Annotated in this window: 51 protein-coding genes (1 of these 51 running past the window's edge); 32 read left to right on the top strand and 19 right to left on the bottom strand. The window is 70.8% G+C overall.

The features are described 5' to 3' along the window. Nucleotides 1–146, bottom strand: the beginning of a protein-coding gene (gene qcrC, locus Van01_RS16195; RefSeq protein ID WP_204007743.1) for a cytochrome bc1 complex diheme cytochrome c subunit. The gene continues 694 nt to the left of window position 1, outside the view; the window shows 146 of its 840 coding nt (coding positions 1–146); its start codon is at nt 144–146; its stop codon lies beyond the left edge, outside the window. Nucleotides 147–224: 78 nt separating this feature from the next. Further along, nucleotides 225–824 carry an aa3-type cytochrome oxidase subunit III gene (gene ctaE / locus Van01_RS16190; protein ID WP_204007741.1) on the bottom strand — a complete coding sequence of 200 codons (600 nt, stop codon included), beginning with the start codon at nt 822–824 and terminating at the stop codon, nt 225–227. Between the two features lie 108 nt (nt 825–932). On the opposite strand from ctaE, the gene Van01_RS16185 reads away from it, so the two are divergent. The 4 genes from Van01_RS16185 to Van01_RS16170 all read left to right on the top strand — a co-directional run bounded on the left by Van01_RS16185 (nt 933) and on the right by Van01_RS16170 (nt 3,918). Continuing rightward, nucleotides 933–1,934 carry a cytochrome c oxidase assembly protein gene (locus Van01_RS16185; protein ID WP_204007739.1) on the top strand — a complete coding sequence of 334 codons (1,002 nt, stop codon included), beginning with the start codon at nt 933–935 and terminating at the stop codon, nt 1,932–1,934. Between the two features lie 163 nt (nt 1,935–2,097). After that, nucleotides 2,098–2,493: a hypothetical protein gene (locus Van01_RS16180; protein WP_204007737.1), complete on the top strand. Its 396-nt coding sequence runs from the start codon at nt 2,098–2,100 to the stop codon at nt 2,491–2,493. 84 nt (nt 2,494–2,577) lie between these two features. Continuing rightward, nucleotides 2,578–3,624 carry an anthranilate phosphoribosyltransferase gene (gene trpD / locus Van01_RS16175; RefSeq protein ID WP_204007735.1) on the top strand — a complete coding sequence of 349 codons (1,047 nt, stop codon included), beginning with the start codon at nt 2,578–2,580 and terminating at the stop codon, nt 3,622–3,624. A 96-nt stretch (nt 3,625–3,720) separates the two neighbouring features. Continuing rightward, nucleotides 3,721–3,918, top strand: coding sequence for a hypothetical protein (locus Van01_RS16170; protein WP_204007732.1), 198 nt, complete (start codon nt 3,721–3,723; stop codon nt 3,916–3,918). A gap of 77 nt (nt 3,919–3,995) precedes the next feature. On the opposite strand, the gene Van01_RS16165 is transcribed toward Van01_RS16170, so the two are convergent. Beyond that, nucleotides 3,996–4,424 carry a cytochrome c oxidase subunit 4 gene (locus Van01_RS16165; protein WP_204007730.1) on the bottom strand — a complete coding sequence of 143 codons (429 nt, stop codon included), beginning with the start codon at nt 4,422–4,424 and terminating at the stop codon, nt 3,996–3,998. A gap of 10 nt (nt 4,425–4,434) precedes the next feature. After that, nucleotides 4,435–5,406 (bottom strand): aa3-type cytochrome oxidase subunit II, encoded by a 972-nt coding sequence (gene ctaC / locus Van01_RS16160; protein ID WP_204007728.1) that lies wholly within the window; start codon nt 5,404–5,406, stop codon nt 4,435–4,437. A gap of 194 nt (nt 5,407–5,600) precedes the next feature. Between ctaC and Van01_RS16155 the strand changes: the two genes are divergently transcribed. Together Van01_RS16155 and Van01_RS16150 are read left to right on the top strand one after the other, a co-directional pair. Next, the gene (locus tag Van01_RS16155) at nt 5,601–6,752 is read left to right on the top strand and encodes a cysteine desulfurase family protein (protein ID WP_204007726.1); all 1,152 of its coding nucleotides are present in this window, start codon (nt 5,601–5,603) and stop codon (nt 6,750–6,752) included. 110 nt (nt 6,753–6,862) lie between these two features. Then, a complete protein-coding gene (locus tag Van01_RS16150; RefSeq protein ID WP_204007950.1) occupies nt 6,863–7,069 on the top strand; it encodes a sulfurtransferase TusA family protein in 207 nt (68 codons plus the stop codon). Nucleotides 7,070–7,223: 154 nt separating this feature from the next. Here Van01_RS16150 and Van01_RS16145 read toward each other — a convergent pair whose 3' ends face one another. The 3 genes from Van01_RS16145 to Van01_RS16135 form a co-directional block, all read right to left on the bottom strand. Next, a complete protein-coding gene (locus Van01_RS16145) occupies nt 7,224–8,201 on the bottom strand; it encodes a carbohydrate kinase family protein (RefSeq protein ID WP_204007724.1) in 978 nt (325 codons plus the stop codon). Between the two features lie 247 nt (nt 8,202–8,448). After that, entirely contained in the window at nt 8,449–8,817 is a 369-nt protein-coding gene (erpA, locus tag Van01_RS16140) for an iron-sulfur cluster insertion protein ErpA (protein WP_099850844.1), read from the bottom strand. 152 nt (nt 8,818–8,969) lie between these two features. Next, a complete protein-coding gene (locus Van01_RS16135) occupies nt 8,970–10,109 on the bottom strand; it encodes a glycerate kinase family protein (RefSeq protein ID WP_204007722.1) in 1,140 nt (379 codons plus the stop codon). A 68-nt stretch (nt 10,110–10,177) separates the two neighbouring features. On the opposite strand from Van01_RS16135, the gene nadA reads away from it, so the two are divergent. From nadA to Van01_RS33075, 4 genes are all read left to right on the top strand, one after another. Further along, nucleotides 10,178–11,353, top strand: coding sequence for a quinolinate synthase NadA (nadA, locus tag Van01_RS16130; protein ID WP_204007720.1), 1,176 nt, complete (start codon nt 10,178–10,180; stop codon nt 11,351–11,353). Nucleotides 11,354–11,580: 227 nt separating this feature from the next. After that, complete coding sequence (murA, locus tag Van01_RS16125; RefSeq protein WP_204007948.1) at nt 11,581–12,936, top strand: UDP-N-acetylglucosamine 1-carboxyvinyltransferase; 1,356 nt, start codon at nt 11,581–11,583, stop codon at nt 12,934–12,936. A gap of 76 nt (nt 12,937–13,012) precedes the next feature. Continuing rightward, nucleotides 13,013–13,618, top strand: coding sequence for a DUF3043 domain-containing protein (locus Van01_RS16120; protein WP_204007718.1), 606 nt, complete (start codon nt 13,013–13,015; stop codon nt 13,616–13,618). Nucleotides 13,619–14,095: 477 nt separating this feature from the next. Then, nucleotides 14,096–18,148 carry a WG repeat-containing protein gene (locus Van01_RS33075; protein ID WP_239099114.1) on the top strand — a complete coding sequence of 1,351 codons (4,053 nt, stop codon included), beginning with the start codon at nt 14,096–14,098 and terminating at the stop codon, nt 18,146–18,148. 308 nt (nt 18,149–18,456) lie between these two features. On the opposite strand, the gene Van01_RS16110 is transcribed toward Van01_RS33075, so the two are convergent. Continuing rightward, nucleotides 18,457–18,981 carry a quercetin 2,3-dioxygenase gene (locus tag Van01_RS16110; protein WP_204007716.1) on the bottom strand — a complete coding sequence of 175 codons (525 nt, stop codon included), beginning with the start codon at nt 18,979–18,981 and terminating at the stop codon, nt 18,457–18,459. A gap of 89 nt (nt 18,982–19,070) precedes the next feature. On the opposite strand from Van01_RS16110, the gene Van01_RS16105 reads away from it, so the two are divergent. After that, nucleotides 19,071–19,736 carry a TetR/AcrR family transcriptional regulator gene (locus Van01_RS16105; protein ID WP_204007714.1) on the top strand — a complete coding sequence of 222 codons (666 nt, stop codon included), beginning with the start codon at nt 19,071–19,073 and terminating at the stop codon, nt 19,734–19,736. Nucleotides 19,737–19,780: 44 nt separating this feature from the next. Continuing rightward, nucleotides 19,781–20,779 carry an aldo/keto reductase family protein gene (locus tag Van01_RS16100; RefSeq protein ID WP_204007712.1) on the top strand — a complete coding sequence of 333 codons (999 nt, stop codon included), beginning with the start codon at nt 19,781–19,783 and terminating at the stop codon, nt 20,777–20,779. A gap of 60 nt (nt 20,780–20,839) precedes the next feature. Here the strand turns inward: Van01_RS16100 and Van01_RS16095 are convergent, their stop codons facing one another. Both Van01_RS16095 and Van01_RS16090 read right to left on the bottom strand, forming a co-directional pair. Next, nucleotides 20,840–21,631 carry a site-2 protease family protein gene (locus Van01_RS16095; protein ID WP_204007710.1) on the bottom strand — a complete coding sequence of 264 codons (792 nt, stop codon included), beginning with the start codon at nt 21,629–21,631 and terminating at the stop codon, nt 20,840–20,842. After that, nucleotides 21,631–21,831, bottom strand: coding sequence for a hypothetical protein (locus tag Van01_RS16090; RefSeq protein WP_099850833.1), 201 nt, complete (start codon nt 21,829–21,831; stop codon nt 21,631–21,633). Before Van01_RS16090 ends, Van01_RS16095 begins: the two co-directional genes overlap by 1 nt. Nucleotides 21,832–22,049: 218 nt before the next feature. Between Van01_RS16090 and Van01_RS16085 the strand changes: the two genes are divergently transcribed. The 4 genes from Van01_RS16085 (at nt 22,050) to Van01_RS16070 (ending at nt 26,362) form a co-directional block, all read left to right on the top strand. Continuing rightward, nucleotides 22,050–22,256: a hypothetical protein gene (locus Van01_RS16085; protein ID WP_204007708.1), complete on the top strand. Its 207-nt coding sequence runs from the start codon at nt 22,050–22,052 to the stop codon at nt 22,254–22,256. Between the two features lie 75 nt (nt 22,257–22,331). Beyond that, entirely contained in the window at nt 22,332–24,242 is a 1,911-nt protein-coding gene (gene cobU / locus Van01_RS16080; protein WP_204007706.1) for a bifunctional adenosylcobinamide kinase/adenosylcobinamide-phosphate guanylyltransferase, read from the top strand. Next, the gene (locus tag Van01_RS16075) at nt 24,232–25,005 is read left to right on the top strand and encodes an adenosylcobinamide-GDP ribazoletransferase (protein ID WP_204007704.1); all 774 of its coding nucleotides are present in this window, start codon (nt 24,232–24,234) and stop codon (nt 25,003–25,005) included. Before cobU ends, Van01_RS16075 begins: the two co-directional genes overlap by 11 nt. A gap of 67 nt (nt 25,006–25,072) precedes the next feature. Continuing rightward, entirely contained in the window at nt 25,073–26,362 is a 1,290-nt protein-coding gene (locus Van01_RS16070) for a DUF2314 domain-containing protein (RefSeq protein WP_204007702.1), read from the top strand. Between the two features lie 156 nt (nt 26,363–26,518). Here Van01_RS16070 and gcvT read toward each other — a convergent pair whose 3' ends face one another. Continuing rightward, on the bottom strand, nt 26,519–27,643 hold the full coding sequence (gcvT, locus tag Van01_RS16065; RefSeq protein ID WP_204007700.1) for a glycine cleavage system aminomethyltransferase GcvT: 1,125 nt from the start codon (nt 27,641–27,643) through the stop codon (nt 26,519–26,521). Between the two features lie 162 nt (nt 27,644–27,805). On the opposite strand from gcvT, the gene Van01_RS16060 reads away from it, so the two are divergent. Beyond that, nucleotides 27,806–29,377 carry a leucyl aminopeptidase gene (locus Van01_RS16060; RefSeq protein WP_204007698.1) on the top strand — a complete coding sequence of 524 codons (1,572 nt, stop codon included), beginning with the start codon at nt 27,806–27,808 and terminating at the stop codon, nt 29,375–29,377. Between the two features lie 50 nt (nt 29,378–29,427). Here the strand turns inward: Van01_RS16060 and Van01_RS16055 are convergent, their stop codons facing one another. Continuing rightward, entirely contained in the window at nt 29,428–29,757 is a 330-nt protein-coding gene (locus Van01_RS16055) for a dsRNA-binding motif domain-containing protein (RefSeq protein ID WP_099850822.1), read from the bottom strand. A 179-nt stretch (nt 29,758–29,936) separates the two neighbouring features. Here Van01_RS16055 and lpdA point away from each other — a divergent pair, with 179 nt between their 5' ends. Further along, entirely contained in the window at nt 29,937–31,328 is a 1,392-nt protein-coding gene (gene lpdA / locus Van01_RS16050; protein ID WP_204007696.1) for a dihydrolipoyl dehydrogenase, read from the top strand. A 72-nt stretch (nt 31,329–31,400) separates the two neighbouring features. Further along, nucleotides 31,401–33,215: a 2-oxoglutarate dehydrogenase, E2 component, dihydrolipoamide succinyltransferase gene (gene sucB / locus Van01_RS16045; RefSeq protein WP_204007694.1), complete on the top strand. Its 1,815-nt coding sequence runs from the start codon at nt 31,401–31,403 to the stop codon at nt 33,213–33,215. A 175-nt stretch (nt 33,216–33,390) separates the two neighbouring features. Here sucB and Van01_RS16040 read toward each other — a convergent pair whose 3' ends face one another. Beyond that, entirely contained in the window at nt 33,391–34,335 is a 945-nt protein-coding gene (locus Van01_RS16040) for an SDR family NAD(P)-dependent oxidoreductase (protein ID WP_204007692.1), read from the bottom strand. A gap of 138 nt (nt 34,336–34,473) precedes the next feature. On the opposite strand from Van01_RS16040, the gene Van01_RS16035 reads away from it, so the two are divergent. The 4 genes from Van01_RS16035 (at nt 34,474) to Van01_RS16020 (ending at nt 39,232) form a co-directional block, all read left to right on the top strand. Then, nucleotides 34,474–35,052 carry a TetR/AcrR family transcriptional regulator gene (locus Van01_RS16035; protein WP_239099113.1) on the top strand — a complete coding sequence of 193 codons (579 nt, stop codon included), beginning with the start codon at nt 34,474–34,476 and terminating at the stop codon, nt 35,050–35,052. Nucleotides 35,053–35,097: 45 nt separating this feature from the next. Beyond that, the gene (locus tag Van01_RS16030) at nt 35,098–36,420 is read left to right on the top strand and encodes a low temperature requirement protein A (protein ID WP_204007690.1); all 1,323 of its coding nucleotides are present in this window, start codon (nt 35,098–35,100) and stop codon (nt 36,418–36,420) included. A gap of 125 nt (nt 36,421–36,545) precedes the next feature. After that, complete coding sequence (locus tag Van01_RS16025; RefSeq protein WP_204007688.1) at nt 36,546–38,081, top strand: type I restriction-modification system subunit M; 1,536 nt, start codon at nt 36,546–36,548, stop codon at nt 38,079–38,081. Next, nucleotides 38,078–39,232, top strand: a complete 1,155-nt coding sequence (locus Van01_RS16020; protein WP_204007686.1) for a restriction endonuclease subunit S — start codon at nt 38,078–38,080, stop codon at nt 39,230–39,232. The genes Van01_RS16025 and Van01_RS16020 overlap by 4 nt, the downstream gene beginning before the upstream one ends. 89 nt (nt 39,233–39,321) lie before the next feature. Here Van01_RS16020 and Van01_RS16015 read toward each other — a convergent pair whose 3' ends face one another. Both Van01_RS16015 and Van01_RS16010 read right to left on the bottom strand, forming a co-directional pair. Continuing rightward, the gene (locus tag Van01_RS16015) at nt 39,322–39,522 is read right to left on the bottom strand and encodes a DUF397 domain-containing protein (RefSeq protein ID WP_204007684.1); all 201 of its coding nucleotides are present in this window, start codon (nt 39,520–39,522) and stop codon (nt 39,322–39,324) included. Further along, complete coding sequence (locus Van01_RS16010; protein WP_373306265.1) at nt 39,513–40,316, bottom strand: helix-turn-helix domain-containing protein; 804 nt, start codon at nt 40,314–40,316, stop codon at nt 39,513–39,515. The genes Van01_RS16015 and Van01_RS16010 overlap by 10 nt, the downstream gene beginning before the upstream one ends. 361 nt (nt 40,317–40,677) lie before the next feature. Between Van01_RS16010 and Van01_RS16005 the strand changes: the two genes are divergently transcribed. Then, the gene (locus tag Van01_RS16005; protein WP_239099112.1) at nt 40,678–41,862 is read left to right on the top strand and encodes a helix-turn-helix domain-containing protein; all 1,185 of its coding nucleotides are present in this window, start codon (nt 40,678–40,680) and stop codon (nt 41,860–41,862) included. Nucleotides 41,863–41,896: 34 nt separating this feature from the next. Here Van01_RS16005 and Van01_RS16000 read toward each other — a convergent pair whose 3' ends face one another. Further along, a complete protein-coding gene (locus Van01_RS16000) occupies nt 41,897–42,328 on the bottom strand; it encodes a hypothetical protein (RefSeq protein ID WP_204007682.1) in 432 nt (143 codons plus the stop codon). After that, entirely contained in the window at nt 42,318–42,980 is a 663-nt protein-coding gene (locus tag Van01_RS15995) for a hypothetical protein (protein ID WP_204007680.1), read from the bottom strand. The genes Van01_RS16000 and Van01_RS15995 overlap by 11 nt, the downstream gene beginning before the upstream one ends. Nucleotides 42,981–43,209: 229 nt before the next feature. On the opposite strand from Van01_RS15995, the gene Van01_RS15990 reads away from it, so the two are divergent. Genes Van01_RS15990 through Van01_RS15970 form a run of 5 tightly spaced genes read left to right on the top strand, consistent with a single transcriptional unit; the run spans nt 43,210 to nt 50,699 of the window. Continuing rightward, nucleotides 43,210–46,620 carry a DEAD/DEAH box helicase family protein gene (locus Van01_RS15990; RefSeq protein WP_204007678.1) on the top strand — a complete coding sequence of 1,137 codons (3,411 nt, stop codon included), beginning with the start codon at nt 43,210–43,212 and terminating at the stop codon, nt 46,618–46,620. A 31-nt stretch (nt 46,621–46,651) separates the two neighbouring features. Next, on the top strand, nt 46,652–48,055 hold the full coding sequence (locus tag Van01_RS15985) for an AAA family ATPase (protein WP_204007676.1): 1,404 nt from the start codon (nt 46,652–46,654) through the stop codon (nt 48,053–48,055). Between the two features lie 26 nt (nt 48,056–48,081). Then, on the top strand, nt 48,082–48,711 hold the full coding sequence (locus Van01_RS15980) for a DUF4276 family protein (RefSeq protein ID WP_204007674.1): 630 nt from the start codon (nt 48,082–48,084) through the stop codon (nt 48,709–48,711). A 34-nt stretch (nt 48,712–48,745) separates the two neighbouring features. Next, complete coding sequence (locus tag Van01_RS15975; RefSeq protein ID WP_204007672.1) at nt 48,746–49,753, top strand: aldo/keto reductase; 1,008 nt, start codon at nt 48,746–48,748, stop codon at nt 49,751–49,753. 46 nt (nt 49,754–49,799) lie between these two features. Next, nucleotides 49,800–50,699: a TIGR01777 family oxidoreductase gene (locus tag Van01_RS15970; RefSeq protein ID WP_204007670.1), complete on the top strand. Its 900-nt coding sequence runs from the start codon at nt 49,800–49,802 to the stop codon at nt 50,697–50,699. A 109-nt stretch (nt 50,700–50,808) separates the two neighbouring features. On the opposite strand, the gene Van01_RS15965 is transcribed toward Van01_RS15970, so the two are convergent. Continuing rightward, the gene (locus Van01_RS15965; RefSeq protein WP_204007667.1) at nt 50,809–52,050 is read right to left on the bottom strand and encodes an extracellular catalytic domain type 1 short-chain-length polyhydroxyalkanoate depolymerase; all 1,242 of its coding nucleotides are present in this window, start codon (nt 52,048–52,050) and stop codon (nt 50,809–50,811) included. 169 nt (nt 52,051–52,219) lie between these two features. Here Van01_RS15965 and Van01_RS15960 point away from each other — a divergent pair, with 169 nt between their 5' ends. Continuing rightward, nucleotides 52,220–54,040, top strand: coding sequence for a DUF6311 domain-containing protein (locus tag Van01_RS15960; protein WP_204007665.1), 1,821 nt, complete (start codon nt 52,220–52,222; stop codon nt 54,038–54,040). Nucleotides 54,041–54,121: 81 nt separating this feature from the next. Beyond that, complete coding sequence (lipB, locus tag Van01_RS15955; RefSeq protein ID WP_204007662.1) at nt 54,122–54,769, top strand: lipoyl(octanoyl) transferase LipB; 648 nt, start codon at nt 54,122–54,124, stop codon at nt 54,767–54,769. 128 nt (nt 54,770–54,897) lie between these two features. Here lipB and aspS read toward each other — a convergent pair whose 3' ends face one another. Further along, the gene (aspS, locus tag Van01_RS15950; protein ID WP_204007660.1) at nt 54,898–56,184 is read right to left on the bottom strand and encodes an aspartate--tRNA(Asn) ligase; all 1,287 of its coding nucleotides are present in this window, start codon (nt 56,182–56,184) and stop codon (nt 54,898–54,900) included. Between the two features lie 455 nt (nt 56,185–56,639). On the opposite strand from aspS, the gene lipA reads away from it, so the two are divergent. Further along, nucleotides 56,640–57,632, top strand: a complete 993-nt coding sequence (lipA, locus tag Van01_RS15945; RefSeq protein WP_204007658.1) for a lipoyl synthase — start codon at nt 56,640–56,642, stop codon at nt 57,630–57,632. Nucleotides 57,633–57,671: the final 39 nt, after the last annotated feature.

The raw sequence follows: 57,671 nt of genomic DNA, 5'->3' as shown, positions 1-57,671 counted from the left end.
AGGACGGTGTAGGCACCGCCGGCCAGCATCAGCGCGGCGACCAGCCGGACCGCGGCACCCAGCCGGCGGCGGCCCCTGCTGGGCGCCCCGGGCCGCCCGCGCAGCCGCGCGAGCAGACCGCGTCGGCGGTCGTTGTCAGAAGTCATGACCTGTGTCCTTAACCGGGTTGGACCTTCGTCTTGCGGGGGTGGAGCAGCGGCAAGGCGTCGGGCGCCGCGCCAAGATCACTGGAGCCAGTAGATCATGCCGTAGAGCGCGATCCACACGACGTCGACGAAGTGCCAGTAGTACGACACGACGATCGCCGCGGTGGCCTGAGCCGGGGTGAACCGGCCCATGGTGGTGCGAATCATGAAGATCACGAAGGCGATCAGACCGCCGGTGACGTGCAGGCCGTGGAAGCCGGTGGTGAGGTAGAACATCGACCCGTAGCCGTCACTGTTGATCTTGACGCCGTGGTGCACCAGCTCGCGGTACTCGTTGAGCTGGCCGAGCACGAAGATCAGGCCCATCACGAAGGTGATCGTGAACCAACGCCGCAGCGCGTGGACGTCACCCTTCTCGGCGGCGAACACGCCGAGCTGGCAGGTCACCGAGGACAACACCAGGATCACCGTGAAGGTGGTCGCGTACGGGATGTTGAGCACCTCGGTGTGCTCCGCCCACTGCTCCGGAGCCGCCGCGCGGATGGAGAAGTACATGGCGAACAGCGCCGCGAAGAACATGAGCTCGCTGGAGAGCCAGACGATCGTCCCGACGCTGACCATGTTGGGCCGCGTCAGAGAGTGGATCCGGCTCTTGTCAATGGCTGGGGCCGCAGTCACGCGGTCATTATTGCCGTTCACCACGGCCGGCGATCAGCGGGGGGTGAAACCCGGGCGCGGGATGGCCCGATCGGTACCGTCCGGTTCGCCTGACCTAGGCTGATTGGCGTGCTGCACGTCGATCCGATCTCCGTCGCCACACCGGCCGCGCCGCTGCTCACCGCGGTCGCGACCGGCCCGGCCGCGACCGAGGTGACGGCCAGCGCCGGTGCGCTGGCGGCCGAGGCGGCTCCGCCGCCGTTCTCCGTCACCGCCGTGGTCACCGAGGCCCGACTGGACAGCTGGCTCGCCGTCGGCCTGGTCCTCGCCGCCGGCCTCTACCTCTACGGGGTGTACCGGCTGCGGCTGCGCGGCGACCGCTGGCCGGTCGCCCGGACGATCTTCTTCCTCGGCCCCGGGCTCGGCGGCATCGCCTCGGTCACGGTCAGCGGGCTGCACGCGTACGACACCACGCTGCTGTCGGTGCACATGGTCCAGCACATGGTGCTGTCCATGGTCTCGCCGATCTTCCTGGCGCTCGGCGCGCCGGTGACCCTGGCCCTGCGTACGCTGCCGACCGGTCCGCGCAAGCGGCTGCTCGCCGTGGTGCACAGCCGGATCGCCCGGGTCTACACCTTCCCGCTGGTGGCCTTCGCCATCTTCGTGGTGAACCCGTTCGCGCTCTACTTCACCGACCTGTACCGCTACACGCTGGAACACACCTGGGCACACGAGGTGGTGCACGCGCACTTCATCATGACCGGCTGCGTGTTCTTCTGGCCGCTGCTCGGCCTGGATCCGCTGCCGGGACGCTGGCCGTACCCCGGGCGGGCGCTGCTGATGCTGCTGTCGGTGCCGTTCCACACGGTGCTCGGGCTGACCATCATGCAGAGCACCACCCTCTTCGGCGGCGACTGGTACCCCTCGCTCGGGCTGAGCTGGGCCGACCCGTGGGAGGACCAGGTGCTCGCCGGCGGGATCCTGTGGGCCGGTGGCGAGTTCGTCAGCGTGACGATGCTCGCAGTCCTGGTGGTGCAGTGGATGCGCCAGGCCGAGCGGGAGGCCCGCCGGATCGACCGCGAGCTGGACCGCCAGGAGGCCCGCCAGCGGGCGGCCGAATCCACCGCCTGAACACGCCGGCGACCGGCCCGGGGCGGCGTGTCACGCGCACCACACCGACCGGTACGATCAGCCACGCAGCTACGAAGTGGGAGCCGTTGAAAGCCATGAGCGAGCGGATGAAGCTCGGTGCGATGGCGTCTCAGGACGGCCCGAAGCGAAGCGGAGTGTCGGCATGAGCGACCGTCTGTGCACCGTCCTGCTGTACAGCGACGACCCGCAGGTACGGGACCGGATGCGGCTCGCCGTCGGCACCCGACCTGCGGCCGACCTGCGCGTCGAGTTCGTCGAGGCGTCCACCTACGCCGAGTGCATCCGCCTGGTCGACGACTACGAGATCGACCTGATGGTGCTCGACGGTGAGGCAAGCCCCGGTGGCGGCATCGGCATCGCCCGGCAGATCAAGGACGACCGCGACGACGCTCCCCCGACCTGTGTGGTGATCGCCCGCGCCGCCGACCGTTGGCTGGCGTCCTTCGCCGAGGTCGACGCCACTCTCGTGCATCCGCTCGACCCGGTGACCACCGCCGCCACCGTGACCGAGCTGCTGCGCGCGGGCGCACCCGCCTGACGTCCCACTCCGGCACCGCCACGGCGCCGGGCGAGCCGGCGCCGGTCCCGTCCCACCCGCAACCGTCTGCTCGGGAGGCCCGCCATGGGCGATCGGACCTGGCCGCACCTGATCACCGCGCTGCTGCGCGGCGAGGAACTGTCCGCCGCCGACACCGCCTGGGCGATGGGCGAGATCATGTCCGGGTCGGCGGGCCCCGCCCAAATCGCCGGCTTCGCCGTGGCGCTGAGGGCCAAGGGCGAGACGCCGGCCGAGGTGACCGGCCTGGTCGAGGCGATGCTCGGCCGGGCCGTCCCGGTCGAGCTGCCCGAGGAGGTACGCGCCGAGGCGCTCGACGTGGTCGGCACCGGCGGCGACCTCGCCCACACGGTCAACATCTCCACGATGACGGCGCTTGTCGTGGCCGGGGCCGGCGTACGCGTGGTCAAGCACGGAAACCGGGCCGCCTCGTCCTCCTGCGGCACCGCCGACCTGCTGGAATTCCTCGGCATTCCGCTGGACCTCGGGCCCGATCAGGTGGCCCGGTGCGTGGCCGAGGCCGGCATCGGCTTCTGTTTCGCCGCCCGGTTCCACCCCGGCATGCGCCACGCCGGTCCGGTCCGCCGGGAGCTGGGGGTGCCGACCGCGTTCAACTTCCTCGGGCCGTTGACCAACCCGGCCCGTCCCCGCGCGGGTGCCGTCGGATGTTTTGACGCGACGATGGCACCGGTGATGGCAGCCGTCTTCGCGGCCCGGGGTGACTCGGTGCTGGTGATGCGCGGCGAGGACGGGCTGGACGAGTTCACCACCGCCGCCGCGACCCGGTTCTGGATCGCCCAGAACGGCGCCGTCAGGGAGACCGTGGTGGACGCTGTCGACCTCGGCGTACCCCGGGCCACCCTGGCCGACCTGCGCGGCGGCGACGCGGCCCACAACGCCGACGTGGCCCGGCGCCTGCTCGCCGGTGAGCCGGGGCCGGTCCGCGACGCGGTCCTGGTCAACGCGGCGGCGGCCCTGGCCACCCAGGGATCCCTGGACGGCGACCTGACCGACGCGCTCCGCGCTGGCCTGGGCCGGGCCGCCGAGTCGATCGACTCCGGGGCGGCGGCCCGCACCCTCGACCGCTGGATCGAGGTCGCCGGCACCGCCTGACCCGCCGCGCGGCGGCTGTCGGAGGAGCGTGGGAAACTACAACCGAGTAGTTCCGGTGATGTCCACCGACCGGCCGCCGAGCGGAGGGAGAGTTCCGTGTCGGAGCGCGAGCTTCACTGCGACACCTGCGGCAGCACCCAGCAGTTCGAGGCACCGCCCTGTGTCGACGGCCACGGCGCCGACTGCCCCGAACGAGCCTGCACCGGCTGTGGGACGGCGGTCGTCATGTCCTTCATCAACGCGCCACGTCGGTCGACCCGCCGCCGTACGGCGGTCCACCACCGCGCCGCCTGACCCGGCCGACCGCTGCTCGACAAGCCGACGACGAGAAGGCCCGCCCCACCGGGGCGGGCCTTCTCGGTGGCTATCACTCAGTGCTCGGCGGTACGCCGGGTGCCGCTGTAGTACTCGAACAGCAGGCCGCAGGCGGCCAGGATCACCGCCACCGCACCGAGGCCGAGCAGCCAGAACTGCCAGAACACCAGGCCCAGCCCGGCGATCGCGGCGGCCAGTGCCAGCCCGAACGGCCAGTAGCTGCCCGGGCTGAAGAAGCCGATCTCACCCGCGCCGTCGGCGATCTCGGCGTCCGGCCGGTCCTCCGGGCGCAGGTCGATGCGGCGGGAGACGAACCAGAAGAAGCCGCCGCACATCGTGCAGAGCAGGAACGACAGCAGCAGGGCCACGGTGCCGATCCACTCGACCTGACCGCCCGAATCGGCGTACGTCCAGCCGCCGTAGAGGAAGGTCGCGAAGAGCAGGAACCCGGCGATGATCAGGAAGATACGCCACTCGGTCTTCATGCCGGTTGCCTCAGCTTCCCGTGCCGGCCGGAGCGGTGTCCGGGTTGAAGTTGCTATCGGTACGCCGGGTCTCGAACGGCGTCGTGGTGGTCGCGTACGGCTCCTCGCCGATCGACGTCAACGCTTCCTGGGTCGAGGCGCCACCCTGCTTGGCGGCGAGGAAGCGGTCGAAGTTCTCCGGCGATACGACCCGCAGCTCGAAGTTCATGAAGGCGTGGTAGCTGCCGCACAGCTCGGCGCAGCGACCGACGTAGGCCCCCTCGGTCTCCAGCGAGGAAACCTCGAAGACGTTACGGATGCTGCCCGGCATGACGTCCCGCTTGAACAGCATCTCCGGCACCCAGAACGAGTGGATGACGTCGCGGCTGGTCTCCTCGAACCGGATGGACCGACCGCTCGGCAGCACCAGGATCGGGATGACCTCGCTGGTGCCGAGCACCGACGCGGTGGTCTCGGCATCGACACCCTGGCCGTCGCGGTAGTTGAACTGCCAGTTCCACTTGAAGGCCACGACCTCGACCGTGACGTCGGGGTTGTTGGTGGTCTTCACCACGTCGGTCTGCACCACAGCGGTGTAGTAGAAGAGCACCGAGACGATGAGCACCGGCGCGATGGTGTAGAGGAACTCCATCGGCAGGTTGTAGCGGGTCTGCACCGGCAGCTCGTTGCCGCGCTTGCGGTAGCGCACGACACACCAGAAGATCAGGCCCCAGACGAAGAAGCCGACCGCGAGTGCCGCCACGCACGAGGCGATCCACAGGTCGTACATCCGCCGTGCCTCGGGGGTGATGCCGCCCTGCGGCCAACCGAAGCCGCCGAACGCCGCTCCGACGTCACAGCCCGTGAGCAGGACCAGCAGCGCCGCCCCACTGAATCCGAGCCCGGCGAGACGCCCGGCACGACGCCCCCGCCGCCCGCCGGCTCGCGAGGATGCGCTGCGCCGTACGGCCGTCGGCCGTACCTCCGAACTCCTTGCGACCACCTGGTCCTGCCTCCCTAGCGCGCCGCGGTGTCCTCGTTTCGGCCGGCTCCGCCGAGCGGAGCCGGCCGCACCGGCGGCAAAGGCGTCACCGACGGTCGCAGATTACTCGACCATGACGGGCTGGACCCGCGTGGGGTCATTGTCCGCACCCGACGGGGGATCTTGTGCCGACTGAGGCGATAGCGTGGGCAGACGTGACTCCCTCCCCCGTCTACCTGGACGCGGCCACCGCCGCGCCACTGCATCCGGTCGCCCGGCAGGCGCTGCTGGCGGCGCTCGACGACGGTTGGGCCGACCCCGACCGGCTCTACTCGCAGGCCCGGCGGGCCCGCCAGTTGCTCGACGCGGCCCGCGAGGCCACGGCCGACACCCTCGGCGTACGCCCCGACGAGGTGTCCTTCACCCCCAGCGGCACCAGCGCCGCGCACACCGCCGTCCTCGGTGGCCTGCGTGGACGCCGCCGGGCCGGCGGAGTCCTGGTGCACTCGGCGATCGAACACTCGGCCGTGCTGTACGCCGCCGAACAGCACGTCGCCGGGGGCGGCGCGGCCGTCGAGGTGCCTGTCGACCGCCTCGGCCGGCTCGACCTGGACGTCTGGTCGACGGCGGTCGCCGGTGACCGGGTGGCGTCGGCCGCGCTGATCGCGGCCAGCCACGAGGTGGGCACCGTCCAGCCGGTCGAGGCCGCCGCGGCGGCCTGCGCCCGGGTCGGCGTGCCGCTCTACGTCGACGCCGCGCAGGTGGTGGGCCGGGCACCGGTGCCGCCCGGCTGGTCGGTGTTGACCGCGAGCGCCCGCAAGTGGGGCGGTCCGCCCGGCGTCGGGTTGCTCGTGGTCCGCAAGGGCACCCGCTGGGAGTCGCCCTGGCCGGCCGACGAGCGCGAGTCGGGGCGTACGCCCGGCACGCTGAACCTGCCGGCGGTGGTCGCGGCGGCGGCGAGCCTGCGCGCGGCGGCGGCCGACGCGGCGACTCAGGCGGCCCGGCTGTCTCCCCTTGTGGACCGGATCCGGGCCCGGGTCGCGGCCGAGGTGCCCGACGTGGAGGTGGTCGGTGATCCCGAGCGCCGACTGCCGCATCTGGTCACCTTTTCCTGCCTGTACGTCGACGGCGAGGCGCTGCTGCACGCGCTGGACCGGCGGGGTTTCGCCGTCTCGTCGGGCTCGTCGTGCACGTCGGCCACGTTGCGCCCGTCGCACGTGCTGGAGGCGATGGGGGTGCTCTCGCACGGCAACGTCCGGGTCTCGCTGCACGCCAGCAGCACCGAGGCCGACGTGGAACGCTTCCTCACCGAGTTGCCCGGGATCGTCGCCGACCTTCGGGCGGAGGCGGGGGTGACAGACCTGTGACGACCTCCGACCCCGCGGCTTCCGGCACCCCCGCCGCCGATGAGCCCGGCGAGCCCCGTGAGGTCAGCGGTGCCCCACCCGACGAGGGGCCCGGTGGTCAGCCCGACGAGGTGCTCGACTGCCTTGGCCAACGGTGCCCGCTGCCGGTGATCGCGCTCGCCCGCCGCCTGCCGGAGCTGCCGGTCGGCGCGGTGGTGCGGGTGCTCGCCGACGACCCGGCGGCGGCGGTTGACATCCCGGCCTGGTGCCGCATGCGCCAGCAGGAGTACCTCGGCCCCGGCCCCGGCCCCGCCTACCGGGTTCGCCGAACACGCTGACCCCGCAGGTCCGCCTACCGACCCGACGATCCGCACAACTTCACCGATGTTGCTGGCTCCAACGCCCGCGAGGCAGCAACAACAGGGAAGTTGCGCAGATCATGAGCCGGACGGCAGGTCTGTGCCGGACGGGGGTCGTGTAGGGGCGGCGAGGTCAGGGCAGCAGGTGGGGGCGGAGGTCGTCGGCGGCCTGGTCGCCGTAGGACTCGGCGAGACGCTTGACGAAGACGTCGCGGCGGACCTGGTACTCCTGGGTGCCGACGGTCTCCAGCACCAGGGTGGCGAGCAGGGAGCCGACCTGCGCGGCCCGCTCCAGCCCGAGACCCCAGGACAGCGCGGTGAAGAAGCCGGCGCGGAAGCCGTCACCGACGCCCGTGGGATCGACCGCCTGGGTCTCCCGCGCGATCGGTACGTGGATCGTCTCGATCTCCCGCCCCGCGATCTCCACTCCGTGCTTGCCCAGCGTGGTGACCCGGATCTTCACCAGGTCCAGCAGCTGGTCGTCGGAGAGGCCGGCCTTGCTCTGCAGCAGCGACTTCTCGTAGTCGTTTGTCATCAGGTAGTCGGCACCGTCGATCAGCGCCAACACGTCCTCGCCGGGCATCCGGGCGAGCTGCTGGGACGGGTCGGCGGCGAACGGGTAACCACGCTCGCGGCACTCGGCGGAGTGACGCAGCATCGCCTCCGGGTCGTTGGCGCCGACCAGCACCAGGTCCAGCCCACCGAGGCGCTGCGCGACCGGGTGCAGCTCGATGTTGCGCGCCTCGCTCATCGCCCCCGCGTAGAAGGAGGCGATCTGACACATGTCGGTGTCGGTGGTACAGACGAAGCGGGCGGTGTGGGCGATCTCGCTGACGTGCACCGAGTCGCAGTCCACCCCGTGCCGCTCCAGCCAGGAACGGTAGTCGGCGAAGTCGGCGCCGACGGCGCCGAGCAGCACCGGCTGGAGACCGAGCTGCCCCATCCCGAACGCGATGTTGGCCGCGACCCCGCCCCGGCGCAGCACCAGATCGTCCACCAGGAAGGAGAGCGAGACCTTGTGCAGCTGGTCGGCGATGAGCTGGTCGGCGAAGCGACCCGGGAAGCTCATCAGGTGGTCGGTGGCGATCGAGCCGGTCACGGCGATCTTCATGGCAACCCTCGGGATCGGCAGCAGAGCCCGATCAGCCTACCGGCACCGCGATCCCCCGGCGACCACCCCACCACAGACCCACCCCCACCGCGAAACCCACCGTTGATCATGAAGTTGTTGTCATCCACACCGGCGTGGCGTGACAACAACTTCATGATCAAGCGTGGGGCGCTGGGGGCGGGGAGGCGGAAACGCGGACGGCGGCACCGCCGGTGAGGCCGTGCCGCCGTCCGCGTGAAGACCGGACTCAGCTGAAGGAGTCTCCACAGGCGCAGGAGTTGCCCGCGTTGGGGTTGTCGATCGTGAAGCCCTGGGCGTCGATCCGGTCGGCGAAGTCGATGGTGGCGCCGGTCAGGTAGGGGGCGCTCATCCGGTCGACGACGACCTCGACACCGTCGTAGTCGGTGACGATGTCACCGTCGAGCGAACGCTCGTCGAAGAAGAGCTGGTACCGCAGGCCGGAACAGCCGCCCGGCTGAACGGCGACCCGGAGCCGCAGGTCGTCGCGGCCCTCCTGCTCGATCAGGGCCTTGACCTTCTGCGCCGCGACGTCGGTGAGGACGACGGACGTGGGGGCCTTGGCCTCGGTCGACTCGGTCTGCGCTGGCGTGGTCACGTGGAATTCTCCCTGCGGCGCGTCGGTGTGGTCCTCCCCTGGCCAACGTCAGCCGCCGGTCAGCGATTCCCACAGTGGTCCAATTCTTGATTGTAGGCCGCGGGTGGCCGCCTGACCCGGCGGCGTGACCAGGCACTCGGTGCGAACCCGGATCAGCGGCTCCACTGCCGGGCCAGCCGGGCGCCGAGCTCCCGCAACCCCTGCGCCGGACGCTCAAGCGCCGCGGTCAGCCCGCCGCGCTCCTCGCCGCCGAAGTGCTCCACCAGGCTGTACGTGTCGGTCACCCCGACCGACGCCGCCTCCCGCCGCCCGGTGCTGACCTGACCGGCGAGCACCACGCAGGGTACGCCCCGGTCGCGCGCCGCGCCGGCCACTCCGGCCACCACCTTGCCGCGCAGCGACTGGTGGTCGAACCGCCCCTCCCCGGTGACCACCAGATCGACCTCGTCGAGCACGGTTTCCAGCCCGACGGCCCGACTGACCAGCCCGATGCCGGACTCGCACCGACCACCGAGGGCGAGCAGCGCGGCACCGACACCCCCGGCGGCACCCCCGCCCGGCAGCGCGCCCAGCCCGCTGGGACAGCCGGGCAGGTCCCGCTCCAGCACCTCGGCCCAACGCCCGAGCGCGGCGTCGAGCAGCAGCACGTCGGCCCGGTCCGCGCCCTTCTGCGGGCCGAAGACGTTGCTCGCGCCGTGCAGCCCGAGCAACGGGTTGTCGACGTCGGTGGCCGCGATCAACCGGGCCTCCCGCAACCGGGGCAGCCCGTCGAGCTTCGCCGCCGCGGCCAATGCCGCACCGCCGTACGGCAAGGCCGCGCCGGTGCCGTCCAGACCCACCGCACCCAGGGCGGCGAGCATTCCCGCGCCACCGTCGTTCGTCGCCGAGCCGCCGAGGCCCACCACCACTGTGCGCGCGCCGGCCTCCACCGCGGCGGCGATCAGCAGACCCAGGCCGTACGACGTGGTGGCCAACGGATTGCGCTCGGCCGCGTCGAGCAGGTGCAGGCCGCAGGCCTGAGCGCTCTCCAGCCACGCGACCGCGCCCCCGTCGGTGAGCAGCATCTCACCGGCGGCCGGACGGCCCAGCGGGTCGGTCGTCGGCACCGGCACCCGCTGACCGGGCAGCGCCTCGGCGAGCACGTCGAGGAAGCCCGGTCCACCGTCGGCCAGCGGTCTGACCAGCAGGTCGTCGCCAGGTGCCACCTCCCGCCAGCCGTCGGCCACCGCGGCGGCGACCTGCGGGGCCGGCAGCGTACCGGCGAACTTGTCCGGGCAGAGCAGTACGCGCATGCCTGGCAGTGTGGCAGCCCACACCGGCACGGGCGGCACGACGGTCACGCTGTGGGACCATGGAGGGCGTGACGTCGACCTGGGTTGAGCCCTCCAACACCGCCACTGCGCTGCTGCTCCTCGGCCGCGGCAGCGACCCCGCCACCGAACGTGGCGTGGAGTGTCCGGGTGACCTGCCGGCACCGAGCGACCCCGACCTGGTGGCCCGCGCGACGGCGGCCAAGGCCGCACTCGGCGACCGGGTCTTCGTGCTTGGTCACCACTACCAGCGCGACGAGGTGATCCAGTTCGCCGACGTGACGGGCGACTCGTTCAAGCTGGCCCGCGAGGCCGCCGCCCGCCCTCAGGCCGAGTACATCGTCTTCTGCGGTGTGCACTTCATGGCCGAGAGCGCGGACATCCTCACCTCCGACGCCCAGCAGGTGGTCCTGCCCGACCTGGCCGCCGGCTGCTCAATGGCGGACATGGCCGCACTGCCGCAGGTGGAGAACGCCTGGGACGTGCTCACCGAGCTGGGCCTGGCGGAGCGGACCGTCCCGGTCACCTACATGAACTCCTCGGCGGACATCAAGGGCTTCGTCGGGCGCAACGGCGGTGTGGTCTGCACCTCGTCGAACGCGAAGCGGGCCCTGGACTGGGCGTACGAGCAGGGCGAGAAGGTGCTCTTCCTGCCCGATCAGCACCTGGGCCGCAACACGGCCGTGCTGGAGATGGGCTTCTCCCTGGACGACTGCGTCCTCTACGACCCGCACAAGCCGAACGGCGGGCTCACCGCGGAACAGCTGCGCGACGCGAAGATGATCCTCTGGCGCGGGCACTGCTCGGTGCACGGCCGGTTCACGCTGGAGAGCGTCAACGACGTCCGGAAGCGGGTGCCGGGCGTGAACGTGCTGGTGCACCCGGAGTGCCGGCACGAGGTGGTGCAGGCCGCCGACCAGGTCGGCTCGACGGAATACATCATCAGGACCATCGAGGCCGCTCCGGCCGGCTCCGCTTGGGCCGTCGGTACCGAGCTGAACCTGGTCCGCCGGCTCGCGCTGGCCCACCCCGACAAGCAGATCATGTTCCTGGACCGGGCGGTCTGCTACTGCTCGACGATGAACCGGATCGATCTGCCGCACCTGGTCTGGGCGCTGGAGGAGCTGGTCGCCGGGCGGGTGGTCAACCGGATCACCGTCGACGCCGACACCGCGCACCACGCCCGGGTGGCGCTGGACCAGATGCTCGCACTGCCCGGAGCCTGACCCGCAACAGGGCATCACCTTCTGTGACGCCCACTGTACGCGAAAGTGCCGGATCACCGATAAATGCCCTCCGAGGCGGTGTGACCGGATCCATTCTCATCACGGAGGGCTATGCTGCCGGGCGACGACACACACGGGCTCGGGCGTTTGGGCGCGCCCCCGCTCCGGGTAGCGAACCGGTGGTGTCCATCCATCGAAACGGCAGCACGCACGCGCTGGAGGTTGCGTTGACCGACGACGTCCTGGTCGTACACGGAGGCACGCCGCTGCAGGGGCGGATCCGCGTGCGCGGCGCGAAGAACCTGGTGTCCAAGGCGATGGTCGCCGCACTGCTGGGCGACAGCCCGAGCCGACTGTTCGACGTGCCGAAGATCCGCGACGTCGAGGTGGTCCGGGGCCTGCTCGGGCTGCACGGTGTCAAGGTCACCGACGGCGACGAGGACGGCGAACTGGTCTTCGACCCGGCAAACGTGGAGAGCGCCAGCACCGACCAGATCAACGTGCACGCCGGCTCCAGCCGGATCCCGATCCTGTTCTGCGGGCCGCTGCTGCACCGCCTCGGGCACGCCTTCATTCCGGACCTCGGCGGCTGCCACATCGGGCCCCGGCCGATCGACTTCCACCTGCAGGCGTTGCGGGAGTTCGGCGCGACAGTCGACAAGACCCCCGAAGGGCTGCACCTGTCCGCGCCGAACGGCCTGCACGGCACCAAGTTCGCGCTGCCCTACCCCAGTGTGGGCGCGACCGAGCAGGTGCTGCTGACCGCGGTGATGGCCGAGGGCGTCACCGAGCTGCGCAACGCGGCTGTGGAGCCGGAGATCATCGACCTGATCTGTGTCCTGCAGAAGATGGGCGCGATCATCAAGGTGCACACCGACCGGGTGATCGAGATCCAGGGCGTACCGAAACTGCACGGCTACACCCACCGGCCGATCCCGGACCGGATCGAGGCGGCGAGCTGGGCCGCGGCGGCCCTCGCCACCCGGGGCCACGTCGAGGTGCTCGGTGCCGAGCAGGCCGACATGATGACGTTCCTGAACGTCTTCCGCTCGGTCGGTGGCGAGTACGAGGTGACCGACACCCGTCCGCCCCGGCCGGGACAGCCGGGCCAGGAGGGTGGCATCCGCTTCTGGCACCCGGGCGGCGAACTCCAGGCCACCGCGCTGGAGACCGACGTGCACCCGGGCTTCATGACCGACTGGCAGCAGCCGCTGGTGGTGGCCCTGACCCAGGCTCGTGGCCTGTCCATCGTCCACGAGACGGTCTACGAGCAGCGACTCGGCTACACCGAGGCACTCAACTCGATGGGCGCGAACATCCAGGTCTACCGGGACTGCCTGGGTGGCACCCCGTGCCGCTTCGGCCGGCGCAACTTCAAGCACTCCGCGGTGATCGCCGGCCCGAGCAAACTGCACGCCGCCGACCTGGTCATTCCCGACCTGCGGGCGGGCTTCAGCCACCTGATCGCCGCGCTGGCGGCCGAGGGCACCTCCCGGGTCTACGGGGTGGATCTGATCAACCGGGGCTACGAGGACTTCGAGGCCAAGCTCGCCGATCTGGGCGCGCAGGTGGAACGGCCGTAGCCCGACCGACGGCACCGCCGCGCGTTCGTCGCACCGCGATGTGCACCGGGCGCGCGGCGTTGGCTACCCTTGCCGCGTGCCGTCGCTGTTTCGTCGCAAGTCCGCCGACCTCGCCGATCCCGCCACCGAGCCGCTGACCCCGGCGGAGGAGGAGGCGGCCGAGGCGGCCCGGTCCCGTGCCTACACCCCGGCGAAGGGACGGGAGACGCCGAAGCGACCGGTCACCGGTCGCCGCCCCGCCGGTGCCACCAAGCCGCTGAGCAAGGACGAGGCGAAGGCGCTGCGTCGGGAGCGTCGCGCCGAGGCGGCCGCGGAGTTCCGGCGCGAGGGCGGCCCCCGCGACCGGGGTCCGGAGCGGCTGCTGGCCCGCAACGTGGTCGACTCCCGGCGTACGGTCGGCACCTGGTTCTTCGGCGGCGCCCTGGTGGTGCTGATCGGCTCGAACCAGGCGATGCCGCCGGTGATCCGGTTGGCCTCCAACCTGCTCTGGGGCACGTTGGCCCTGGGTGTGGTGGTCGACTCGGTGCTCATCTCGCGCAAGATCAAGAAGCTGGTCCGCGAGCGGTTCCCGAGGTCCACCCAGCGGATGGGGTCGCTGTACGTCTACGCGATCATGCGGGCGATCACCTTCCGCAAGCTGCGTACCCCGGCACCGCGGGTCGCCATCGGCGACCAGATCTGACCGCACCCGCACGGCTCGCGCTCGCGCTGGCCGAGCCTCCGGAGCCCAGCCGCCGGGCCTCGGCGACGAGCGGCTGACGGTGGGTACGGGATCGTCGGAAGTCCGATACCGGCATAGCGATAAATGTCCGGATCAATAGGATAACGTTTGGGTTGACGAGGGTGCCGCAGTGGCGGTGACCGAGCCCGCGCCGCTACCCTCCTTGCGCAGCCATTCGGTGCCCGGACAAGCGATTTTGCCGGCTTCCCGGGGTGCCCAGCGCGACCATTTCCGACGAGGTGACATCGCCGTGAGCGAGCGGACGCGAGCCGACCACCGGGGCGCGACCGTGAGCGAGCGGACGCCGGCCCGGGGTTCCGGCACGGGCCGGACCGCACGGTCCGGTCGTCGCGACTCCGCAGCGCAGGCGCCAACTCCGCGGGTCGCGGCCAGCACCGCCTCCCGGCGACGTCCCGGCCGCAGCGACAGGTCCTGCGGATGAGTCGCGGCTACGCCGACAGGTGGCACGATCCCGCCGAGCCATCCTGGGTCGTCGAGCCGACGAGTGAATGGCAGCCGCAGTTCCCGGGCCAGCGTTATCCGGGTGACATCGGGGTCGAGCACCAACCACCTCCCGCCCGAGGTCGAGCGAGCGCCGTCGGACGCGCCGAGGTGCCGCCGCTCGCGCCGACCCGACCCGACGGCACGTACGTCGGTCGGTCCTGGGACGACGAACCGGACGGCTGGCCGGGCCGGCACGAGATGCCCGACCGCCGGCCGGCCGACGGCAACGGCTCGCGGCCGTACGACAGGTCGGTGCCGCCCGGCTCCCGGCCGGAGCAGGCGCGGCCCGAGGGACGGCGCTCGTCGTACGGTGAGCCCGCCCGGGGTCGCGACGGGGTCACCTGGTCGGACTTCGGACCGCAGGCCGCCGGTACGGGCGCGTCCGCGCGCCGCGACCAGCGCGATCCGGACCGGTACGTCGATCGCCGCGACCAGCGCGATCCGGACCGGTACCCCGAGCGCCGTGACCCGGACCGCCCCCGTGATCAGCGCGACCCCGACCGGTACGCCCGCCGCGACCCGGAGGGCTACGCCCGGCGGGAGCCCGAACGGCGTGACCCGGACCGCCGCGACAACCGCTATCCGCGACCCGAACCCGAGCGGCGGGGCCAGCGCGAACCCGACCCGTACGCCGATCGGCCGCGCCGCTCCGAGCCGACCGGGCGCGACGAGTACCGGCGCGGCGCACCGGTGTCCCCCGCCGCCCGCCCGGAGCCCGGTTGGGTGGCGGAGGCGGACGAGCAGACCCGTCGGCCGGCTGCCGGGCAGCGCCCGGTCGAGGGGGCCGACCGCCGCACCGCCGAGGACGCCGCCCGGCGCCCTCGCTACCAGTGGAGTCACCACCCCGGGCAGCCGACCCGCAGCGACGGCCCGGTGGTCGACGGTTACCGCAGCGACTTCGTCGGCGGCGGAGACCCGGACGCCGCGCCGTACCCGGACGGATTCGTCGACGACGAACCCGTACCGACCGCGTCCGACGACTGGTCCCGCTCGGACCGGGCCCCCCGACGGGGTCGCCCGGAACCGTCGACATCCGACCAGCAGGCGTACGACGCTCCGCAGCGCGGCGACCTGCCCTGGCCCGCACCCGGACCACTGCGGCCGAGCAGCGGACGGGACCATCGCGAGTACCAGCGGCCGACCCCGCAGGAGCGGGACGGCGACCGGCGGCCCAGCGCCGTGCCGGACGCTCCCGGCCCGCAGCGGTTCGACGACCGGCCGGCCGCCGCGCTGCCCGACCCGGACCGGCCCGTCTCGGCGGCACCCGACCAGGATCCGCGCCGCCGTCATCTGTCGGTGGTGCCCGACCACCCCGTCTCGCCCGCGCCGGAGCAGGACCGTCCGGTCTCTCCCGCGGCCGGGCGGGCTCGTCCGGTCTCGCCCGCCCCGCAGCACCACCAGCCGGAGGTCGGTCACCCGCAACGGAGCCGCCCCGCCGCCACCGCCGGGGACCGGAGCGACCCACGCCACCCTGGCCAGGACCGTGGCCCGACCGGGCGCCCCGACCGGAGCCGAAGCGACCTCCCCGGCGGGGACCGGCCCGCCGCCGCCTCCGGTGCCGATCGGCCGCCAACCGGGGACGCGGTCCGACCGGCGCCACTGCACCAGCACGAGGTACGCCCCGCGCCGTTGCACGAGCACCAGGTCCGTCCGGCTCCCCTACAGGGCCAGCCGGTCGTCGCCTCGCCACCACCGACGCCGGTGCCCACGGTGGCCGCCGCGCCACCCGTCACCCCGCCCCCCGCCCGGCCGGTCTCCGCACCACCCATCCGACCACCGGTCTCCGCACCACCAGCCCACCGCCCGGTCTCCGCGCCACCGAGCCGGCCACCTGTCACCATGCCGTCGGAGCGGACGTTCGAGCCGGCCGTCGACGACCAGGCACCGCTCGGCCCACCGCCGGCAGCCCAGGCCGACCGGCCCGGCGGCGGCCCGGGAGTGCCGAGCACACCGACGGCCCGCCAGCCCACCCGGTACATTCCCCCGGCACCGGAACCGTCCACGCCAGCGCCCGCCCGGCCAGCCTCCGACGGCCCGCAGAGCTGGTTCGGGCCGGCCGCCGAGCCCTCAGCCCCTGCGCCGGCCGAACCCACCGCCGCCCAACCACCTGAGCAGCCCGCACGACCCGCCCCGGAATCGCTCGCCGACGCCCTCGCCGCACCACCTGAGGTCGCGCCACCCGGCGAGGTCGACGTCCCCGCACCCCAGGTCTCGGCGGCCCCCGTCCCGGCACCGCCACTTGCCGAACGGCCGGTCAGCACACCACCGGCACCACCGACGGCGGCGGCCCCGGTCTCCGCGCCGCCGCTGTCGAGGCCACCGGTGTCCGCACCGCCGGCGTACGGACCGCCGGTGTCCGCACCGCCGGCGTACGGACCGCCGGTGTCCGCACCGCCCGGCGAGCCCGAGCTCACCATGCCGGTGTCGGCACCGCCGGCTGACAGCCTGCCGGCCGACGATCCGGCGCCGGTCGGCGATCACACCTCAGGTCCCGAGGCCGAGGCGCCCGGTGGCACCACCGAGCGTCCGGACCGCGTCGGGCGCGGTGACCTGGACGACGGGATGCCGCCCGATGCGGACATCGCCCCGACCGACGCCGTGCTGGCCACCTCGTCCGTGTCCGGCCCCCCGGCCGACGACGGGCCGGTCCCCGGCGACCCGGACGACGGCGAGCCGGTACCCGAATCGCCAGCCGATCCCGAGCAGGTGCTGGGGAGCTTCCGCTGGCGGCTGGACCCGGTGACCCTGCGGGAGCTGGTGGACGACCCGGAGGAGCTGCGGGAGGTCCGGGAGCGGCTCACCGAGAAGCTCGCCACGGCACTTGACAACAGGTCCCGGGCCCGGCTGCTGAGCCTGCGGGCGGTGGCCTCACGGGTCCTCGACGACCTGGACGACGCGCTGGCCGACGGTCGCATGGCGTTGACCTACGCCGAGGCGACAGGCGAACTACGTCGGGCCGCGCTCGCCCAGGCCCGGTTGGCGCACGTACTGCGCTGGCGCGGCGAGTTCGCCGAGGCCGACCGGCTGTTCGCGGAGGCCAACTCGATCGAACTACCCGACCGGCTGCGCGCCGCACTGCACGAGCATGCTGCCCGCTGCTGCTACGACCAGGGTCGGCTGATCGAGGCGTGCCATCACTTCGAGCGGGCTCTCGACCTGCGCGGCGAGCAGGACGCCGAGCTGCTGGCCCGGGTCCGGACCGGCCTCGACGCGGTCGCCGCCAAAGCTGAGGAGGGCGGCTTCGGGCCGTACCCGCGCAGTTGGGACGAGGTGCTGGAGCGGGACCGGGCGCCGGTGCCGGCACGCGACGGTGGCCAGGGCCTGTGGGGCTACGCGGACGCCGACGGCGACATGGTGGTGCCGGCCCGGTACGCCGAGGCACAGCCGTTCCGGGACGGCCTGGCCTGGGTACGCGGACCGCAGGCCGACCGATGGTCCTTGATCAATCTGGCCGGCGAGACGGTACTCGGGCCGACCTACCTGGCGGCTCGGCCGTTCTCCGACGGCCTGGCCTGGGTGGTGCGGGACGAGAGCGGCTGGCACGCCGTCGACACCACCGGGGAGGTGGCGGTGCCGCCGGGTTTCGCCGACGTCCGGCCCTTCCACAAGGGGGTGGCTGTGGTACGCCGGGAGGGCTGGGGTGCCGTCGACCGCACCGGCCGGATCGTGGTGCCGACCCGCTACCACGGCTTCCACACCACCCTGGCCGACGGTCACTACGTCGACGGCTTCACCGAGGAAGGGCTGGCCGTGGTGGATCTGGCTGGTCGCAAGGGTGTGGTGGACCGTAACGGGCAGGTGATCGTCGCACCGGCGCACCCGGCGTTGCTGATCCACCCGGTCGCCTTCCTGGCCACCAACAGCGCCGGGAACTGGGGTGCGCTGGACCGACGCGGCGAGTCGTTGATCGACCCGATGTTCCACCACCCGAGCGCTGTCGTCGCCGAGATCGACGGGTTGCTCGCCGACGCCAACCCGGTGCTCTGAGGCCGGCGGCCCGGCCGGGCCGCCGCCGCACCACCAGAGGTGTCGGCCGGATCAGACCGGCACCGACGACCGTGACGAGGTGCGGGTCAGCCGGGCCTGCCCGGTCTTGGGGCCGATCCGGCACGGGTGACGACGTGCGCCGCCGGGGTCCACTGCGCGCCGGCGACGTGCGCCGCCGGGCCCGGATGCACGCCGGTGGCGGGTGCGGCCGGATGCGCGCCGGTCGCCAGGGACGGTTCCACGGTTTCGTCGCCGGTCGTGACCTGCCCGGCCGGACGTCGAGCGCCCCGGGTGGGCGTCGACGGCGGTCACGGCACTGGCCGGTGGGTCGGCTGGTGAACCGCACCTGTCGGCTGCTGCCCGGGTGGCGGTCCGAGCAGCTCGATCCCGTGCCGTGCGGAGGCGTGCCCGAGGGCGGCCGGATCGACAGGCGCCGGGTCCGGCAGCCGACGCTCGGTCGCCGGCTCCCCGACTTCGGCCACGTACTCCTCGAACCCGGCGGGGGTGGTCAGTTGCAGGACCCGCAGCGGTTCGTCCGGACCGACCACGAAGGTGTGCGGCAGCCCGGCCGGGAGCAGCACGAAGTCACCCGGTCCGGCGGTCAGTTCCGTCTCGTCGCAGTAGAACGTCGCGGTGCCGGACAACAGGTAGAACATCTCGTCCTCGACCTGGTGCCGATGCAACGGCGGGGCGAAGCCGGGCGGGTTGACGAACTCGACAGCGGTGAGCCGCCCACCGGTCTGCGCGCCTGTCGCCTTCACGGTGACCAGGTTTCCCAGGAACCAGTGCGCCTCTCCCTCGTCAGGCCGGAGTACGAACGGGTGAACGGACACGGTGCCTCCCAGGGGCCGGTCAACTTCGGTGGACGTCAGCTATTGGATAGTTACGAGTCTAGTGAATACATTGCTAGTATGACGACGCCATGGATGAAGTCAAGGACGGAAAACCCACCAGGCCGTACCGGTCCCGGCTCCGCGAGGAGAACGCCCGCCGCACCCGGCAGGCCGTCGTCGCGGCGGCGACCGAGCTCTTCGTCGCGCGCGGTTACACAGGCACGTCGCTGGCGGATGTGGCAGCCGCCGCCGGAGTCGCCAGACCCACCGTGTTCGCCGCGTTCGGCTCCAAGGCGGCGCTGCTGCGCCAGGTGCTCGACGAGGCGCTCGCCGGCGATGACGAGCCGGTGCCGGTGGCGCAACGTCCCTGGTACCGGCCGGTCTGGGAGGCCGCCACAGGCGGCGAGGTGCTCGACGCGTACGCCGGGGTCTGCACCCTGATCGGCGCGCGGACCGCTCGGGTGTTCGAGACCGTCCGGCGGGCCGCCGACGGCAGCCCCGAGGTGGCCGAGGTGTGGCAGACGCTGCTGCGCAACCGGCGGCTCGGCGCGACGATGGTGGTCGAGCGGCTGCGTGCCCTGGACGCCCGGACACGCCAGGGCTCCGACGTGGAGGCCGCCATCGACGAGGTGTGGTTCTACAACGACCCGGCGCACTACGGCGCTCTGGTGCTGGAGCGCGGCTGGGACGAGGCGACCTTCCGGCGCTGGCTGGGCCGCTCCCTGCGCCACGCGCTGCTGGCGGACCCCGACTGATCACCGCCGCCGACCAGTTCACCGGGGCGGGCTAGGGTCGAAGCATGGAATTCCGACACCTGGGCCGCTCCGGCCTCATGGTCAGTGAGATCTCGTACGGCAACTGGATCACCCACGGTTCGCAGGTCGAGGAGGAAGCGGCGTTCGCCTGCGTACGCGCCGCCCTCGACGCCGGCATCACCACCTTCGACACCGCCGACGTGTACGCCGGCACCCGCGCCGAGGACGTCCTCGGCCGGGCGCTTCAGCAGGAGCGGCGCGAGGGTCTGGAGATCTTCACCAAGGTGTACTGGCCCACCGGGCCGGGCCGCAACGACCGGGGCCTGTCCCGCAAGCACATCATGGAGTCGATCAACGGATCGCTGCGCCGGCTGCGTACCGACTACGTGGACCTCTACCAGGCCCACAGGTACGACTACAGCACCCCGCTGGAGGAGACGATGGAGGCGTTCGCCGACGTCGTGCACTCCGGCAAGGCGCACTACATCGGCGTCTCCGAGTGGAAGGCATCGCAGATCCGCGAGGCGCACGGCCTCGCCCGCGAGCTGCGCATCCCGCTGGTCTCCAGCCAGCCGCAGTACTCGATGCTCTGGCGGGTCATCGAGGCCGAGGTCGTCCCCACAAGCGAGGAACTGGGCCTCGGGCAGATCGTCTGGTCACCGATGGCCCAGGGCGTACTCTCCGGCAAGTACCTGCCCGGCCAGCCCCCACCGAGCGGTTCCCGAGCCACCGACGAGAAGTCCGGTGCGGGCTTCATCGCCAAGTGGCTCACCGACGACGTGCTGACCCGGGTGCAGCAACTCAAGCCGCTGGCCGACCAGGCCGGGCTCACCATGGCCCAGCTGGCCATCGCCTGGGTGCTGCAGAACCCCAACGTGTCCTCGGCCATCATCGGGGCGTCGCGCCCCGAGCAGGTGCACGACAACGTCAAGGCGGCCGGCGTGAAGCTCGACGCCGGCCTGCTCAAGGCGATCGACGAGATCGTCGACCCGGTCACCGAGCGGGACCCGGCGCGTACCGAGTCGCCGGCCGAGCGGCCCTGACCCGCCCCGCCCGGCCGGTGTACCGCACACCGGCCGGGCGGACAGCACTCTCGGCTGTGCTCAGCCCTGCCAGAAGCGGATCAGGTCCAGACCTGTCGCGTACAGCCAGGGCGGCAGGCCGAGCAGGTCACCGATCGCGAAGACGGCGGTGAAGAACCAACCGCCGATCGTCGGGTTCCACAGCAACGCGAAGAGCAGGATGAACCCGTACGGCGCGAACAGGTCGTACATCCGCCGGTACTGCGGACTCAGCCACGGCTGGATCATGTTTCCGCCGTCCAGCCCGGGCACCGGCAGCAGGTTGAGCAGGCTGGCGGTGATCTGGAGGAAGGCCAGCAGGGCCACCGCCGCCCAGAACTCCACTGGCCCGCCGCCACCGGCACCGAGCCGCAGCACCACCACGAGGACCAACGCGAAGAGCACGTTCGTGGCGGGGCCGGCGAGGCTGACCAGGGTGTGCCGCAACCGCCCGGGAATGACGTGCCGGTCCACCCAGACGGCACCACCGGGCAGGCCGATGCCGCCGAGCAGCACCACCACCACGGGCAGGGCGATGGACAGCAGCGGGTGGCTGTACTTCAACGGGTTCAGCGTCAGGTAACCGCGGTGGGCCACCCCCCGGTCACCGCTGCGGTACGCCACCACGGCGTGGGCGTACTCGTGCAGGCAGAGCGAGACCAGCCAACCGGAGACGACGAAGCCGAACACGGTGAGCCGGACGTTGCCGATCTCGTGCCAGGTCAACACGGCTGTTGTCACCAGCAGGGCGACGAGCGCCAGGAAGACCGGGCTGGGCCGGAAGGCCGCCCGGGGCACCCCGAGCACCAACGGCTCGGAGTCCCTGGGTGTCATCACTCCGCCACGGGCAGCAGGCTCATTCGGTACTCCACCCGATCGTCTTCGAGGAGCGCGACCGAGGTGACGCCGGACGCCGCGAGTTCCCGCCAGGTCTGACCGATCCAGGACTCGGCATCCGCCTGGCTGCCGAACGACTCGGTCGGCCCGTCGACCGACTCGCCGTTCGCACCCTCGTACCGCCAGCTCCACGCCATGTGCGCGTCTCCCCTCGCCGCTGATGCCCCATGGGACGGACCTTCGCCAGCGTAGTCGTACCGCCCGACCGGCGACCGGGCCACGGGCGTCGATCAACAGGGGTGCCGATGCGTGGCCGGGCACAGCCGGGCCGCCGGCACCCACCGTCGGGCACCGCGACTGACCCGGCCACCGCCGGGTATGCGTTTCGGGGAACCCGACGCACCGGAGGCGACAAATGACGACACCGATCCCGCAGATGGACACGGCGGAACTGCGCGACATCGCGGTACGCGGCGGCATCGAAGGGGCCCGGGAGATGGACCGGGAGGAACTGATCGACGCCCTGCAGGCCCGTCCCGGCGAGGGCGCCTGGCAGGAGGACCCGAAGCCGGCGGACGTCAACCCCAACGACTTCATGTACCAGGCCCCCGAACGGCACTGACCGCAGCTCGGGCCGGCGCCACGGGTGCCGCACCTGCGGTGCCCCGGCCGTCCGGCTGGACGTAAGGTACGCAGCATGTCCCTAGACGGGTGGAACACGCTTCTGGTCCTCGGTGGAATCCGGTCCGGCAAGTCGGAGTTCGCCGAGTCCCTGGTCGCCGACGCGCCCACGGTCCGCTACCTGGCCACCGCCGCCGACGCGGGCGACGACCCCGAGTGGGCCGCGCGGCTCGCCGCGCACCGCGCCCGCCGACCCGCGACCTGGAGCACCGAGGAGACCGCGGCCGACCCGCGCCGCCTCGCCGACGTGATCGCCACCGCCCGGCCGGAGGAGACACTGCTCGTCGACGATCTCGGCGGGTGGGTGACAGTCCTGCTCGACCCGGCCCACCAGCCGGCCGACGACACCGCCACCGTCGACGAACTGGCCGCCGCCGTGCGCTCCTGCGCCGCCCGGCTGGTGCTGGTCAGCCCTGAGGTCGGGCTTTCCCTGGTGCCCACCACACCGCTGGGCCGGGCGTTCACCGACGCCCTCGGTGCGGTCAACCGCGCCGTCGCGGACGCCTGCGACACGGTGGTGCTCGTCGTCGCCGGTCAGCCGTGCCGGTTGAAGCCCGCCGTCGTCCACCCCGCATCCGCTGACGCGACACCTGCCGCTGCCGCCCCGTCGACAGCCGCCACCACGGTGCCCGCGCAGGCCGGCCCGACCGACGAGTCGCCGGTCACGGCCGGTGGTCCGCCGCTGCCCGGTTCACCGCCGGTGAGCACCCCGCAGGTGCCCGCCCGGCCCACCTCCGGCGCGGACGGCACCGGCTGGACCGCACCCACCATGGCCCTCCCGGTGGCCGCGACCGACCTGGTGATCCAGCCCGGCATGGACCTGCCCATGCCCGACGAGTACGCCGGCCCGCAGGCCGTCGACCGGCTGGCCGGCCTGGACCTGCCCGGCACCGGGCTCGGCGCGCTGGAACAGGTGATCTCGTTCGCCGCCGCCACCCAGGGCACCCCCACCCCGGCCCCGTGGCGATCGGTGCGGGTGCTGCTGGTGCACGGCGACCACGCTGGCGGAGTCGCCGCCGGCAGCACGGCCGGCGAGTCGGCGCGGCGGGCCGAGCAGGCCCGCGCCGGGCAGGGTGTACTCGCCCGACTGGCCGCCGAGAGCGGGGCGAGCCTCCAGGTGGTGGACGCCCCCGCCGCCGCGCCCGTCGAGCACGGGCCGGCGCTCGACGCCGCCCAGGTGGACTCGGCTCTGCGCTACGGCTGGCGGCTGGCCGAGGAGGCGGCGGAGGCCGGCGTACAACTGCTGGTGCTGGCCGCGTGCGGCGCCGGCACCGAAGCCACGGCCGCGGCGGTGTTGGCCGCGACCGCCGGCGCCGAACCGCCCGCGGTGCTCGCCCGGGTGGTCACCGCGGGTGGCCAGCTCGACGACGGGGCCTGGATGACCCGCTGCGCCGCGGTCCGCGACGCCCTGCACCGCACCCGTCGTTCGTCCCGGGACGCGGTGGACGTGCTCGCCGAGCTGGGTGGCGGGGACCTCGCCGTCGCCACCGGCATCCTGCTGGGGGCGACCGCCCGCCGGCTGCCGGTGCTGCTGGACGGTCCCGTCGGCGTGGCCGCCGCGCTGATCAGCCGGGACCTGGCCGGACAGGCCCGGCACTGGTGCCTGCTGGCCGACGACGGTGGTCATCCGGCGGTCCGGTTGGCCGCCGACGTACTCGGCCTGGACCCGCTGACCCAGCTGCGGCTCGATCTCGGCGAGGGGGCGAACGCGCTCACCGTCCTGCCGCTGCTGCGCTCGGCGCTGGCGCTGGCCGCCGCGCTGCCCGCCCGCCCCGAAGGCGACGACAGCGAGGAGAAGGGCGACGAGCCGGGCCCGGTCGAGGAGCCGGAACCCGACTTCCACGAGCCGGAGCCCGAGGGTCCCGGCCCGACCACCACCGCACCTGCCACCGAGGCAGCGGAGACCTCCGCCGCACGTGCCGGCTGAGGCCCGGCTCGGCGACGGGGCGCGGCTGGCACTCACCACCCTCACCATCCTGCCGCTGCGGGTCGGCCGGGTCGATCGGGCCACCGCCGGTACGGCGATGGCGCTGGCCCCGGCGGTCGGCGTGCTGCTCGGCGTGCCGCTGGCCGGCGTCCTGCTGCTGCTGGACGCCGGCACCGCACCGCTTGTCGCCGCCGGGGTGACAGTCGCCACGGCCGCCCTGCTCACCCGAGGACTGCACCTGGACGGGCTGGCCGACACCGTCGACGCGCTGGGGTCGTACCGGCGCGGACCGGCCGCACTGGACATCATGAAGAAGCCCGACGTGGGGCCCTTCGGCGTGGTCGCCCTGGTGCTCGTCCTGCTGGTACAGGCCGCAGCGCTGGCGGAGCTGGCCGGCCGGTCCCGTCCGGCGACGGTCGCGGCCGTGCTGACGGCCACGGCGGCGGGGCGGCTCGGGGTGACCCTGGCCTGCCGACGTGGGGTGCCGGCGGCGCGTCCGGAAGGGCTGGGTGCGCTCGTCGCCGGCAGTGTCGGGCCGGTCGCGCTGGCCGTCGCCACCGCCGCCGTCGCGCTGCTGGCGGTCGCGGCGGTACCGCACCGGCCGTGGCAGGGCCCGCTCGTCGTCCTGGCGGCGCTCGCCGTCGCGGCCGGGCTGCTACGCCACGTGGTACGCCGACTCGGCGGCATCACCGGAGACGTGCTCGGCGCGACCGTCGAGCTGGTCACCACGCTCGTCTACCTGGGACTGGTGCTGTCCGGCTGAGCCGGACCGACGGCGGCGGGTAGCGTACCTGCGACGACAGCACCGGCGCGGCCACCCGGGGGACGACATGCTCATCACCGACGATTTCCTGCCCGTCCCGGTCCCGGAGTCGCTGAGCGCGACCTATCTGGTGCCGACGACGGGGCTGCCGTCGGTGACGGCACGGACGGCCGTACGGGGCTTGGCCGGCCGGCTCGCCGAACCGGTCTACGGGCTGGCCCGGCAGATGCTCGACAGCCCGCTGATGAGCGTCGACACCCGGCCCGTCGGCGAGTTCCCCGAGCTGCCTCCGGACCTGCTCACCGCGTTCGGGGCCAGCGAGGCGCAGCTGGACCGGCTGGCCGCGGCCACCCATCTGGTGGTGGTACAGGCGGAGTACCGGCCGGGTTGGCCGCCCGCCCACGAGTGGGCCGCCCGGGCGGTGGCCGCTGCGGTCGCCGAGGCGGTGGGCGGCGACGTGGTCGACGTCTTCGGCCTGCAGTTCCTGGATCCGGCCGCGGCGCTGCGCTCGCTGCCCGACGCCGAGGGCCGGGTCCGGCTGGTGGACTGGGTGCTGGTGCCCTACTCGTCCGACGCCGAAGGACTCTGGTTCACCACAAAGGGACTGCGCCGGTTCGGCCTGCTGGAGTTGCAGACCCAGGGGGTGCCCGACCATCTCACCCGGGCCTGGGGCGCGGTGATGACAGGTGCCGCCCGGCGACTGCTGCGGGACTGGACCGACGGGCTGGCCGGCGACGACGTCCCGGCGTTCGTCCAGTTGCCGGTGCTGGCCACGGTGACCGGGCACGACATCGCGGTGGCGTACGGCAATCCGGAGCAGCACGGGGCGACCGCACCTGTGCTGCTGCGCCTGGAGCTGGACCCGGCCACCGACCCGGACGCCGACTCCTTCCTCAGCCTGCGCCCGCCGGCCGGGCACCCCGGCCCGGCCGGTCGCTACTTCGCCAACGCCTGCGCCACCCTCTTCTCGGGCATCCAGCCCGACGTGCGGTACGCCCGCTCCGGTGACGCGATGAGCCGGGCGGTCGCCACCGCCCGCGCCGGTCTGGCGGACATCCGGTCCCGGTTCCGCGACGGCCAGCTGCCGCCGCAGACACAACTTGTCGTCAAGTACGGGCTACCTGGCGACGACGGCCCGGAGTACGTCTGGGCGGGCGTGACCACCTGGGACTCCCCGGACCGGATCGTCGGTGCCAGCGCCAGCGACGCCAACACCGACCCCACGGTACGGATCGGCTCCCCCGTCGTGGTGGACGTCTCCGACATCGTCGACTGGGCCGTCCTCGGCACCAGCGGCGTCATCGAAGGCGGCTGGACCCAGGCCGTCCTGGACGCCGGCCAACCCCCCACCCCCTAACAGCCCTCACCCCACCCCACCCACCCCTCCCTGCTTGCGTTGATCATGAGGTTGGCGGCACTTTTCGATCTTAAAGCCGCCGCTAACTTCATGATCAACGCAAGCAGGGGTGGGGTGGGGTGGGGTGGGGTGGGGTGGGGTGGGGTGGGGTGGGGGTTATTTGACTGAGGGGTGGATGAAGGGGGGGCGGGTGAGGTGGGCGGGGGTGCGGCGGTTGCGGATGTCGACGTGCAACTCGGCGCCGTCGGGGAGGGCGGGGGCGGTGTCGATGAGCGCCAGCGCGATGCCCTGCTTCCGGGTCGGGCTGAAGGTGCCGCTGGTCACGGTGCCGACCCGGGTGTCGCCCGCGTACACGGCCATGCCGGGGCGGGGGATGCCGCGGTCGACGGCTACCAGGCCGCGCAGCGTACGCGCCGGACCGGCCGCTTTCTCCGCGACAAGCGCGTCCCGGCCCCAGAAGGCCGGCTTGTCCCAGCCGACCGCCCAGCCCGAACGGGCCTGCACCGGGGTGATCTCCAGCGAGAGGTCCTGCCCGTGCAGCGGGTACCCCATCTCGGTGCGCAGCGTGTCCCGGGCGGCCAGCCCGCACGCCTGCGGCGCCGGCTCGGCGGCGAACAACGCGTCCCAGACCGCTACCGCGTCGCCGGCCGGGGCCACCAGCTCGTAGCCCAGCTCACCGGTGTACCCGGTGCGGCACACGGTCAGCTCGACCGCGCCGAGCGTCGCCGAGGTGAAGCTCATGTATCCGTGCTCGGTGGGCAGGCCGAGCCCGCCTAGCAACTCTGCCGAGCGGGGGCCCTGCACCGCCAGTACGGCGTACCCCTCGTGCTCGTCGGTGATGGTGACGTGTGGCGGCGCGGCGGCCCGGAGCCGACGGACCACCTCGGCGCTGTTCGCCGCGTTCGGGATGAGGAAGACGTGGTCGTCGGCGTGCAGGTAGGCGATGATGTCGTCGACCACACCGCCGGTCGCCTCGTCGCAGCAGAGGGTGTACTGCGCGCGGCCCGGCTCGATGCGGCCCAGGTCGTTGCTGAGGCAGGTGTTGACGAACTCCGCCGCCCCCGGCCCGGTCACCCGCACCTTGCCCAGGTGCGACACGTCGAACACGCCGACACCGGTACGCACCGCGGTGTGCTCGCGCAGCACCCCGCCGCCGGCGTACTCCAGGGGCATCTCCCAGCCACCGAACGGGGCGAACTTGGCGCCGAGCGCGGTGTGCCGGCCGGCCAGCGGAGAACGACGCAGCCGGGTCGCGGCGGCGTCGGTGGTCACCTCGGTCATGGGTGGCAACTTACCGGGACGCACCGGGCTGGTTAGCATCGGCGGGACCGCCGGATGACCCGGCGGGGCAGCAATGACGCCCGGCGGGTAATCATCCGCTGGGGAACTCCACCGCCGGTACGCCACCACGCGACCGGCCCGGCCCGCCCGGGAGCAGCCTCCGTGACATCGCCCAGCACCACCCTGAGCCTGGTCGACACCGACCCCGCCGAGCTCGCCGTCGACGCGATCGTGATCGGCGTGCACAGTACGACCGGCGAGCAGGACGCCACCAGCGGCCTCGCCGGCACCCTGTTGCTCGCCAGCGGCGCCGAGAGCATCGCCGCCGCCTTCGACGGCAAGCTGACCGAGACGCTGGCGCTGCTCGGCGCGACCGGCGGCCCGGGCGAGGTGATCAAGTTGGCGACGCTCGGCACGGTGACCGCGCCGGTGCTCGCCGTCGTCGGCCTCGGTGCGGAGCCCAGTGGTGCGGCACCCGCCCCGGAGACGCTGCGCCGGGCGGCGGGAGCCGCGGTGCGGGCCCTGGCCGGCGCGGCGCGGGTGGCGATGGCGCTGCCGCTGCCCGACGACGCCGACGCCGCCGACGCGCTGCGCGCGGTCGCCGAGGGTGCCCTGCTCGGCGGCTACCGCTTCGCCGGGTACAAGACCCGCCCGCAGCCGACCCGCCGCGAGCCGGTCGCCGAGGTGCTGGTGGCCGTGCCGGACGCGGCGGACGCGGCGGCGCAGGCCGAGGTGACCCGGGCCCGGACGGTGGCCGGCGCGGTCCGGCGTACCCGCGACTGGGTCAACATCGCCCCGAACGAGCTGCGCCCGCCGGCCTTCGCCGACGCGGTCGCCGAGGCCGGTCGGGCGGCCGGCCTCGAGGTCGAGGTGCTCGACGAGGTCGCTCTGCGCGAGGGTGGCTACGGCGGCATCACCGCCGTCGGTCAGGGCTCGGAGGCCCCGCCACGGCTGGTCAAGCTGACCTACACCCCGGACGGTGGTGGCACCGGCAAGCGGGTCGCCCTGGTCGGCAAGGGCATCACCTTCGACACCGGTGGCATCTCGATCAAGCCGGCGCAGGGTATGTGGGAGATGAAGTCCGACATGGCCGGGGCGGCGGCGGTGGCGGCCACCATGTTGGCGGTGGCCGAGCTGAAGCCGTCGGTGACGGTGACCGCATACGTGCCGATGGCGGAGAACATGCCGTCGGGGACCTCGTACCGGCCGGGTGACGTGATCACCATGTTCAACGGCAAGAAGGTGGAGGTGCTCAACACCGACGCCGAGGGCCGGATGATCCTCGGTGACGCGATGGCCCGGGCCTGCGCCGACGGCTGCGACTACCTCTTCGAGACCTCCACCCTCACCGGCGGTCAGGTCGTCTCGCTGGGCAAGCGGATCTCCGGCGTGATGGGCACGGCGGAGCTGTGCGAGCGGGTCCGCGACGCCGGTGACGCCGTCGGCGAGCCCGCCTGGCCGATGCCGCTGCCGGACGACGTGCGCAAGGGCATGGACTCCGACGTCGCCGACATCTCGCAGGTGAACGCGGGTATGGACCGGGCCGGTCACATGCTCCAGGGCGGGGTCTTCCTGCGCGAGTTCGTCACCGACGACGTCGCCTGGGCGCACATCGACATCGCCGGCCCGTCGTACCACTCGGGCGAGGCGACCGGCTACTGGACCAAGGGCGGCACCGGCGTCCCGGTCCGTACGCTGCTGCACCTGATCGACGACGTCGACACCAACGGCTGAGGTGAACGCAAGGGGTCCCTCGTCGTCGAGCGAGGGACCCCACCGGTGGGTCAGTACTGCTCGGGGCGACGTTTGCGGCGCTCGTTGTAGTCGCGCATCCGTTGCGGGTAGCCCATCAGCGCCACGTCGTAGATCGGGATGCTGACCCGGTACGCGAACCGGCGTGCGCCGTCCGGCCCGTCGATCCGGCGTCGGGTCCACTCGCCGTCGTCGGCGATCAGGATGACAGTGGTCTCGGTGACCGTGGTGCGAGGCTCGATGTACGCCTCGACGCCCTTTCGGGTCCGGACGAAGTTCTCAAGGTGCTCCAGATCGGCACGATTGGCCGTACGGTCAGGGTCAGCCGCGCGTGATCGCTTGCTTCGCCGGAACAGTCCCACCGAGCCGTCTCCCCAGTCGTGGCGTATCGAAGGCAGAGCCAAGGGTACGTTGCGGCAACGTGTCGTTGGGCACCTCGGTACGCGGGTGCGACGCGGTGGTGACAAGATGGCCGAGGTGGGGTGTGTCCGTGTTACCCCGCCGTGACCCCCGATGCAGCGAAGCGACCTGGGAGTTGGACGTGAGCGAGCCGAACGACGCAACCTTCGACATCGTCATCCTCGGAGGTGGTAGCGGCGGTTACGCGACCGCACTGCGCGCCACCCAGCTGGGCCTCTCCGTGGCCCTGGTGGAGAAGGGCAAGCTCGGGGGCACCTGCCTGCACAACGGTTGCATCCCGACCAAGGCGCTGCTGCACGCCGCCGAGATCGCCGACCAGACCCGCGAGTCGGAGCAGTTCGGCGTGAAGGCCGAGCTGGTCGGCATCGACATGGCGGGGGTCAACTCGTACAAGGACGGCGTGATCTCGCGGCTCTACAAGGGCCTGCAGGGCATGCTCAAGGGCAACAAGTCGATCACGATCGTGGAGGGGCACGGCAAGCTTGTCGCGCCGAACGCGGTCGAGGTGGACGGCAAGCGGTACACCGGCCGCAACGTGGTGCTGGCCTCCGGGTCGTACGCCAAGAGCCTGCCGGGCCTGGAGATCGACGGCGAGCGGGTCATCACCAGCGACCACGCCCTGACCCTGGACCGGGTCCCCAGCTCGGCGATCGTGCTCGGCGGCGGCGTGATCGGCGTCGAGTTCGCAAGCGTGTGGAAGTCCTTCGGGGTGGACGTGACGATCGTCGAGGCGCTGCCTCGGCTGGTCGCCGCCGAGGACGAGGAGTCGTCGAAGGCGCTGGAGCGGGCCTTCCGCAAGCGGAAGATCAACTTCAAGGTCGGCAAGCCGTTCGAGAAGGTCGAGAAGACCGACAACGGCGTGAAGGTGACGATCGCCGGCGGCGACACCGTCGAGGCCGAGCTGCTGCTGGTCGCGGTCGGCCGGGGCCCGAACACCGCCGACCTCGGGTACGAGGAGCAGGGCGTCAAGGTCGACCGGGGCTACGTGCTCACCGACGAGCGGCTGCGCACCAACGTGCCGAACGTCTACGCCGTTGGCGACATCGTGCCCGGTCTCCAGCTTGCCCACCGCGGCTTCCAGCAGGGCATCTTCGTCGCCGAGGAGATCGCCGGCCAGAACCCGGCGGTGATCGACGAGGCGGGCATCCCCCGGGTCACCTACAGCGACCCGGAGCTGGCCTCGGTCGGCCTCACCGAGGCGAGGGCCAGGGAGCAGTACGGCGCTGACAAGGTCAAGACCTACAACTACAACCTCGGCGGCAACGGCAAGAGCCAGATCCTCAAGACGGCCGGCTTCGTGAAGCTGGTGCGGGTCGAGGACGGTCCGGTGGTCGGCGTGCACATGGTCGGCGCGCGGGTCGGCGAACTGGTCGGCGAGGCGCAGCTGATCTACAACTGGGAGGCGTACCCGGGTGAGGTGGCGCAGCTCGTGCACGCCCACCCGACGCAGAACGAGGCCCTGGGCGAGGCGCACCTGGCCCTCGCCGGCAAGCCGCTGCACGCGCACGCCTGATCACGACGTACCCGCGGCGTCCGGCGACGGGCGACGCTCCCCCCACCAGGGAAATGAAGGAGTCTGGAGAACATGCCGGTATCGGTCACCATGCCCCGGCTCGGCGAGAGCGTCACCGAGGGCACCGTCACGCGCTGGCTCAAGCAGGAGGGTGACACCGTCGAGGTCGACGAGCCGCTGCTCGAGGTGTCCACCGACAAGGTCGACACCGAGATCCCGTCCCCGGCGGCCGGGGTGCTGACCCGGATCGTGGTGGGCGAGGACGAGACGGCCGAGGTCGGCAGCGAGCTGGCGGTGATCTCCGGCGAGGGCGAATCGGCCGGCGGCGGGGCCGCCCCGCAGCAGCAGGAGGCCCCCGCCGAGCAGGCCGCCGAGGCGGCCGAGGAGCCCGAGGCCGAGGCGGAGCAGCCGGCCGTCGAGGAGCCGGCCGAGCAGCCGACGCAGGCAGCCCCGGCGCCGTCGGGCGAGGGCACCCCGGTACAGATGCCGGCCCTGGGCGAGAGCGTGACCGAGGGTACGGTCACCCGCTGGCTCAAGCAGGTCGGCGAGACGGTCGAGGTCGACGAGCCGCTGCTGGAGGTCTCCACCGACAAGGTCGACACGGAGATCCCCTCGCCGGTCGCCGGTACCGTCCTGGAGATCAAGGTCCCCGAGGACGAGACCGCAGAGGTGGGCGCGACCCTGGCCGTGGTCGGTGCCGCCGGTGGCGCGCCGGCCGAGGCGAAGCCGGAACCGAAGCCCGAGGCGGAGGCGAAGCCCGAGCCGGAGCCCGAGCCGCAGGCGAAGCCCGAGCCGCAGGTGTCCGAGCCGACGCCCGGCATGTCGTACAACGAGCCGGCCGCCGAGGCCGAGACGGCGCAGGAGCCGGTCAAGGCCGAGCAGGCGGCTCAGCCGGCGGCGGCGGCACCGCAACGCGTGGCGGCGCCGTCCAACGGCGGCGAGCAGGCGGCCGGTTACGTGACCCCGCTGGTACGCAAGCTGGCCAGCGAGCACAACGTGGACCTCGCCTCGGTCAACGGCACCGGTGTCGGTGGCCGGATCCGTAAGCAGGACGTGCTGGACGCGGCCGAGAAGGCCAAGGCAGCCAAGGCCGCGCCGGCTCCGGCAGCACAGCCGGCCGCCGGGGCCCCGGCGAAGCCGGCCGCCAAGCCGCAGCCGAGCGCCAAGCGGGGCACCACCGAGAAGCTGCCTCGCATCCGCGCGGCCATCGCCAAGCGGATGCTGTCGTCGCTGCACGAGATGGCGCAGCTGACCACAGTGGTCGAGGTGGACGTCACAAAGGTCGCCAAGCTGCGGGCGCAGGCCAAGGAGTCGTTCCAGCAGCGGCACGGCGTCAAGCTGTCTTTCCTGCCGTTCTTCGCGCTCGCGGCCATCGAGGCGCTCCAGGCGTACCCGATCGTCAACGCCAGCATGGACCTGGACGGCGGGACGATCACCTACCCGGACGCCGAGAACCTCGGCATCGCTGTGGACACCGAGCGGGGCCTGCTGGTGCCGGTCATCCACAACGCCGGCGACCTCAACCTGGGCGGTATCGCCAAGCGGGTCGCCGACCTGGCCGAGCGGACCCGGACCAACAAGATCAGCCCGGACGAGATCGCCGGTGCCACCTTCACGCTGACCAACACCGGCAGCCGGGGTGCCCTCTTCGACACCCCGATCGTGCCGTCGCCGCAGTCGGCGATGCTGGGTACGGGTGCCGTGGTCAAGCGTCCGGTCGTGGTGAACGACCCGGATCTGGGCGAGGTCATCGCGGTACGCCAGATGGTCTACCTGGCCCTGTCCTACGACCACCGGCTGATCGACGGCGCCGACGCCGCCCGCTTCCTGACCGCGGTCAAGGAGCGCCTGGAAGCCGGCAACTTCGAAGCCGAACTGGGCCTCTGACCCCAACCCACAGAGCGCCCCGGTCCACGCGGACCGGGGCGCTCTGCTGTTCCCGCCGTCCCCAGCCCTCGCGATCATGCAGTTGTGGCACCTGATTCGTGGGGCTATGCGCTTCTTGTTCACTGCCATGACTGCATGATCGGCGCGGCGGAGGGGCGGGCGCGGGGGGTGGTGGTCAGGGGTTGAGGGTTTGGGTGCTCACGTCCCAGAGGCGGTGGGCGGATTCGGGGTCGAGGGCGTAGGTGGCTACGCCGGTGCGGGTGCCGGGCTGGTGGGGACCGGCCTGTTGGCAATCCTCGAAGTAGCGACCGCCGACACCGTCGAGCAGGGGCGAGGTGGCCACCAGGACCGAGGTGGCGGCGCCCTGCTCCGGGGTCTTCCAGGATGCCGTGGCCGAGCCGCTCTGGGCGCGCAGCCTGGCCAGTTCCTCCTCGGTCACGTACCGCTGGAGGTTCGTCTGGATCGCGCCGGGGTGCAGCGCGTTGACCAGGATGCCGTCGTCCGACCAACGCCGGCTCGCCTCCACGGCGAAGAGGATGTTCGCGGTCTTGGACTGCCCGTACGCGGCCCATGGCTCGTAGGCCCGGCGCTCGAAGTTGATGTCGTCGAAGTCGACGGGCGAGCGCAGATGCGCCGCCGAGCTGACCGAGACGATCCGGGCGCCCTGCGCGGCGGCGAGCGCCTGACGCAGTCCGGTGGCGAGCGCGAAGTGCCCCAGGTGGTTGGTGGCGAACTGCATCTCCCAGCCCTGCGGGGTACGCATCTCCGGCGAGGCCATGATGCCGGCGTTGTTGACCAGGATGTGCAACGGCCCGTCCCAGGTCGCCACGAAGGTGGCCACCGAGGCCGGGTCGGCCAGGTCGAGCGGGGCGACGCTGACCCGGTCGTTGCCGGTCGTACCGATGATCTCCGCCGCCGCCCGTTCGCCCTGCTCGGGCTTGCGGACGGCGAGGGTGACGTCGGCGCCGGCGGACGCGAGCGCCCGCGCGGTCTCCACGCCGATGCCCGACCCGCCGCCGGTCACGACGGCCCGTCGACCGGTGAGGTCGATGCCCGCGGCGACCTCCAGCGCGGTGGACTGAGCGGTGAACGGGGTGCTGACAGGTGTACCGATGGTCATGATCCATCCTTGTCGCAGAGATGTGCGGCGGATCTGTTCGCCGCTACGATGGAAGCGGAGGCACCTCCGCTACACCAGGCTAACCGGAGGCACCTCCGTTTGCCACCCCGGACGAAAGCCGACCGTCAGGAGGAGCACGTGCCGGAGCAGGCACCCCGACCGCTGCGCGCCGACGCGCAGCGCAACCGCCAGCGGCTGCTGGAGGCGGCCGTCCGCGCGTTTTCCCAAGCTGGCGCGGAGGTAACCCTGGAGCAGATCGCCCGGGACGCGGCAGTGGGCATCGGCACGCTCTACCGGCACTTCCCGACCCGTGAGGCGTTGGTGGAGGCTGCCTACCGCAACGAGTTGGAACGGCTCTGCGACTCCGCCGCCGAACTGCTCGAACGGCTGCCCCCCGAGGCGGCGACCCGGGCCTGGATGGACCACTTCATCGACTACCTCGCCACCAAGCGGGAAATGGCCGACGCGCTGCGCCTGGTGATCGCGGCCGGGACCAACCCGTTCGCGCAGAGCCGGGACCGACTGCTCGCCGCCGTGGCCCGGCTGCTGACGGCGGGCGCCGCGGCCGGCACCATCCGGCCGGACGTAGACCCCGCTGACGTTCTCGTCGGGCTCAGCGGCGTCTCGCTCGCCGCCGGTGGACGGGAGCAGCGTGACCAGGCCCAACGCCTGCTCGACCTGCTGATGGACGGCCTGCGGTACCGCCGGGCGGACTGATCCGAAACGGGCGTACGCCCAGGTCGACGCTGGAACACTCAGTCCGTGGGCGAGGTGGGCTGGCGGGGACGGCTGGGGCCGGCCGTCGGCATCGCACCCGGCGCCCGGGTCGACAAGTTCGAGATCTTCTTCGACCTGGTCTTCGTCTTCTCGTTCTTCATCATCACCCGCGCCACCGCCGCCAACATCAACGGTCGCCAGTTGCTGCACGCCGCGCTCGTGCTGGCCGTGCTCTGGTGGTGCTGGGTGGTGCACACGGTGGTGGCCACCCGCATCCGCATCGGCGAGGGTTTCGTGCCGGTGCTGATGGTCGTCGGCATGGCCGCGCTGTTCTGCTTCGCCCTGGCCCTGCCGCAGGCGTTCATGGACCACAAGGAGGAGGCCGGTCCGGTCGTGGTCGCGGTCAGCTACGTGGTCATCCGCGCCATCCACCTGATCCTGTTCCTGCACGTCGTCCGCGACAACCCGGCGGAGCGCCGGCAACTGCTCCGGTACGCCCCCGAACTGGCGCTGAGCACCGCGCTGCTGCTGGTGGCGGCCCTGCTACCCACCCACATCGGCGATGCCGGGACCGCCGCGTTCGTACGCGACGCGCTCTGGGTGTCAGTGGTGCTGCTCCAGTACGGCACCGGCCTGCTCGCCCGCACCTGGGGCTGGCAGGTGACCTCGGCGGAGCACTGGACCGAACGGTACGACCTGATCCTGATCATCGCGCTCGGCGAATCGGTGATCTCCGTAGGCGTCGGCAGCAACCTGCTCAGCCAGCCGCCAACCTGGCCCGGGGTGACCGCCGCCGTACTCGGGATCTTCTTCACCGCCGCCCTCTGGTGGGTGCACTACGACCTGATCGGCCCGGCCGCCAGGATCGCCCTGCACGCCACCCTCGGTCGCGCCCGGGTACTGATGGCCCGCGACGCCTACGCCTACCTCTACCTGCCGATGATCGCCGGGATCATCCTGTTCGCCATCGGTGCCGAGGGCATCGTGCACGACGTCGCCGAACCCGGCGTACCGGTGACCGAACCCGCCCACGGGCCGGACGTACCGATGCTGTTCGGTGGGGTGTTCCTATACCTGCTCGGCAACATGCTCTTCCAGTTGCGCACCCTGCACACCCTGAACTGGACCCGGGTCGCCACCCTTGTCGTCCTCGTCGTCGGTATCCCGGTCGCCATGCCGATGCCCGGGCTGGCCGCGCTCGCCCTGCTCACCGCGATCTGCGTTGGCCTGGTCTTCGCCGAGGTGGCGCTGATGTCCGAGGCCCGGCACACGCTGCGCGCGGTGGTCTTCGAGGAGCGCACCGCCCACGAGACCCACGAGGCGACCTACCGCTCCCGCTGGCACGGCCAACCCCCCGGCACGACGTGACCCATGATCCGGACGGATCGAATGGTCGCCGACTCGACCCGATGCCCTATGCCGGACATCCCGCCGACGGGACTACCCTGCGAAGGTCAACTGGACATGGCCGACGGCGTGGGGATCGAAGCTACGTGATCACTGGTGAGCTGAAGAGCAGGATCGACCGCATCTGGGACGCCTTCTGGTCGGGTGGGATCTCCAACCCGCTGGAAGTGATCGAGCAGATCACATATCTGCTGTTCATCAAGCGCCTGGACGACCTGCACACAGCCGAGGAGAACAAGGCCAACCGCACCGGCCGGTGGGAACGGCGGATCTTCCCCGAGGGTTGCGACGACCAATGGCGCAAGTACGACGACCTGCGCTGGTCACGATTCAAGAGCGCCGCACCGGGCGAGATGTTCGAGACGGTACGCGACCGGGTGTTCCCGTTCCTGCGTACGCTCGGCGGCGACGGCTCGACGTACTCGCAGCACATGCGCGACGCCCGGTTCACCATCCCGAATCCGGCGCTGCTGGATCGGGTGGTCGACATGCTCGACCAACTGCCGGTTGACGACCGGGACACCAAGGGCGACCTGTACGAGTACATGCTCGGCAAGATCGCCACTGCCGGCCACAACGGGCAGTTCCGCACCTCGCGGCACATCATCCAACTCATGGTCGAGATGACCCGGCCGACACCGACCGACGAGATCTGCGACCCGGCCTGCGGCACCGCCGGATTCCTTGTCGAAGCCGGAGAGTACGTCCGCAAGCACCACCCGGACGCCCTGTACGACGCCGTCCAGCGGAAGCACTTCCACGAGAGCATGTTCCACGGCTTCGACTTCGACGGCACCATGCTGCGCATTGGCAGCATGAACATGCTGCTGCACGGCGTCGAGAACCCGGACATCCGCTACCGCGACTCCCTCGCCGAGAACGTCAGCAACGAATCGGAGAAGTACTCCCTGATCCTCGCCAACCCGCCCTTCGCCGGCAGCCTCGACTACGAGAGCACGTCGAAGGATCTGCAACGGGTCGTCAAGACCAAGAAGACCGAGCTGCTGTTCCTCGCCCTGTTCCTGCGGCTGCTCAAGCCGGGCGGCCGGGCGGCGGTGATCGTGCCGGACGGGGTGCTGTTCGGCTCCAGCAAGGCCCACAAGGAGCTGCGCCGCATCCTGGTCGAGGACCAGAAGCTCGACGGCGTGGTCAAACTCCCCAGCGGCACCTTCAAGCCGTACTCCGGAGTCTCCACGGCGATCCTGCTGTTCACCAAGACCGACAGCGGCGGCACCGACAACGTCTGGTTCTACGAGGTGACCGCCGACGGCTGGAGCCTCGACGACAAGCGCACTCCCCTGCTGCCTCTGGACAAGCTCGGCCCGGCCCTCGATGTGGCCCTCACCGAGGACGAGCATGCCAAGAACAACCTGCCGGACGTCCTGGCTCGCTGGTCTCAGCGCGACGGCGACGAGCAAAAGCGCGCCCGAACAGAGCAGAGCTTCTGTGTCCCCAAGGCCGACATCGCCGAGCAAGGCTACGACCTCAGCCTCAACCGCTACAAAGAAGTCGTCCACGAAGAGGTCGAACACCGGCCACCCCTGGAAATCCTCGCAGATTTGGAACGGCTCGAATCCGAAATCCAGCAAGGAATGGCCGACCTGAAGGCGATGCTGGGATGAGCACGGTGCTTATGAGGTTGGACCAGGTCTGCTCGGTGACGATGGGGCAGGCTCCGCCCGGGGATTCTTACAACAACGACGGCCAAGGCTTACCGCTCATCGCAGGCGCTGGCGACTTCTCCAACGGACACCCTGCGGCCAAAAAATACACCAAAGAAGCTTCCAAGAAATCTCGGCCGGGCGATATCATCCTTGGCATCAGGGCGTCTATTGGTGAGAAGGTGCTCTCCGATGGAGAGTACGGTTTGGGCCGAGGTGTCGCCGGCCTTAGAGCCTCAAGCCAACTGGACGACAGATTTTTGTGGCATTGGTTGACCGTAGCAGCGCCCGAACTCTCCGCGAAAGGCAGGGGAGCGACTTTTAAACAGGTCAACCGCCGAGATATTGGTGAGCTACTCATTCCCATCCCACCGCTCGAGGAGCAGCGGAAAATTTCGGAGGTGCTGGATCGGGTGGACGATCTACGCACCAAGCGCCGCAGAGCGCTCGTCAACCTCGATAAACTTGCTGACTCTGTCTTCCTCGATCTATTTGTTCAACGCAGTAGTCGGGACTGGCGAACGCTTAGCCTAGGGGAAGTAGCCGAGGTCGTTTCCGGCATCACGAAGGGCCGGAGGACCACCCAGAGCGTGCGACCAGTTCCATATCTAGCCGTACTGAACGTTCAGGATAAGCACCTTCAGTTGTCGACTGTCAAACATATCGACGCGACAGAAGAGGAGATTAGGCGTTATCGCCTTAGGAAGGATGACCTACTACTCACAGAAGGTGGCGATCCAGACAAATTAGGACGGGGTTCGCTATGGAATGAGGAGCTGCCGGAGGCGATCCACCAGAATCACATATTTCGGGTTCGCATCACCTCTCCAGATAGAGTGCACCCCGTTTACTTAAATTGGCTTGTGTCCTCCCAGTGGGGTAAGAATTACTTTCTTCGTTCGGCGAAACAAACGACAGGGATCGCCTCAATCAACAAGAGCCAGCTAACCCGGTTCCCTCTTGTGCTACCGCCGCCCGTGGCGCAAGAGGATTTCGCGATCCGAATTGCTAGCCTCCATCGATTGAAGGCAGCAAACGAAAAAAGCCTTAGCGATCTCGATGTCCTGTTCGCATCGCTGCTAGATCGGGCTTTCAGCGCGCGCTTTAAGTAGCAATCTGTCGATTCGGTGGTCCCAGCGCTATTGGCACGTTGCCCGCTCGTACAAGCGCTCGCCTCGGCGTAGGGCGAGCGCTTGTACGTCTATGGTCGGTCGTGTAGGGCGATTCCGGCGACGAAGGATCGCCAAGACCCGCGGGAGATGGCCAGGACCGGACCAGTGCCGTCGTCTTTCGTGTCGCGCACGTAGACCGCCGCCGCGAGGTTGTCGGCAACCTCCACACAGGCCCCCTGGTTGCTGCCGCTGCGAGTGCTCTTGTGCCAGCGCGCGCCGGTCAAGTCCATGTCTTCGCCACTTCCAATATCAGTTCGGTGGACTGTTGCAGGGTCAGCGCCTCGGCGAGTGTGGCTTCCCACTGCTCCCGCAGCGCAGCGACCTCGGCGGCCCGTTCCACCACCTGACCCTGAAGCCTGTTGTCGAGGTATCCGACGTCGACGAAGCCTGGCAGGGTCGCGATGACGAACGGTCCATCGAGGCCAGCGTACGCGCCGACTCCCTGGGGCACGACGTGGATTCGCATCCGCCGACTGCCCTGGTTGAGCTGCGCCAGGCGAAAAAGCTGCTCCCGCATCACGGTTGCGCCGCCGACCGGCCGACGAAGGACCGCGTCGTCCACGACCGCGACAAGCTGCGGCGGATCGCAGCCAGACAGGATCTGTTGCCGGGCCAGCCGCGCCGCTACTCGTGTCTCCACCTCTTCAGCGGCGAGCCGGCCGTCAGTGCCGAAGACAGCGCGTGCGTAATCCTCGGTCTGGAGTAGACCTGGCACCCACGCAACTTCATACCAGCGCAATGCCAGCGCCTGCTGCTCCAAGGTGATCCACTCCCGCAGCCAGAGCGGCGCGGCGTCGAGATCCACGAGCCGCTCAAGCAGGCGAGTGAACATGCCGCCGGTCTTCAGGGCTCGATCGATCGCCGCGACGTAGTCGCCCGTTGGTGGGCGCGTGCCGGTCTCTACGGCGCTGATGTGCGTACCTGAATAGCTGATGAGCTTGCCGAAGTCATCTTGACTCAGCCTGTGCGAGGCGCGCGCCCGGCGAAGCTCGTCCAGCAGGATTTCGGCCCCCGTCATGCCCACGTCCCCAAACCTCCCACAATTCGAACCTGCGTCCCCCATGGCTCCCCACCAGCCAAAACACGGGGCGTCAAAGTCTCTCCATCAAGGCCGGACACCTTCCGACACTATGCGGTTACTGAGCAGAGTGGAACAGGCAGCGTGGGTCGGTGGAGGCTCCCAACCCGCCGGTCGCGCTGTCGGGGCCGCCCCTGGGCGAGTAACCGGGGCGGTCCCTTCCAGAACTGCGAAGGAGGTCGGTGATGCTGCTGGTCGGTGCCGTGATGCTGGGGTTTCTGGCCGGGTTGTTCGCGTTCCGGGTCAAGTCGCGGTGGTGCCCGCGTTGCGGTGCGTCCACCGACGCCGTACCCCCGGGGACACGGCGGTGACCGACCGGGGCTGGCAGGAGCGGCGTGAGCTGCCGATCGGGCGGCGGGTTGCGCAACTGCGGGCCCGCCGAGGGATGAGTCAGCAGGTCTTCGCCGACCGGATCGGCAAGTCGAAAAGCTGGGTCGACAAGGTCGAACGCGGCGTACGACGACTCGACCGGCTCTCCGTGATCGAGACCATCGCTCGGGTGCTCGGGGTCACTCCCGATCTGCTGGCTGGCCGCCGGGCGCCGCAGGCGACGGTCACCGAGGTCGCCCCCGCCGTGGAACGGGTACGCGAAGCCCTGGTCCGCTACGACAACCCCACCGCCTGCGTCACGGACCTCGACCAGCAGGTCGCCTACGCGTACACCGCCTACCGGCACGCCCAGCATCTCCAGGTGCTGCGGATGCTGCCCGACCTGCTCACCACCGCCCGCCACACCCCGGCCACCCTGCCGGCTCCTCCGCCGGACCTGCTGGTGCGGGTGTACCGGCTCACCGCTCAGGTTCTGGTCAAGCTCGGCGAGGCCGACCTGGCATGGCTCGCCGCCGACCGCGCCATGACCACCGCTCAGGGCGACCCACGTCGTACCGCCGTCGCCGTGGTCCCACTCGCGCAGACGCTACGCGCCCAGCGGCGGGGCCGACTGGCGTTGGCCGTCACCACAACGGCACTACGCGAACTCGACCCGGTGTCCTCGCCTGACGCCCCACCGCAGTACGCCACTCTCACCGGAACTCTGATGGTCGAAGCTGCCCTCGCCGCCGCCAGCTACGGCGACGCCACCAACGCCGGCAACCTCACCGACCAGGCAGCCTGCCTCGCTAAGGGCCACCACGACAGCGACGGGTTCGGGCAAACCACAGTGGACCTCGCTCGCGCCCTCGCCGCGACCACCCTCGGCGACCACACCCTCGCCATCGCCATCCATCGGTCGGCCACCCGCACCGCCGGCTGGCATCGGCTGGCCGCCGAACACCGTGCCGCCCACCTCGTCGACATGAGCCACGCCTACCTGGCAATTGCCGACCACCAGGCCGCCGCCCGCGTCCTCGTCGCCGCCGACCAGATCGCCCCCGCCGAAACCCGAACCCGGCCCACCGCCCGCGCCGCCCTCATCGCCGTCCTGCGCGCCGGCCCGACCCCCGCCGACCTCACCCGCCTCGCCACCCACGTCGGCCTGACCCCACAGCCATGACCCGTAGACACCGCAGTACGCCTGGACAACCTGCTTACGACAGGTGCTCCGCAGCGAGCTCCTCGGCCTCGGCCACGAACTCGTCTAGCTCGGTTGGGGTCAAGTTCGACTCAAGGAGGATCTGCCCGAGGACGAATATTTCGGCTCCCAGCACGGTCTCGGCGGGGATGTTGTCGACAAGTTCCGGCTCTCCGAGGGCCGCCCGGATGACACCCTCCACTTCGAGGGCAGACAAGGTGTCGCCCTGCTCGTACTGGGCGCGAGCCGAGGACACGAACGCGGCCACATCGGTCGGGGTGGCGTCGGCTTCGAAGTGCCGGTGGACCGCAACGGCGAACGCGGCCCCGATGATCCCCAGGCTGCCGCGCAGGCCGTGCTGCCCGATCTCGGCGGCCACGGCGTCGGCGGCGTCCCAGTCAGCCCTGGCCAGAGCCCGAATCAGGTCGCCTAGCGGGTTAACGTCCACGGTTTCTGAACCTCACTATTCGTTGCCTGATGACCGTCCCGATGCGATGCGCCGCCACACCTGCGAGAACGGCGAGCACCGCAAGGTTTCCGGCGGCTTCCGGAGCATCGATTTTCGCCCTTGGCGAGGTTGATGGAGCCGTAGGTGTGGCCGTCCCGGTCGAGTGTGTCCCGCTGGGCCCTTTTGGATCACGGAACATGCTGATCGACTGCTGCATCGTATCGGTAGCCGTACTCGTGTGTTCCTGCACGTCGTCGGCTCTTCGCACCGAGCGGACGAGGTAGCCGCTCATCTTCGCCCGCTTCAGGGCGCGTCGGTCGCTGTCTGCCAGAAGGTCTTCGCCGGAGGGCGTCCCGGATGCCGCAGCTTGCTGAGGCACGGATCCCGGGGCGATGACGTTCAGATACGCGCCAATCTGTCGGGCGGCGTCGCTGCTGAGTCGGGCGAGCCGGTGGGCCTTGTCGGCACCTGTGCGGCTGTGGGTCACCGCCGACCGAAGCGACCGATGGTCGGAGCCCTGGCCAGCCGCCGTGTAGCGGGCATGGGCTTCGGCGACATCCGTGGCGGCCCGGGATGCGCGTACCGCGAGCGCGTCAAGTTGGTCTATGGCGGACGTGAGTTGGGCGACGACCTGGGCGAGCAGGCCGCTCATCCCGGCACTCTCGTGACCATGCCGTCCTTCCGGTCCACTGCGCCATCCACCGACACCTTTCACGTTCGGTAGCGACGCAGACACTACCCAGCGTGAATACTATTCCGCAGCCCCATTGACAGCGCGAGGTCGCACAAACCGGCGAATGTCTGTGGCCGTCAGGTGGGCTCGACTGGCGTTGCCGATGTGAGAGCATCGGGGGCTGCTGTCGATCGTGGGGGTTGGCGCAATGAGCAACTTTCATTTTCTGCGTACCGAGTGGCCCGATCTGTTCCGGGAGGCCGCCAAGGCCGAACGGAATACGGTGCTCGATCCGCGCACCGCCTGCTTTTATGCCCGGCGGACGCTGGAGCACACCCTCACCTGGCTGTTCGAGGTCGACAGCACGCTCAACCAGCCGTACAAGAAAGACCTCAACGGGATGATCCACGAGCCGACGTTGCGGCATCTGGTCGGCCCTGGACTCAACGCCAAGATGGACATCATCCGCAAGCAGGGCAATTGGGCGGTGCATCGGACGGCGCCGGTCAAGTCGACCGACTCGATTCCTGTCGTGCGGGAGTTGTTCCACGTCTTGTACTGGGTGGCCCGGCACTACGCCCGCGACCAGTCGCAGGTGCCGCCGAGCATCCTCACCTTCGACGAAACGCTTCTCCCCCGGCCGCAGCACGGTCAGCCGCAGAAGACCAGCCAGGCCGAGATCAAGGCGCTTGCCGACAGGCTGGCCGCGCAGGATGCCGCGCTCGCCACCGAGCGGGAGAAGAACGCCAGCCTGGATGCCGAGTTGGCGAAGCTACGCGCCCAGATCGCCGCCGCCAAGGCCGCCAACGAGGCCCGGCCGGACGACCACGACTACAACGAGTCCCAGACCCGGGACCTGTTCATCGACGTACTGCTCAAGGAAGCCGGTTGGCCCCTCGACCAGGAGCGCGACCGGGAGTTCCCGGTAACCGGCATGCCCGGCGGCGGCGCGGGGGTGGTCGACTACGTGCTGTGGGGCGACGACGGTAAGCCGCTGGCCGTGGTCGAGGCCAAGCGCGCCCGCCGGCACGCCACCGCCGGCCAGCAGCAGGCCAAGCTCTACGCCGACTGCCTGGAGCAGGCGTACGGACAGCGCCCGGTGATCTTCTACACCAACGGCTACGAACACTGGCTGTGGGACGACACCGCCTACCCGCCCCGGCCGGTGCAGGGCTTCTACACGAAGGCGGAGCTGCATCTACTGGTGCAGCGGCGGGAGAGCCGCCGGCCGCTGGCAGAACAGGAGATCAACGGGCGGATCGTCGAGCGGCACTACCAGAAGCGGGCGATCCGGGCGGTCGGTGAGGCGTTCGAGCTGCACCGACAGCGTCAGGCGCTGCTGGTGATGGCGACCGGTGCGGGCAAGACACGCACGGTCATCGCCCTGGTCGAGCAGCTCATGCACGCCAACTGGGTCAAGCGGGTGCTCTTCCTGGCCGACCGCAACGCGCTGGTCAACCAGGCGGTCAACGCCTTCAAGGCGCACCTGCCGGAGGTGGCCACGGTCAACCTGGTCACCGAGAAGACCACCGATGGCCGGGTGTACGTCTCCACGTACCCGACCATGATGGGCCTGATCAACGAGACCGTGGACGGCGTTCGGCGCTTCGGCCCCGGGCATTTCGACCTGGTCATCATCGACGAGGCGCACCGCTCGGTCTACCAGAAGTACCGGGCGATCTTCGCCTGGTTCGACTCGCTGCTGCTGGGCTTGACCGCCACTCCGCGTAACGAGATCGACCGCAACACCTACAGCCTGTTCAACCTGGAAGACGGCGTGCCCACCGACCACTACGACCTGGACGAGGCGGTCGAGGAGGGCTACCTGGTGCCGCCCCGCGCGGTGGCGGTGCCGCTGAAGTTCCAGTGGGACGGCATCCGCTACGACGACCTCAGCGAGGAAGAGAAGGAACGCTGGGACGCCCTCGACTGGGGCGAGGACGGCCCACCGGACGGCGTCGACCCGGATGCGGTCAACAAGTGGCTGTTCAACACCGACACGGTGGACAAGGTGCTGGCGACCCTGATGACGCACGGGCACACGATCGCCGGTGGTGACCGGCTCGGCAAGACAATCATCTTCGCCAAGAACAACGACCACGCGACCTTCATCCGCGAACGGTTCGACCTCCACTACCCGCATCTGAAGGGCCACTTCGCGCAGGTCGTCACCCACAAGGTCGACTACGCCCAGAGCCTGATCGACGACTTCTCGGTCAAGGACAAGGCCCCGCACATCGCCATCTCGGTGGACATGCTCGACACCGGCATCGACGTGCCGGAGGTCGTCAACCTGGTCTTCTTCAAGGTCGTCCGGTCCAAGTCGAAGTTTTGGCAGATGATCGGCCGGGGCACCCGGCTGTGCCCGGACCTGTTCGGTCCCGGCCAGGACAAGCGTGACTTCTTCGTCTTCGACTGCTGCGCGAACTTCGCGTACTTCAGTCAGGATCTGCCGGCCAGCGAGGGTTCGCTCGGCGAGTCCCTCACCGCTCGCCTGTTCAAGGCGCGAGTCGAACTGCTCTACCGGCTCGACCAGCGGCTGCCGCAGGGTGGTGAGCCCGCGGTGGACGGCACGCGCAGCGAATCCGGGCTGCGCTGGGACATCGCCCACCACCTGCACGAGCGGGTCAGCGGCATGCACCTGGACAACTTCGTCGTCCGGTCCAAGCGACGGACGGTGCAGTTTTACGCCGACGCCGCCAACTGGCACCGGCTCACCCCCGAGGCGGTCGATGAGATCGGGCGTGACCTGGCCGGGTTGCCGACCTCGGTCAAGGACGACGACGAGACCGCCAAGCGCTTCGACCTGATGATGCTGCGACTTCAGCTCGGCCAGCTCGACGTGGAACCGGCCTACGAGCGGCTGCGCCGACAGGTGCAGGAGATCGCCTCGGCGCTGCTGGAGCAGACAAGCATCCCGGCGATCCGCGAGCAGCGGGAGCTGCTGGACGAGGTCGCCAACGACGAGTGGTGGCAGGATGTCACGCTGCCGCTGCTGGAGTTGGTGCGACGCCGGGTCCGATCCTTGGTGCGTCTGATCGAGCGGGGCAAGCGCACAATCGTCTACACCGACTTCGTCGACCAGCTCGGAGAGCTGACCGAGATCACCATTCCGCAGGCGCGGGTCGGCACCGACTACGAGCGGTTCCGGATCAAGGCGCGTGCCTACCTGCGCCAGCACGAGGACCACGTGGCGTTGCAGAAGCTGCGCCGCAACCGGCAACTCTCCCCCACCGACCTCGTCGAGTTGGAACGGATGCTCGCCGACAGCGGTGTCGGTGCCGCCGACGACATCGAACGTGCGCGGCGGTCGGCCGACGGGCTGGGGCTGTTCATCCGGTCGCTGATCGGCCTGGACCGCGAGGCCGCCACGGAGGCGTTCAACGAGTTCCTCGACGGGCGGACGCTGACCAGGAACCAGATCCACTTCATCCACATGATCGTCGGGCACCTGACCCAGAACGGTGCCATGGAGATCGGCCGGCTCTACGAGTCGCCATTCACCGAGATCGCCCCACACGGGCCGGAGTCGTTGTTCACGCCGGCCGACGTGGATCGCATCGACGCGATCCTCACCTCCGTACGCGCCACCGCCACACCGGCCCACGAGGTCGCCTAGTGGTTCGCTCGACTCCGGCTAGGCTCTGGCCATGCTGACGCGGCTCCAGGTGCAAGGGTTCAAGAATCTGCTCGACGTGGATGTCGAGTTCGGCCCCTTCACCTGCATCGCTGGTGCCAATGGCATGGGAAAATCGAACATCTTCGACGCTATAGAGTTCCTCTCCTATCTGGCGACCGGCTCGTTGGCCGATGCTGCCCAGCGGGTGCGGGGTACCGCTCGCGGGCGGGGCGGCGACCCGCGTGACCTGTTCTGGGACGGCTACCGCGAGCACGAGCACCCGATCACCATCGCGGCCGAGATGATCGTGCCCACCGAGGTGGAGGACGAACTCGGCGAGCTGGCCCGCCCGGAGGCCACCTACCTTCGGTACGAAGTGGTTCTGGGCTATGAGCCGTCGCGCGGTGATCATGGGGTCGGTCGACCGCACCTGCTCCGCGAAGATCTGCGCCAGATCCCGGACGCCCGGTCTCGATTGACCTTTCCCGCGAGCCAAGCGTTTCTCGACGCGGTGGTGATCGACGAGGGCCGGAACCGCGTTTTCCTCTCCACCGACATCGGCGACAACGAACAATTGATCAACGAGCACACTGATTGGAACCGTGTTGAGCGGTCGCGACCGGCCAGTCGGGTGACACGAACAGTGCTCAGCACAAAGATCACGGCGGACAACCCGACCATCCTGGCCGCAAGAAACGAAATGAAAAGCTGGCGTCGGCTGGCTCTGGAACCGTCCGCGTTGCGCACGCCGGACGGCACCACCGGCTCCGATTCACTGTCTGCCAACGGGCGGCACCTTCCTGCGACACTCCACCGAGTCGCGCATGGTCCGGAATGGTCGGCTGAGCCGGACCGGGTCTACGCGAGGGTGGCCGGCAGGCTCTCGGATCTGTCGGGTCTGGCGGTCGAGGACCTAGAGGTCGAGTTCGACGAGGCTCGGGAACTCTTCACGCTCTTCCTCACCGAGCGGGGAGGCTTGCGGCTTCCGGCACGCGCGCTGTCCGAGGGGACCTTGCGCTTCCTCGCACTCTGCGTACTCCTTGAGGACGCGGAGTTCACCGGCCTAATCTGCATGGAAGAGCCGGAGAACGGGATCCATCCGGCGAACCTGGCGGCCATGGTGCAACTGGTCCGCGACCTCGCCGTCGACCCGACCGACGCACTCAGCCACGACAACCCCTTCCGGCAGGTCATTATCAACACCCACTCGCCCGGCGTGGTGCAACTCTGCGACCCCGACGATCTGCTGCTAGCCGATGTGCGCCTGACGGCGGCTCCGGATGGCACAGCGGCGCGTGCCCTGTCCCTGCTGCCCTTCCGTCGAACATGGCGGGCAAGGCGGGGAGGCCCGACCTTCTCGATGGCCGACATCCTCGCCTACCTCTCCGAGCCACCGCAGGCACACCTACGGCTTCCCTCGGACCTGACCGCATGATGGCCCGGACCTACTCTGGCCTGTTCGTGCCTGAGGGCACGTCGGATGACCCGCTGGCTGCACATATCGAACGCCTGTTCTTCGACAAGGGCTACCCAGTCGCCCTAAGCAGACCGGACTTCGGGCGGCTGCCGAGGGTCGGCAAGGACGTAGCCTCGCGGATAAGGGCAGGGCTCCAACTCGTCGACGGTCCCGTCGACGTGATCGTCGTACACCGAGACGCGGACAACGCCGGACCGGACGCCCGCCGGGTGGAGATCGAGTCGGCCTTCCGGTCGGCGGGAACTGCGGCTGATCTCGTCCCGGTCATTCCGATACGCATGACCGAGGCATGGCTGCTGCTGGACGAGGCGGCGATCCGTCGCGTGGCGGGTAACCCTCAAGGACGCGCGAGTTTGAATCTCCCGAAGAGGCGTGAAGTAGAATCGCGCGCCGATCCCAAGGGCATTCTCCGTGAATGTCTGTTGACAGCGTCCGAACAATCCGGCCGTCGGCGCGCCGCGGTGGCCCGGCGCTTCGACGACAACCGCAGGCAGTTGCTGGAACGGCTCGACCTGAATGGGTCTGTCGTGCAGTTGCAAAGTTGGTGCAGCCTGATCGCGGACATCGAAGCCGTCGTCAAGCGGTGGCACTCAGGACGATCCGACAGCGCTTGACTTCGAGTGCGCTCCAAGCGGGACGCTTGGCGGCATGACGACGACACGGAAACTGGGTCGCAGCGGGATCGAGGTCAGCGCCATCGGGATGGGGTGCTGGGCGATCGGTGGGCCGCTGTGGGGCGACGACCGGCAGCCGTTGGGCTGGGGCGAGGTCGACGACGAGGAGTCGGTACGGGCCGTGCACGCGGCGATCGAGCACGGAGTGACCTTCTTCGACACCGCCAGCAACTACGGGGCCGGGCACAGCGAGCGGGTACTCGGCCGGGCGGTCGCCGGCCGCCGTGACCAGGTGGTGATCGCCACCAAGTTCGGCTACAGCTCCGACGAGGCGACCCGCCGGGCCACCGGCGAGGACCACCGTCCCGAGTACGCGGTGGCCAGTCTGGAGGCGTCGCTGCGCCGCCTCGACACCGATCACGTCGACCTGTTGCAGCTGCACCTGAACGACCTGGCTCCGGCGCTCGCGCTCGACCTGGTCGACACGCTGGAGAGCATGGTCACCCAGGGCAAGATCCGGGCGTACGGGTGGAGCACCGATCACCCCGACTCGGCTGCCGCCTTCGCCCCGGCCGCCCCGCACTGCACCGCGATCCAGCACGACCAGTCGGTACTGCGGGACAACGCCGACATGCTCGCGGTCTGCGAGAAGCATGACCTGGCCAGCATCAACCGGGGGCCGCTGGCGATGGGGCTGCTTACCGCCGCCACCAGGTCGCTTGGCGACGACGACGTGCGGGGGCGGGCACCCGAATGGCTGCCCTGGTTCACCGACGGACAGCCGGCGCCGCAGTGGGCGCAGCGGATCGACCGGGTCCGGGCGGCGCTCACCGCCGACGGCCGTACCCTCGCCCAGGGTGCGCTCGGCTGGCTGCTGGCCCGCAGCCCGCGTACGGTGCCGATTCCTGGCTTCCGGACGGTGGCGCAGGTCGAGGAGAACACCCGGGTGCTCGCCCTCGGTCCACTGCCCGCGGACGCCTACGCGGAGGTCGAGCGGGAGCTGTCGGAGCTGCGCTCGGTCGGGGCCGCCACGCGGGCGTGACCGACTCGACGCATCCGGCTGGCCCCCCGTACCCGAAAATGTAGGCATGCGGATCCTGATGGCCGGTGCGTCCGGCTTCCTCGGCACCCGGCTGGTCGACCTGCTCGTCACCGACGGGCACCAGGTGACCCGGCTGGTACGCCGACCGCCGCGCGCCGCCGACGAGCGACAGTGGTCGCCGTCGGCGGCGCAGTTGGACCCGGCGGTGGTCGCCGAGGCCGACGCGGTGGTCAACCTGGCCGGCGCGGGTGTCGGCGACCGGCGCTGGAACGACGGGTACCGGCAGCTCATCCGGTCGAGTCGGGTGGACACCACAAGCACGCTTGCCACCACCATCGCCGGTCTGCCGGCGGCCGACCGGCCGGAGGTGCTGCTGAACGCCTCGGCGATCGGCTGGTACGGCAACACCGGCGACCGGGTGGTCGAGGAGGACGCGCCGGCCGGCGAGGGTTTCCTCGCCGACGTGGCCCGGGTCTGGGAGGCGGCCACCCGACCGGCTGAGGACGCCGGGGTGCGGGTGGTGCGGCTGCGCACCGGGCTGCCGCTGCACCGCGACGGTGGGCTGCTCAAACCGCAACTGCTGCCGTTCAAGCTGGGCATCGCCGGCCGGCTCGGTAGTGGTCGGCAGTGGATTCCGTGGATCTCGATGACCGACTGGCTCAACGCCACCACGTTCCTACTGGCCCGGGCCGATCTGGCCGGGCCGGTGAACGTGGTCGGGCCGGCCCCGGTCACAAACGCCGAGTTCACCCGGGAGCTGGCCCACCAGCTGAACCGCCCCGCGGTCATCCCGATCCCGGCGCTGGCCCTGAAGGTCGCCCTGGGCGGCTTCGCCCAGGAGGCCCTCACCAGCACCCGTGTCCTCCCCGGCGTCCTCAACCGCGCCCAGTTCACCTTCCGCCACCCCGACCTCCGCACCGCCCTCCAAGCCGCCCTCCACGACTGACCTCCCCCTCCCCCGCGAGCCGCATGGGTTGATCATGAGGTTAGCGGCGAAGTTGATCTCCAAAACTGCCGCTAACCTCATGATCAACGAAGCGGGGCGGGCGGGGCGGTCAGCAGCCGATGGTCCAGTGGTTGGGGGCGGTCTGGCGCAGGGTGGTGGTGTAGAAGGTGTTGTAGAGGCCCATCCGCTGGTTGGAGCCGTTGGCGTAGGCGTAGCCGCCGGAGTGGTAGGCGCGGCCGGCGGTGACGTGGGCGTAGTTGCTTGCGGTGACGCAGGTCGGGGCGCCGGTGGGGGTCGGGCTCGCGGTCGGGGTCGGGCTCGCGGTCGGGCTGGGCGACGTGGTCGGGGTCGCCGTCGGGGTCGGGGTGACGCCGCCGTTGAGGCCGAAGAAGACCGCGTCGTGGTACGTCGAGCAGATGGTGTCCAGGAAGTACGCGGCGGCGGTACCGCACTGGTCCGCGCCGGAGCCCGGGTCGACGGGGGTGCCGTGCCCCATGCCGGAGACCCGGTGCACCCGGACCACGTCGTTGCCGTACACCTCGACGCTGGTGCCGGCCGGCAGTTGCCGGGTGCTGGTGGGCGTCTGCGAGACACCGAGCACGTTCGTCCACTGGTCGCGCGACTCGGTGGCGTTCGCCGTCGCCACGGTGTAGTCGCTGGCGCCGTGCCAGATGGCCACCTTCGGGCGGGCACCGGAGTAGCCGGGGTGGGCGTTGCGGACCAGGTCACCCCACTGCGCGGGGGTCTTGTCGACACCGGGGCTCATGCAGGAGAAGGCGTTGACCATGCTGGTGGCGCAGCGGTGCGGCAGCCCGGCGATTATCGAACCACCGGCGAAGACGTCCGGGTAGGTCGCGAGCATGGTGGCGCTCATCGCCCCGCCGGCCGACAGCCCGCTGACGTAGACGCGGTTGGCGGCCGTGCCGTACGTCGACCGCGCGTGGTCGACCATCTGCTTGATGGACAACGCCTCACCCTGCCCCCGGGTCGTGTCGCCGGTCTCGAACCAGTTGAAACAGGAACTGGAGTTGTTGGCTGAGCGCTGCTCGGGCACGATCAGCGCGAATCGCCACTGGTCGGCGTACTTCTGCCAGCCGGAGTTGGTGAAGTAGCCGCTGGCGTTCTGGGCGCAGCCGTGCAGCAGCACCACTGCCGGGGCACCGGTGGGCAGGTTGTCCGGCCGGTACGCGTACATGGCGAGGTTGCCGGGGTTGGAGCCGAAGCCGGTGACCTGGGTCAGGGACGCGGCCTGGGCGGGAGCGGCGACGGCCACCAGCGCGGCGGCGGCCAGGACCAGCCCGGCCAGCGCACCGGCGAGCCGGGTACGGGTGCGGCGCACGAGAGCCTCCATTGTTGTGAGCTGGATCACCAATAATTGCCGCGACGTTACGCACCTGTGTCGCACCGATGACATGGTGGCCGTGCACACATTCGTCGATGTCCAGGTGTGGCAGGGTGGACCGCCGCCTACCTGCCGGGTCTGACCGGCGTGTCCCGGTGCGATTGGTAACGTCCGCTAGGTGCCCACCTCCCCGTCCGTGGCGTCCGCGCCCGCCTCACCGTCGCCCTCGCGGGTAACTCGCGACCGCCGAGCCGACCTGACAGTGGTGCTTGTCGCGCTGGCGCTCGCCGTCTGGGTGACAAGCGGGCTGTGGATCGACCCGAACGGGCGGGCGATCACCGTCAACTCCAGTGACCAGGCGCTGTTCGAATGGCTGCTGGCCTTCGGCGGGCACGCGTTGACCCACGGCGAGAACCCGCTCTTCACCTATCTGATCAACGTCCCGGACGGGGTGAACCTCGCGGTCAACACCTCGATCACGGTGTACGCGGCGGCCTTCGCCCCGCTGACGTACCTGATCGGGCCGCCGGCCACCTTTCTGGTGATCCTCACCCTCAACCTGGCCGCCACCGCCGTCGCCTGGTACTGGCTGCTCTCCCGGCACCTGGTCCGCAGCCCTCTCGCCGCCGCGGTGGGCGGGCTGTTCATCGGCTTCTCCCCGGGGATGGTCTCGCACGCCAACGCCCACCTGAACTGGACCGCCGGCTGGCTGGTGCCGCTACTCGTGTGGCGGCTGTTCGCGCTGCGCCGGCCCGGTCACTGGCTACGCGACGGCGCGATCCTCGGCGTACTCGTCGCGGTCGCCTTCTCGATCGCCGCCGAGGGACTCTTCTTCACCGCGCTGGCACTCGGACTCTTCGTCGCCGTCTGGGCGCTGCACCCGGCCAACCGGGTCGAGGCCCGCGCCGTACTGCCCTCGTTCCTGCGCGGCCTCGCGGTGACCGCTGTGGTCGCCGGGGTGCTGCTGTCCTACCCGCTGTGGCTGCACTTCGCCGGGCCGCAGCGGTTCCACGGCACCGGCTTCGACGCGGTGATCCACTCCGAGGACATCGCGGCGTACGCCGCCTACCCGCGCCGTTCGCTTGCGGGCGAGGCCGGTTTCGGCACCTCGCTGGCGCCGAACCCCACCGAGGAGAACTCCTTCTTCGGGCTGCCGTTGCTGGTACTCGCCGTCGGCTGTTTCGTGCTGCTGTGGCGGGCCGGTGACACACGCCGACGGGCGACTCTGTGGGCGCTCGGGATCGTCGCGGTGGTCTTCACCGCGCTCTCCTTCGGGCCGGTGGCCAAGGTCGACGGCCGGCGTACCGACCTGCCGATGCCCTTCGACCTGCTCGGGCACCTGCCGGTGGTGAACGCCGCGCTGCCCGCCCGGTTCGCGCTCGTGGTGACGCCGGTGCTCGGCCTGCTGCTGGCGTACGCGGTGGACCAGCTGCGCCGACGTCCGCTGTCCCGCCCGGCGGCGGTGGCCTGGACCGTCGCCTTCGCGGTGGCCCTGGTGCCGCTGTTCCCCACTCCGCTGCTGACAAGCGAACGGGAACCGATCCCGCGCTTCATCACCTCCGGCGCCTGGCGGGACCACGTCTCCCCGGGCGGGGTGCTGACCCCGGCGCCGCTGGCCCTGGACGTCTACCCCGACGGGCAGCGCTGGCAGGCGTACGCGCTGGCGAACCGGCAGGGCGAGTTCGCCATCCCGTCCGGGTTCTTCCTCGGCCCCGGCGGTCCCGACGACCGGGGACGCATCGGTCCGGTGCCCCGCCCGTTCGGCGCGCTGCTCGACCAGGCCGCCCGTACCGGCCTGCCGCCGATCGTCACCGAGGGGACCCGCGAGGAGGTCCGGGCCGACCTGGAGCACTGGCGGATCGAGACGGTGGTGCTCGCCGACGAGGTGCACGGCGCCAAGTGGCCGGTCGACGAGGAGGCGATCCGCCGTACCCTGGTTCTGCTCTTCGGCGAGCCACAACGGGTCGAGGACGTGTGGGTGTGGCAGGTCGGGGAGTGAGCCGCCCGAGGGTCGGCGGCGGGACCAGTGGTGAGCCGGCTCACCACTGGTGACCAGCGGGTACGGGTCTAGGCTGGACGGGTGACCGTGACGACCTCCGGCCTGACGGCCGTACGCGCCGGTGTCCTCGACTACGCCGCCGCCTGGGACGAACAGCGTCGGTTGCACGAGGCGGTGGTCGCCGGCGGGCAGGGCGACACAGTTCTGCTGCTGGAGCACCCGAGCGTCTACACCGCGGGCAAGCGCACCGAGCCGTGGGACCGCCCGGTCGACGGCACTCCGGTGATCGACGTGGACCGGGGCGGCAAGATCACCTGGCACGGCCCGGGCCAGTTGGTGGGTTACCCGATCGTGCGCCTGCCCGACCCGGTCGACGTGGTCGCGTACGTGCGTCGGGTCGAGCAGTTGCTCATCGACGTCTGCGCCGAGTTCGGCCTGACCGCCGGCCGGGTCGAGGGACGCAGCGGGGTCTGGGTGCCGGCCGACGACCGGGGCCCGGAGCGCAAGGTGGCCGCCATCGGCATCCGGGTCGCCCGGGGTGTCACCCTGCACGGCTTCTCGATCAACTGTGACTGTGACCTGGCGTTCTTCGACCGGATCGTGCCGTGCGGCATTCGCGACGCCGGCGTCACCTCCCTCACCGCCGAACTCGGCCGCCCCGTCACCGTCACCGACGTCCTCCCCGCAGTAGAACGCCACCTCCCCACCCTCCACCTCCCCACCCCCTAACACCCCCACCCCACCCACGGTCGATCATGAAGTTGTTGTCACGCCACGCCGACATCGGCGACAACAACCTCATGATCGCCGCCGTCCTGGCCGGGGTGAGGGCGGGAGGGCGGGAGGGCGGAGGGGTGTCAGGGGGTTAGGCGGTGGAGGTCGCGGGGGAAGGGCGTTACCTGGCGGATGTTGGGGGCGCCGGTGAGGCGGGCGACCAGGCGTTCCAGGCCGATGGCGAAGCCGCCGTGCGGGGGCATGCCGTGGCGGAACGCGTCGACGTAGCCGGCGTACGGCTCCACCGGCTCGCCCCGGGCGGCCAGCGCGGCAAGGTAGTCGCCGTGCCGGTGCAACCGCTGCCCGCCGGTGACCAGTTCCAGCCCACGGAACAGCAGGTCGAAGCCGTTGGAGTAGGCCGGCCGCGCCGGGTCCGGATGGGTGTAGAAGGGTCGCTTCGCCATCGGGTACCCGGTGACGAAGAGGAACTCCGAGCCGTGCTCGCGCCGGGCCCACTCGCCCAGCGCGCGTTCGTGGGCGGGTGCCAGGTCCGGTTCGTCGGCGGGTGCGCCGGCGATGCGCAGCGCGTCGGTGAAGTGCACCGCCGGGATCTGCGTCGGCACCGGTGGGGGCGTGACGCTGAGGGTGGTCAGCGCGCCGGCGGCCCGGTCACCTACCGCGTCGAGCATCCCGGCCAGGGTGTCCCGCAGCACCGCCATCACGTCCCGGTGGTCGGCGACGAAGCCCAGCTCGACGTCGAGCGAGGTGTACTGCGCCAGGTGTCGCACGGTGTCGTGCGGCTCGGCGCGGAACACCGGCCCGACCTCGTACACCCGCTCGAAGACCCCGACCATGAGCTGCTTGTAGAACTGCGGCGACTGGGCCAGGTACGCGGGCCGACCGAACCAGTCAAGGGTGAAGACGTTCGCCCCGCTCTCGGTGGACGAGGCGACCACCTTCGGCGTGTGGATCTCCACGAAGCGGCGGGCGTCCAGCGAGGCCCGGAAGCCGGCCACCGCCGCCGCCGAGATCCGCAACGCGGCTGACCGGGTCGGGTGACGCAGGGCGACCGGGGCGTGGTCCAGCTGGGTCGGCAGGGTGGCAGCCAGGTCGGGTCGGTAGAGGTCGAACGGCGGTGGGTCGGCGGGCGGGCCGAGCGGTCGTACCGTCGGGTCGGTCAGCTCCAACCCGCCGGGCGCCGCCGGGTTCGTGACCACGGTGGCCACCACCTCGACGACTGTCTCCTCCGGCAGCGCCTCGACCTCGGCGCGCACCGCGGGATCGGTGACGACCACCTGCGCGAGCCCGGCGGCGTCCCGGACGATCAGGAAGGCCACCGACTTGAGCAGTCGGCGGCGGTGCACCCAGCCGGCGATCCGGACGGTACCGCCGGTGTGCCGGGTGAGCTGGTCGGACAGGATGCGTTGCATGGCTACCTCCTCGATCAATCGCAACGCGATCCCCGGGAGGTGTGGGCGAGCGGGAACCTCGCGGTGCCACCACACCTTCGCCCCCGCCAGGGCGGGAGCCTCGTTCGTCGCCTTTTCACCGGGGCCAGCCGGGCGGGGTCTACTGGGCGCGGATGCCGGAGTGCCCCTGCTCAGCAAGGGCCGACCGGTCACCGCGCGCCGTTCTTCCCGCAGCTCGGGAGGGTCTTCGCGGCCCCGGCGCCAGACCGCCTCGCAGCATCCGGCGGCTCTCTTCAACTGGCGGGTCGGTGCGCTACTCGGCTCCGTCGTCGCTACTCGTCGGGCACGTTAACACCCGGCCGGGCCGTCCTGTTACGTGTTTTTTCCGGCCCCGGTGTCCGGCGTCACAGGATTTCCGGGGTGACGGCCGTCGCCCGCCGTTCATCGACCGCCGCCGTCCGGCGTAGGCTCGTTTTGTGACGATCGAGCACTCCGCGCAGACGACCGGCCAGGCCGCGAGTACCGCGACGCCCGCCCCCGAGGGGCGGCGACTGCTGCGGATCGAGGCACGCAACGCCGAGACGCCGATCGAGCGCAAACCACCGTGGATCAAGGTCAAGGCCAAGATGGGCCCGGAGTACACCCAGCTACGCGGGCTGGTCTCGCGCGAGGGGCTGCACACGGTGTGCCAGGAGGCCGGCTGTCCCAACATCTACGAATGCTGGGAGGACCGCGAGGCCACCTTCCTCATCGGCGGTGACCAGTGCACCCGCCGCTGCGACTTCTGCCAGATCGACACCGGCAAGCCGGCCGAGTTCGACGCCGACGAGCCGCGTCGGGTCGCCGAGTCGGTGGTGTCGATGGGTCTGCGGTACGCCACCATCACCGGCGTCGCCCGCGACGACCTGCCCGACGGCGGGGCCTGGCTCTACGCCGAGACGGTCCGGCAGATCCACGCCCTGCAGCCGGGTTGTGGCGTCGAGCTGTTGATCCCGGACTTCAACGCGGTACCCGAGCAGCTCGCCGAGGTCTTCGGCGCCCGGCCCGAGGTGCTGGCGCACAACGTGGAGACGGTTCCCCGGATCTTCAAGCGGATCCGGCCGGCCTTCCGCTACGAACGGTCCCTGGACGTCATCTCGCAGGCCCGCGCCGACGGCCTGGTCACCAAGAGCAACCTGATCCTCGGGATGGGCGAGGAGCGGGCCGAGATCTCGCAGGCACTGCGTGACCTGCACGACTCCGGCTGCGAACTGATCACCATCACCCAGTATCTGCGCCCCTCCCCCCGGCACCACCCGGTGGAACGCTGGGTCAAGCCGGAGGAGTTCGTCGAGCTGCGCGAGGAGGCCGAGGAGATCGGCTTCGCCGGCGTGATGAGCGGCCCCCTGGTGCGCTCGTCCTACCGCGCCGGCCGCCTCTACCAGCAGGCCCTCGCCGCCCGCCAACCCGCACCCCTCCCCACCCACTAATCCCCCCAAGCCCTCCGGCGATCATGCAGTTGTGGTTGG

Origin of the sequence: Micromonospora andamanensis, from assembly GCF_016863495.1 — a bacterium.
GTDB classification, from domain to species: Bacteria; Actinomycetota; Actinomycetes; order Mycobacteriales; family Micromonosporaceae; genus Micromonospora; species Micromonospora andamanensis.
The sequence above is the reverse complement of the archived record's forward strand: the minus strand, read 5'-3'. Positions and strand labels throughout refer to the sequence as shown.

Bases quoted from the DNA above. Each gene is read 5' to 3' on its own strand.
- Van01_RS16180 (WP_204007737.1), top strand. From the start codon at position 2,098: ATGAGCGACCGTCTGTGCACCGTCCTGCTGTACAGCGACGACCCGCAG.
- trpD (WP_204007735.1), top strand. From the start codon at position 2,578: ATGGGCGATCGGACCTGGCCGCACCTGATCACCGCGCTGCTGCGCGGC.
- Van01_RS16165 (WP_204007730.1), bottom strand. From the start codon at position 4,424: ATGAAGACCGAGTGGCGTATCTTCCTGATCATCGCCGGGTTCCTGCTC.
- Van01_RS16145 (WP_204007724.1), bottom strand. From the start codon at position 8,201: ATGAAGATCGCCGTGACCGGCTCGATCGCCACCGACCACCTGATGAGC.
- Van01_RS16135 (WP_204007722.1), bottom strand. From the start codon at position 10,109: ATGCGCGTACTGCTCTGCCCGGACAAGTTCGCCGGTACGCTGCCGGCC.
- Van01_RS33075 (WP_239099114.1), top strand. From the start codon at position 14,096: ATGAGTCGCGGCTACGCCGACAGGTGGCACGATCCCGCCGAGCCATCC.
- Van01_RS16105 (WP_204007714.1), top strand. From the start codon at position 19,071: ATGGATGAAGTCAAGGACGGAAAACCCACCAGGCCGTACCGGTCCCGG.
- Van01_RS16100 (WP_204007712.1), top strand. From the start codon at position 19,781: ATGGAATTCCGACACCTGGGCCGCTCCGGCCTCATGGTCAGTGAGATC.
- Van01_RS16095 (WP_204007710.1), bottom strand. From the start codon at position 21,631: ATGACACCCAGGGACTCCGAGCCGTTGGTGCTCGGGGTGCCCCGGGCG.
- Van01_RS16090 (WP_099850833.1), bottom strand. From the start codon at position 21,831: ATGGCGTGGAGCTGGCGGTACGAGGGTGCGAACGGCGAGTCGGTCGAC.
- Van01_RS16085 (WP_204007708.1), top strand. From the start codon at position 22,050: ATGACGACACCGATCCCGCAGATGGACACGGCGGAACTGCGCGACATC.
- cobU (WP_204007706.1), top strand. From the start codon at position 22,332: ATGTCCCTAGACGGGTGGAACACGCTTCTGGTCCTCGGTGGAATCCGG.
- Van01_RS16070 (WP_204007702.1), top strand. From the start codon at position 25,073: ATGCTCATCACCGACGATTTCCTGCCCGTCCCGGTCCCGGAGTCGCTG.
- gcvT (WP_204007700.1), bottom strand. From the start codon at position 27,643: ATGACCGAGGTGACCACCGACGCCGCCGCGACCCGGCTGCGTCGTTCT.
- sucB (WP_204007694.1), top strand. From the start codon at position 31,401: ATGCCGGTATCGGTCACCATGCCCCGGCTCGGCGAGAGCGTCACCGAG.
- Van01_RS16040 (WP_204007692.1), bottom strand. From the start codon at position 34,335: ATGACCATCGGTACACCTGTCAGCACCCCGTTCACCGCTCAGTCCACC.
- Van01_RS16020 (WP_204007686.1), top strand. From the start codon at position 38,078: ATGAGCACGGTGCTTATGAGGTTGGACCAGGTCTGCTCGGTGACGATG.
- Van01_RS16015 (WP_204007684.1), bottom strand. From the start codon at position 39,522: ATGGACTTGACCGGCGCGCGCTGGCACAAGAGCACTCGCAGCGGCAGC.
- Van01_RS15995 (WP_204007680.1), bottom strand. From the start codon at position 42,980: ATGAGCGGCCTGCTCGCCCAGGTCGTCGCCCAACTCACGTCCGCCATA.
- Van01_RS15990 (WP_204007678.1), top strand. From the start codon at position 43,210: ATGAGCAACTTTCATTTTCTGCGTACCGAGTGGCCCGATCTGTTCCGG.
- Van01_RS15985 (WP_204007676.1), top strand. From the start codon at position 46,652: ATGCTGACGCGGCTCCAGGTGCAAGGGTTCAAGAATCTGCTCGACGTG.
- Van01_RS15975 (WP_204007672.1), top strand. From the start codon at position 48,746: ATGACGACGACACGGAAACTGGGTCGCAGCGGGATCGAGGTCAGCGCC.
- Van01_RS15970 (WP_204007670.1), top strand. From the start codon at position 49,800: ATGCGGATCCTGATGGCCGGTGCGTCCGGCTTCCTCGGCACCCGGCTG.
- Van01_RS15965 (WP_204007667.1), bottom strand. From the start codon at position 52,050: ATGGAGGCTCTCGTGCGCCGCACCCGTACCCGGCTCGCCGGTGCGCTG.
- aspS (WP_204007660.1), bottom strand. From the start codon at position 56,184: ATGCAACGCATCCTGTCCGACCAGCTCACCCGGCACACCGGCGGTACC.